The following is a 57,671-nucleotide window of genomic DNA, read 5'->3' on the forward strand; positions in this document are numbered from 1 at the left end:
ACTGAATACCGTACCTATACAAAAGGATGATTTGCGCTGGGAAGTCAATTTCAATGCGACTAATCAGCATACTAAAGTGACCAATATAGCTTTGGTGCAGGATGCGAACGCCGTAGGAACTTATGTGGGACCGAATGTCAGTGGTCGTGGTATCCAGATTCTGACAACGGGGTATCAGCCTTACATGTTTTATGTCTACAAACAGTTATACAATGAGGCTGGCAAGCCACTCGAAGGTGTATATGCGGATCTGAATGGTGATGGAGCGATCAACGAAAAAGACTTATACCGCTATCAATCGCCGGCAGCAAAATGGCTCTTTGGTTTCAATACGCAGTTAACTTACAAAAAATGGACAGCAGCAACGACACTACGCGCAAATTTGGGTAACTACGTATTCAATAATACCAAAATGAATCTTAGTGCTTGGGAAACAGTTCAATATGTGGATGCGTCGATCAACAACTTACATCGGGATTACTTGAATACCCAATTCCAGACCAGACAGTATTATTCGGATTATTACGTCGAAAATGCTTCCTTCCTTCGGATGGAAAACCTGTCGGTGAACTATAATTTTGGTCAGGTGGGTAAGATCTCCAATCTACGTGTGGGTGCGGTAGCTCAGAATGTTTTTATTGTGAGCAAATATAGCGGCATGGACCCTGAGGTTCCGAGTGGATTCGACAGTTCGTTCTACCCACGCTCAAGAACTTTCTCCTTGAGTCTCAATATGGATTTTTAATGGCTACCTCAAAAAAGAAAACTTATATAGCGATGAAAAATATAAAAAGATATTGTTTTGGATTGTTGGGTATAATCGCATTGCTGCAATCCTGTACAAAGGACTTAAACCAGTACCCTACTGTAGAAACTACTTCGGAGTCGGTATACACCTCTGTGGATGGTTACCGGGCTGTGCTTGCTAAATTGTATGCCTCATTTGCCGTTGCGGGCAATGGACGGGGCGATGCCGATCCGGATATGGCGGGCAGCACGGCCTCTTGGGGTTACCTTCGGGTTTACTTTAACTTACAGGAGGTACCGACTGATGAAGTGATCTATACATGGGCCGGAGGCGACAATATGACCGATATCCAGTATATGACCTGGGGAGCTTCTGATACCTGGGTGAATGCCATGTATTATCGGATCTATTATACGGTAGCCATCTGTAATGAATTCCTACGGAATGCAACAACAGAGAAGCTGGCGACTTTTAATTCGGCCGAGCAGACACAAATTTTGGAGTTCGCAGCCGAAGCGCGTTTTCTGCGTGCATTGGCCTATAGTCATGCCATGGACCTTTATGGAAACGTTCCTTTTGTGACTGAAAAGGACCCGGTTGCTGCATTTTTTCCACCACGGATGACAAGAGCTGATCTCTTTGCATTTATTGAAAAAGAATTGACTGAGATCGAGACGATCTTACCGGAAGCACGTCAAAATGAGTATGGCCGGGTAAGCCGTGCTGCGGCCTGGTCCCTATTGGTCAAGAATTATCTGAATGCGCAGGTCTATACGGGTACAGCACGTAATGCCGAATGCCTGAACTATGCGAAAAAAGTGATTGATGCTGGATATTCCTTAAATGCGAATTATAAGCAGGTATTTAATGCTGATAATGATAAACGGACCAATGAAATTATTTTCCCGATAGAGGCCGATGTAGCGCATACAACGACATGGGGTGCGACAACGTATCTTGTCAACGGCCCTATTGTTGGAAGCATGAAATCATCGGATTACGGTGTGCTTTCCGGCTGGAATAGTTTTCGTACACTTCGCGAATTTGTGGCACTCTTTCAGGTGGAAGACAAAAGAGGTGATTTTTGGAAAAACGGCCAGTCCCTGGATGTCGAAGATCCCGCTGCCTCGAGCCAGGGATACGGGCTTGTTAAGTTTACAAATTTGAAAGATGATGGTACCTATACCACAGATGAAGGTTTGGTAAGTACTGATTTCCCGATGATCCGCTTGGCCGACGTGTATCTAATGTATGCTGAGGCTGTACTGCGCGGTGGCGGAGGAAGTGTACAGGAAGCGATCAGGTTGGTCAACAGTGTCCGTCAGCGGGGATATGGCAGTTCGGCCGGAGCCATTGACCAGGCGCAGCTGACACTGGATTTTATCCTTGCAGAACGCGGTCGTGAACTGTTTTGGGAGTGTACGCGTCGTACTGACCTGATTCGATTTGGGAAATTTACCGGTAGCGATTACCTCTGGCAATGGAAAGGCGGTGACATGAACGGCCGCTCTGTGGATGCGAAATTCAATCTGTATCCGATTCCAACCACCGATATGAGCGCTAATCCGAATTTGATCCAAAATCCTGGCTACTAGCGGTGGCTGGCATTAATAACTAAATCTATGGGGATATACTGCTATTTGAGCACACATGCTGCGGAGAGTATCCAGGTATTCCCATATGGACTTTTAAAGATAATGATACCTATGAAACAATTGACACTCTATATCCTGGTGTTGCTTTTCGTTGCCTGTAAAAAGGAGGGTGGGACACCAGCTGTCAGTGGGATAAAACCTGCAGTGTTGTACAGCAGTGCAACAGAACTGGTCTTAAAATCTACTGACCGCAAGACCGTGGCCCTGCAGCTTGTCTGGGATGAGGCGATTTTGGCTAGCGATGAACCAATGGCGCAGTCGGCTTTAAAAAATAAAATAGAAATTGCTGCTGATCCATCTTTTTCTGCTGTCACCAAAAGTATCGAGCAGGTAGCAAGCTCGTTCAGCTATACGCATGAACAATTGAATAACCTTGTCACGGGAATGGGATTTTTGCCCGATGAAAAGAACGTGTTTTATGTCCGTATTGCTTCGCGATTGGGAACCAATACAGATTGGCTCTACAGCAATGTGATCGCCCTGACTGTGACCGCTTACCAGCCCGTTGAGGATGCTGCCTATCTCTATCTATCGAATAAAGAGTTTACGCAATTTCCATGGAAACTGTGTTCGAGAAAGGAAGATGGTTTTTACGATGGTTTTGTGCGTCTCGACCAATGGTACAACTTCTATTTAACCAATGCGGAAAGCGCGAGTGCACCGATCATCTATGGTTCTTATCCCCTGGATGGTAGCCAATATATCTTGTATAGCGGTGCTGATCGCTGGAATTGCTGGACGAGTAAAGGTGGATACTTATACTTGACAGCCGATGTCAATAAGTTGGCCTGGAAAGAAACTTCCGTAGAATCCATGACGGTAACGGGCGATTTTAATGGTTGGAGTGCAACAGCAACACCAATGGTATATGACCAGACGGCGAAGGTTTGGAAAGCAACCATCACGACAACGGTAGCTGAACAATGGGGAATTAAGGTATTGATCAATGGCAGCTGGACTTGGTTTTTTGGCGCAGCAGAGGGCGATGGAAACTGTGCCTTGTATACGGGCGATGGAACTGGCTTCGCTTATGACAAGATCGGCACACATACCTTGATTCTTGATCTAAGCGATCCAAAACAATTCAAATATCATGTGGAATAAAATAGATAGGGACGGGTTCTTAAATGAAATAATCGGATGAAAAAAATAAAAATAATGTTGGCCCTGATAGGCTTGTGTTTGGGCTTGTCTGGCTGTAACGACAAAGATAATCTTAAGGTGGATGTACCTAAAACACATTTGGCAAAAGGTGCGGACGTGAGCTGGATTACTGAAATGGAAGCCTCAGGTGTGCAATTTTTTAATGCAGGAGGCAGCGCAGTGGATGGGCTGAAAATCTTGCGTGGACTGGGCATGGATGCGGTACGTCTGCGTGTTTGGGTAGATCCCCAACAAGGCTGGTGCAACAAGAATGACGTACTGGTCAAAGCTCGTCGGGCGCATCATCTGGGCATGCGTATTATGGTGGATTTTCATTACAGTGACACCTGGGCGGATCCGGGACAGCAGACAAAGCCTGCCGCCTGGAAGAGCTTATCGTTTGATGGGTTAAAGAAGGCTGTTAGTGATCATACAACGGAGGTTCTTCAATTGCTAAAAGATAGTGGTATCTCACCTGAATGGGTGCAGGTCGGTAATGAAACGGGCAACGGAATGCTTTGGGAAGATGGAAAAGCCTCTGTCAGTATGGCTAATTATGCCACATTGAATAATGCCGGCTATGATGCGGTAAAAGCGGTGTTTCCGGCAGCAAAAGTGATCGTACATCTGCATAATGGATTTGACAATGACTTGTTTCGTTGGATGTTCGACGGTCTGAAAAACAACGGGGGGAAATGGGATGTAATTGGCATGTCACTTTATCCGACTCCAGAAAACTGGGAAGAGCGCAATGCGGCCTGCATCAGCAACATCAACGATATGGTTGCCCGATACAATTCAGAAGTGATGATCTGCGAGGTGGGGATGAGCTGGGATGAAGCAGATAGTGCTGAAATATGGTTAAAGGATCTTTTCAATGCGGTCAATAGTGTGCCCGATCAGAAAGTACTGGGTATATTCTATTGGGAGCCTTTGGCGTATGGTGGCTGGAATGGTTATACCCTAGGCGCATTTGACAATAATGGGCGCCCAACAAAAGCATTGAATGCCTTTAAATAAAGTATATTTAAGCCGCTGAATGACAATGAAAAAATTGAACTGTAGACTATAAACACCTGAATTGATGATGAGATTACTGCGTACGACTTACTTTTTGTTTCTTTTATTCTTACTTGTTTCGGGCAATTCGCACGGACAGTCAGCACGCCAATCCTTCCTGTTGGAGAAAAACTGGCGTTTTTTTCAGGGTGAGGTTGTTCATGGGGAATCAGCAGCATTGGATGATAAGGCCTGGAAAAAGGTCACTGTACCGCATGATTGGGCTATTTTCGGGCCTTTTGACCGGTCACACGATCTGCAGGATGTTGCAGTGACACAAAATGGAGAGAAAAAGGCAACTGTAAAAACGGGCCGGACTGGCGGTTTGCCTTATGTGGGGGTGGGTTGGTATCGTACCAACTTTGATATTCCACAATTCGACCCCGTCAATAAACGCGTGGTCCTGAAATTTGATGGTGCAATGAGTGAAGCCCGGGTCTATGTCAATGGAAAGGAAGCCTGCTTTTGGCCCTATGGTTACAATGCTTTTCATTGTGATGTGACCGAATTTCTACATCAGGACGGGATGAATAATACAGTTGCTGTGCGGTTGGAAAATAAAGCACAGTCATCACGCTGGTATCCCGGTGCAGGACTTTATCGCAATGTGCATGTAATCGTGACGGAGAAGATCCATGTACCTGTTTGGGGGACGTATATCACGACGCCTTTTGTGTCGGACAGTCTAGCCTCAGTTAAGCTTGAAACCAGTTTGAAGAATGCTGATGGCAAGTTGGTACGAATGGTAACTGCGATTTTGGATGCGGCGGGACAGGTGGTTGCGCAGAAGGAAAACCAACAAAAACTAAATTATGGCAAGCCTTTCGTGCAAAATCTTGAAGTGCTAAACCCTGCTCTCTGGAGCCCCGAACATCCAAATCTGTATCGGGCCTCCACGCAAGTATTTGTAGACGGTAAATTGACAGACAGTTTTGAAACCCGTTTTGGGATTCGGGAGGTACGTATTATTGCCGACCGGGGATTTATGTTAAATGGAAAGATCCGAAAGTTTCAGGGGGTATGTAATCATCATGATCTTGGACCTTTGGGGGCTGCAATCAATGTTTCGGCTCTTCGTTATCAATTGGAATTACTCAAAGATATGGGCTGCGATGCCATTCGTACGGCACATAATATGCCGGCTCCGGAATTGGTTGCCCTATGTGACGAATTGGGCTTTATGCTGATGATTGAACCTTTTGACGAATGGGATATTGCGAAATGTAAAAATGGATATCATCGATTTTTTGCGGATTGGGCCGAACGGGATATGGTCAACATGATCCATCATTTTAGAAATAACCCATCTGTCGTGATGTGGAGCATTGGAAATGAAGTGCCCACACAATGCAGTGCTGAAGGCTATAAAGTAGCTTCGTTTTTACAGGATATATGCCATCGTGAGGATCCGTCCCGACCAGTGACCTGCGGTATGGATCAGGTAAACTGTGTGCTGGAAAATGGTTTTGCTAGTCTGTTGGATGTTCCGGGATTAAACTATCGTGCGCACCGTTACGAAGAGGCGTATGCCAAATTACCCCAAAATCTAGTGTTGGGTTCGGAAACGGCATCAACAGTGAGCTCGAGGGGCGTTTATAAATTTCCGGTGCTAAAAAAAGGTGATATGTTGTATTCCGATCATCAGTCGTCTTCTTACGATATGGAATATTGCTCTTGGTCCAACCTTCCGGATGAGGATTTTGCCCTGGCGGAAGATCATCATTGGACCATGGGGCAATTTGTCTGGACAGGCTTTGATTATCTTGGCGAACCTTCCCCTTATGATACCGATGCCTGGCCCAACCATAGTTCCATGTTCGGTATTATTGATCTAGCGAGCATTCCCAAAGACCGTTATTATCTGTACCGAAGTTTATGGAATAGAAATGAGCATACCCTGCATATACTTCCACATTGGACGTGGCCTGAGCGTGCGGGACAAGAAACCCCTGTCTTCGTGTATACAGATTATCCAAGTGCCGAACTTTTTATCAATGGGGAAAGTCAGGGAATACAGCGCAAGAGTAAGGCTTCTTTACAGGAACGTTACCGCCTCATGTGGATGAATACGGTATACGAACCCGGAGAAGTCAAAGTCGTAGCTTACGATGAATCTGGAAAACCAGCGGCCGAAAAAATAATCCGTACGGCGGGAAAACCCTTCAGGATTGAAATGGATGCAGTTCATGATTCCATTTCTGCTGATGGCCGTGCATTAGCCTACATCCGTGTCAAAGCAGTGGACAAAGCGGGGAACCTCTGCCCGCTGGCCGCAGAACTGATCCAATTTGACGTAGTTGGCGATGGTACATTTAAAGCCTTGGCTAACGGTGATCCAACAAATCTGGAGGCTTTTCATAAACCGCAGATGCATTTATTCAATGGACAGCTTACCTTGATTGTTCAGGCAGGCGAAAAATCGGGAAAGATTCAGATAAAGGCGAAATGCAAAGGTTTAAAAGAGGGGGTATTAAACGTACAGACCGTAAATTCTAAAACGTTTTGACCGTAGCTTTTGTTTAAATGATATCTTAAGTAAGTTAGTGAGTTGATTGTATTTTAACAGAAAGGCTAGATCGATATCGATCTAGCCTTTTTTGCGCATTATTTTCGCCTAATCTGTAGCTTGACACCTAGGGCGAGTCCAATGTAATCATCAAATTTAAGATACTTGTTCTGTACGCCGCTAACGAGGTAAAGATCGCTGGTATGAAGATCATAATAGAATTTTATGCCTTCAAAATAAGAACTGTTGGATTTGATTTTATAGCTGAAGTCCTGTCCTACAAAGATATTGATGCGTAGCCTGGTCGAAAACCGATAATAGCTATTCGGGTATTTGTCAGGTTCTTTATACCAAAATTGTTTACCCAAGGTCGTATTGAGATAAGCACCGGTACGCAAGGGATGATAAGTAAACTGTTCACTGAGTTTAATTTCCCAAGGTGTATACGATTGACGCAGCGTTAAGGTAAGTTTAGCCCGGTCTGTATCATATTTCGGTACATAGCCAAGCAGGAAATCTGTCGACCACTGCTTGTGCCGGCCATAATCCCAGCCTGTTCCGGCAGAAAGCAGTCCTATGGATCCTGCGTATTGAAGCATATAACTTGATGGAACAAGGCTAAAGGCGGCTTTTTTTAGTTCTTTAGTGCTCATGTTTCCCGTTTTGATGCTGTCCGTTGTGATGCTATTCTCCTGGAGAGTGTCCGTTTTGTTGCCAGCCAAGCTTGTTCGTGGGAGATATTGGTGTTCGGAAGCCTGAGCCATATTGTGAACTGAAAAGAAAAGGGTAACAAGCGCGAAAAATCGTATTTTTGATTTAGTAAGAAACAAGTTCATGGGTATAGTGGTCCTTAGTGATTGTAAAAATTAGAAATTGACGTTTACCGATATTGGGAGTACCGTAATAGATGATACCATCCTTAAAAATATCTTCTTTTTGATAGATATGATCGTGGCCATTGGTACAATAAAGGAGATTGGGGAATTGTTTTATACTGTATTGGAAGACTGAAGCTACATTGTTGTTGAACTGATCGGATGTGGGTCTGGCATGCATGACGACAACTGTTTGTTCAAAACGTGTGGTATCTTTTTGACGCTCTTGCTCAATAAATGAAAAGTCGGGAACGGGATTGGAGTAATCTGATTCCAGCGCATTGGTATTTAAACATAAGAATTTTGTTTTACCTGCAATAAAACTATAATTTGCTGTGCCAAACACTTGTTCGAAGATCTCTTCGCCATTGGCCAGACAATCGTGATTTCCCAAAAGGGCGACATAAGGCTGTTTCAGCTTTTCCAAAATATCACGCTGCCACAAAAATTCCTTGGTAAGTCCAAAATCGCTAATATCGCCACCGTGTACAATAAAATCGATGTCATTTCTTTTATTGACTATTTTTACAAAATCGTCAAGTTCATCGTGCCAGCGCTGCGAATCACTGATAAAAGCGTAGCGGATGGTATCCTGATTAGCATAATCATGTTCGATTTTGACGATATTATCTGCATTAATATGTTTTCTTCCATCTATTTTTCCTGAATAAGGGTGGATGTCAAACATGTTGCAACTGTTGGTAAGAAAAGAGAGAGAAGCTAGTGCGATGAATTTATAGCGCTTTTTCATTTGAATTCTTTTATTGACTTTTTGAATCCAAAAGTAAGTTTTAACAAACGAAAGCACAGTTTTTACCTTTTATTATTACCCTGAAATGATATTAATGGACGCTAGAAGGGGATTGCTGGGTATCTGGTTAGATCAACAGATTGAAAGGAATTATTTTCGCTACGAGTGCAAAAATTTGATCATGTAGAGCAGGACGAGGAGATGCTGCTTTGGAATACCCATGATATCTTTCAGCGCTTCCATGGCACGATTATTTAGTTTGTATAAGCTTTTGACAGATATGTTGGTCAGTACACTGATTTCTTCATAACTCAGTTCTTCGAAATACCGAAGAAAAATAACTTCTTTTTGTTTGCCAGTTAGCTGTTCTAATGCTTGAATTAGCTTTAAAGCTGTGGTCTGTTGTTCTTCAGCAGCAATATAAGTGGATTCGACATCATAGGTGAGCTGGAAATCATCTTTTTCACCAAATGAAGATAGTTTGCCGTCTCGCAATTGGGTATTCAGCAGGCTATTTTTTAAAGCGACAAGCAAATAATGTTTCGGATTGGAAATGCTTCGTAGCTTGCTGCGGTTTTCCCAAAACTTGATAAATACATCCTGAATGGAGTCCCTGACATAATCCTCGTCTTTTACCCGACGCATGCCATATTCGTATAGACTGGGTAATAACGCACGATAGATCTGCTCGAAAGCTTGTTTGTCGCCCTCAATGAATTCATTCCAGTACCGATCTATGGTGTTGTTCATCTCCGAATTTGTACCATTAAATGAAATAGATCATTTGCTTCTCCAAAAATAGTAAAGATTTAATAACAATAATGAAACCCTTATTTTAAATAATAACAGTAATAAATCATTACGTCTCACTGGTCCAAAAATAGGCTTTTGAACATTAATTTGCGTGCTAAATTATGAAATTGGTAAGTATTGAAATCGTATTTTGATTTTTTTTAAAAAAAAATCAAAATCCATGGGATAAAATTTAATGTCCATTTGTCTTGTATTTAACAAAGGCTTAATAATGGAGAAATATACGAGTTACAGTACGCAGGATTTCTTAGATGATCTGGATTTTGTCCGCTTTGCGAAATATACGGATCGGGATGATTTCCGGAATTGGAAAGTATGGCGTGCTACAAATCCAGAAAATGCTGCAGCATATGATGAAGCGCTCGCTTATCTTCGTGCTTTGTATGGCATTTCGCGCATAAAACCTAGCCAGTTATTTGCGGAGAATCTCTTTCGCGATATTGAACGGGGCATAGCTGGAAACAGAAAGAAACGAAAAAATCAGATTATCCGTTTGTGGGCCGCAACTGTTGCTGCAGCTGCGGTAGCGCTTTTTGTAACTGCAGCTTGGTATTACCAATCCATGATTGTGATACAGACCGGAAGCGGTGTCTTACAAACAGTGGTATTGCCTGATAGCAGTACTGTACATTTAAATGCGAATTCTTCTGTTGCTTATCGTCGTGCTTGGAAATGGTTGTCCAAACGCGAAGTATATACAACCGGCGAGGCTCTATTGGAGGTTAAACATCTCAACAAAGATACGACAGACATTCAGGTGGGGGAGCGCTTTATGGCCTACACCGGCGACATTACCGTGGAGGTGCTGGGAACAAAGTTTAACCTTAAAAATAGGGACAATAAAGTGATCGTATCGTTATTGGAAGGACGCATCGCACTACGCAACCACAAACATGGCGGCGAAACCAAAATACTCGTACCAGGAGATGTCGTTGTCGACGGTAGCCAGGGCTTCCGCAATCTGAGCGCTAACAGAAAAGCAGCACAGGAATCGGTTTCATGGACGCGGAAGAGCTTGACAGGCGAAAACTTAATGGTGGCTGATCTAATCAATGAATTTCGCTATGTATACGGTAAAGAAATCATTTTAAGCGATACGACGCTTTTGAACCGAAAAATCGACGGTCGCATATCCCTCAATTCCCAAGAAAGCATTATTTATTCGATTGCGAATATCTTACAAGCGAATATCCGGATGGAAAAAGATACCATTTACCTCGATCCAAAATAAGAAAGACACGATCAATCTATACTAAATAAACATCTAACCTAACAAAAAATGAAAATCACAGAAAACAGGTGGCAACCGATACGGTGCTTGTTGATGGTCCCGGTCACTTCGCTACTATTTACTGCTGGGCAACAGGCACTCGGCCAACAAAAATTATCCCTTGCGCAAGCGATCAAACAGATCGAACAGCGCTTCAATGCCAATTTGAGCTACGAGCATAACCTGTTGAATGGAAAAACTGTAGACCCCGAAATGCTGAAAGGAAATCGTCTGGAAGAAGTTCTTAAAAAAGTACTTTACCCCAACCAGTTGGTATTTCTTTATGTAGATGACAGGTCTTATTCAATTGTTCGTCGCGCTACGGAGGATCGCGAAGCCAGCCCTGTAAAGTATGGGGTCGATAATGAATTGATGGACCGGGTCGCTGGAACCGTGCTTTCCACAGGAGGTAAACCTATACCGTTAGCGAGTGTATGGGTAAAAGACACGCGTAAAGGTGCAAAAAGTGATGAAAACGGCCGCTTTCTGATTTACGATATCAAACCAACGGATATTATTATGATCACGGCTGTAGGTTATGAAAGTACGGCCTTAACAGCTGGAAACCGTAACCAGATTACATTTACCATGGAGGAAAAAAATCACATGCTGGAGGAGGCGGTGATTTCTACAGGTTATCAAAAAATTTCGAAAGAAAGGGCAACGGGTTCGGTTTCACTGATCACGGCCAAAGAATTGGAAAAAATCCCCTCCGCCAATCTGATTCAACGCTTGGAAGGTCAGGTTCCTGGTGTACAGGTTTCAATTGGAACAGGTGATCGTACCTTTACCTATAATAACAATCAATTGGGTATTTACTCAAGCACAAGAACGATAGGCCAAAATGATTACGGACTGACGGTTCGCGGAGTCGGTTCAATTGATAGCGAAACTGAAAAATCACCTTTGATCGTTATCGACGGTGCTATTTCCAGTATTGATTTGGCAATGCTCAATCCGAATGATGTAGACAATATAACCGTCTTGAAAGATGCTGCAGCAGCATCAATCTATGGCGTTCGTGCAGCCAATGGGGTTATCGTGGTGACAACGAAAAAAGGGTCAGTAACCGGTGTGCCAAGGATAAACTTTTCCATGAATACCACTTTTTCTGGGAAACCCGATTTAGGTTATCTGCGTACGATGAACAGCGCACAGATGATCGATTATCAAGAGGAACTGGTGGCTAAGAATATTCTGAATGGTAATAATATTGCAACCAATCTGTACAGCTATAGTACCTATTATCCAGGCGAGGTTGCGGCTGCGGCGATTCGATTGAAAAATGGGCAGATGACGCAGGCTGCTTATGATGCATTGGTGAATCCGCTAAAATCCATCGATAATCGTTCGCAGATTCAACAGTACCTGTTGCGCCCCATGAACAGTCAGCAATACAATTTGTCGATCAGTAACGGAACAGAAAATAATAACTATTTTTATTCGGCATCTTATGCGAATGAAAACCCGTATACCAAAGGAGAAAATGGGAAAAGGTTGACTTTAAGCCTAAACAACAATTGGAAGTTATTTAAGATTGCAACCCTGTCAACTAGTATCCGGGGGACTTTCTTCCGCAATAAACAAAATGGGATTGGCCTTTCTCAGATTTACGATACCGGCGGGTCTACCCTGTTACCTTATCAGTTACTGGCAGACGAGAACGGCAATGGCATTGCCTACGATCGGCTGACACCGGGATTTGCCGATGTCCTTGGGCCGGCCTATAAGGACTGGCGGTACAATTATCTTCAGGAATTGGAGCAGATGGATCGCATGCTCAAAAACAATAATTATTCGGCTGTGATCAACTTAGCTGTACCCATCTATAAAGGACTGAAGGGAGCGGTGATGTATTCCAATGAGCGATCTTTCGGCAACAACCGAATTTACAATGGCGAGGAGTCTTACGCCAACCGGTCGCTGTTGAATCGCTTTACACCCATCGGAGCGTCGACAAATAGTATTGGTATCAACAAAGGCGGCATCTATAATATCATCAATACTGATGTCAACAATTATACAGTCAGGGGACAGTTGAGCTACGATGCTTTAATTGGACGGAAACACGATATCTCAGCAATAGCAGGATCGGAGATCAGGCAGACGGAAACAGGGCAAGGTAATATCACTTATTACGGCTATAATATGCAGACGGGATTTAATACCGCGGTAAGCTATTTGCCTAATGCCTATCCAAGTATACAGGGATTCAATGAAAGTCTTTCCGGAGCACCGCAGCAAGCGGATCGGACGCGTCGTTTCCTTTCTTATTTTTCGAATGCTGCCTATACCTATGATGGTCGCTTTACATTTTCCGGTAGCGTCCGTTACGATGACTATAACAACTTTGGTCTCGACCGGAGTTTTCGTGCAACGCCTTTATGGTCGAGCGGATTTAAATGGAATGTGCGAAAAGAATCTTTTATGAACAACCTGCATTGGCTGAATCAATTAGGCTTTAGGGCAACCTATGGTGTGAATGGTAACATCACACAAGATGTGCGTCCCTTTACCTACATCTCGCTCGATGACGCTTCACGTAACCCAACAGCGCAGCCAGCGGCAAGCATCATCGCTATTGCCAATCCGCAGTTGCGCTGGGAGAAAACTTATGTGACCAATCTGGGACTGGATTTTGGTTTATTGGACAATCGCTTAAACGGTACATTGGATTATTATGTGAAAAAAGGACGTGATCTACTGTATGGTTTTCCCATCGCGGCACCTTATGTAGGAACGATAAACGCTGGCTCCCTCAAACGGAATACGGCAACCATGAGTGGACGTGGGATTGACCTTGGGTTGAATGGTATTTTGTTACGTAGTACAGACTGGCAATGGGACATGACAGCCAATTTCTCCTACAATACCAATAAAATAACCGATAACCGTTTTGATCCGGCAGATATCTCAACATTTACCTACTCGTATACACCTATAGGTATTAGCTACCTGAAGGGATACCCGAGCGATAAACTCTTTGCATTTCGCCATGCTGGGCTGGATGCCAACGGATTGACACAGATCTACAATAAAGAAGGGGAAGTCGTTTCTGTTAAGCAGACCTTAACAAGTGTGGATGATCTCAAATATATGGGCCGTACGGTAGCACCGTATTTTGGAAGTCTTAAAACGAATCTGCGTTATAAACAATGGTCGTTCTATGCCTTGATGACTTATCAGTTTGGAAGTGTATTTATGAAACCGAGTATCGAGTCGTACATGACGCCGAGTCGTGGTTTTACCCTGCCTAAATTTGATTTAAGTGCCGATATTGCCAATCGCTGGCGACAGGCAGGGGATGAGGCTACCACGAATATACCTGCAGTAACAGCCGATATTTATGGGCAGTATAGTTTGTACCGCTACACCTATTCGGATATCAATGTACTCAAAGGTGACTACATCCGTCTGCGGGAAGTTTCGCTAAGCTATGCTTTGCCCAAAGATTTCTTAAAAAGGATGAAAATCGAGCAGGTGAGCCTGACGGGGTCCGTACGTAATCTGGGATTGATCTGGACAGCAAATAAGGAAGGGATTGACCCGGATTTTGCCAATTATGTAGGCAATACGACCAATCTGCGTCCAGTTCCTTCGTACAACTTTTCAATCAATGTTAACTTCTAATCGCCAAAATCATGAAAATAGCTATAAAACACAGCAGCCGTAAATGGGCAGTAGCGGTAGCCGCGCTAAGCATCGGCTTTACCATGACAGGTTGTGAAAAATATGTCGATATAAAAACCCAGGGACAACTGACACCGGGGACAATTGAAAACTATCGTTATCTGCTAAATAATACAACCGCTTTGGAAGCTGCACCGACAGTATCGGATATGGCTTCGGACGACCTGGAAATCATCGATGGTTCGCCACAGCAACTTTCCTTGGCGAACAATGATTTTAATGGTTATTACCACAGATCGTATCAGTGGGCAGATGATATTTACCCAATTGACAACCAATATCACAAAGATGACAACTGGGGGGCACTTTATAATGCGATCGCATATGCTAACACTGTTATCAGCGAGGTACCTCATGTTTCAGATGGAACTCCTGCTGAAATTAACCAGCTGATTGCGGAGGCAAAGATTCATCGCGCTTCGGCTTACTTGATGTTGGCCAATACGTATGCTAAACCTTACCTGCAGGCAAGTGCGAATACGGATTTGGGTGTACCCTTGGTTTTGCAACCAACTACAGAAAAGTCGCTCGATAGAGGTACGCTGCAGCAGGTATATGATGCTATTTTGGCGGATATTGAAACAGCACTGCCTAGTTTGCCGGCACAACAGCAGTTTACAACCTTGCCTTCCAAAGGCTCGGCTTATGGTTTATTGGCACGCACATACCTATATATGAATCGCTATGCGGATGCAGCAAAAGCGGCCGACCAGGCACTTGCGCTGAATGATAAACTGAACGATTTGACCAAGCTGACAACAACGACCATGGTCAATTATCCATTGCGTGTATCCAATCCGGAAATCTTGCTGTCTAAAATACCCGTTAATGGAATCACAGCCTACACCACCACCGCGTTACGCTTGAGTAAGGATCTTTTGGGCCTGTTCGATGCCACCGATCAGCGTTATAATTTATTTACGGTGCCGGGTTCAATGATTTCAAATTGGGAGGTTTACGATGGACGCTACTTTTACCTGGACTATATTAAAAATGAAGGCCGAAATGTAGGTCCGTCAGTTCCCGAAATGCTATTGATTAAGGCGGAGGCTGCTGCGCGAGACAATCAGCCTGCCACTGCAATGACATTGGTCAATCGTTTACGCGCCAGTAGAATTCTGCCGGGGTCAACTGTCAATCTCAGCGCGACGGATGCTGAAGATGCATTGGTGAAAGTGATGCAGGAACGCCGTCGTGAGTTTATGTTTCGCATGCTGCGCTGGTGGGATATGCGCCGTCTCAAAGACGACACACGCTTCCAGAAAACTTACACGCGTACATTCGGCGGAAGCACCTTCACATTGGCTCCGAATAGCAACCGCTATGTGTTTCGGATCGCCCAATACGAAATCAATTTAAGTCCCGAAATAGCGCAAAATCCATAAAACCGGGTCAGTAGATCCATTATTGAAAAAGGAAGAATAAGAAATATGAAAAATAGGGTGATGAAAACAACATCGATATTGGCTTGGGCACTGATGAGTTGCTCGGTTGCTTTAGCGCAACAACAGAAACAGCCACAGATTTTTAAGGTGATACCGGAATTTCCAAAGGAACAGGATACTGTACAGCTCGTATATGATGCTCGGAATACTGTGCTGAAGGATGCTAAAGATATCTCGGCACAGTTAACAGGTTATACCGATTTTAAATGGACGACGACGGACCTCAAGTTTACTAAAAATGATTCGGTATGGACTGCAAAATATATTCTGCCGGCACATTTGGGGCTGATGAATCTTGTTTTTAAATCAGATACTTTGGTAGATAAAGGTGGGGAACAAACCTATTCTTATATCCTCTCCGCAAACGATAAACGCCAGATGTCGGGAGGAATGCTGGGTTGGGGTATGTTGCGCACACCGCATATCGTTGCAGGTGTACCGTATGTGGTGGATACAGCGTCCTACAAATCGGATGAGATACTCCTGATGTGGGTGAAATATGAATTGCAGTACCATCCGGAAAACCGCTTTCGCGTGCTTTATACTGCTGCAAGTGCTTTGAAACACATGAATACGCCAGAGTCCTTGGCTAAGCTCGATAAGGAGCTGAACACCCTGGAACAGATTCCTGATATCCGTGAAGAGGATCTACTTGAAATTTATCGTGTCTATAAGGACCTTTTAAAAGATGGACCAAAGACGGAGGCAATCCAACATAAGATTGTTGCGCAGTTTCCAAATGGGCAATATGTAAAGGATCAGCGTCGCCTGACCGATTTTAATCTGATCCAGAAGGCCAAAACAGACGATGAACGCTTAAAAGCGGCGACGGATTTTATCGATAAACACCCTTACCAGGAAGCTGAGGTTTCTTTTAATGAGGCCAACCGAATCAGTTATATCAGTGCTTACTGGATCATTTCGGTGTATACCAGCATGAAAAAAGATCTGCCGAATTACAGCAAATATATGGCTAAGATAGCACCATACGAAGCACTTTCTAATGTGATCTATCGCTCGTTGGACGTTCCTTATATTGCACAAAAAAGTATGGGACCTGCAGAGATATTGCCCTATGCACGTGTCATTATGGAGCGTTTAAATTATTACAAGGATAATTTTCAGGGTGATAAATACGCGACTTTATACTACGGCAATGCACCATTATTTGCCAAAATATTAGTGGACAATAAGCTTTACGATGAAGCCTTTGTGTATGCCTCGGCAGCTCAAAGTGCGGCAAGCTATAAAAATGCGGACCTGAACGATACCTATGTACGCGTGCTTGAAGGACAAGGGAAAGCAAAAGAACTGCAGATGGCGCTAGAGAAAAGCTATGCGATGAATCAGAGTTCTACGTATATGTTGGAGCTGATGAAAAAAAGCTACAGCGCAAGAAACAAATCAGAAAAGGGCTATGAAGAATATCTTGCTGGTCTGAAAAATGCAGATAAAGGCAAAGAGCTGAAAGAAAAAGTACAGCAACTTTTAATCAATAAGAGTATTGCAGATTTTGAGCTTTTGGACCAAAATGGGAAAAAAGTACGCCTTTCTGCCCAAAAAGGAAAAATTGTTGTTTTGGATTTCTGGGCATCTTGGTGTGCACCATGTAAAGGTGCATTTCCGGGTATGAAGCTGGCGGTTGATCATTTCAAAAATGATCCGAATGTAGTCTTTTACTTTATAAATACACAGGAACGTAAATCGGATATGAAAGAATATGTGACCGACTATATGAAAGAAAATGGTTATCCGTTCACGGTATTGCTGGATGCGGATAGCAAGGCTTCGAAGGCAGCTGGGGTAGGTCCTATACCGCACAAGATGGTGATTGGTCCAAATGGCAAACTTCGTTTTTCGGAGGTTGGATATATGGGGAGCACTTCAGAACTTGCTGATGAAATTATTGAAATGGTCAACGTTTTAAAAGCAGGAAAATAAGGGCATGAAAACAATCAAATCACTGGTATTGGCTGCTCTTGCATTGCTTTTTTATGACCAAGCTTCAGCACAATCCATTCAACAGAAAGACGTTTTATTTAAATCAAAAGCAGATAGTATCACCATCGGTGCCACCATTTCCTCGCCTGTCAAGGCAGGGAAATACCCGGCCATTATTATCGCTTCGGGAACTGGACCACAGGATCGGGATGGCACAATGGCTGGGACAAAGATGTTTGCACGTATTGCCAGTTACCTGACTCCAAAGGGATATGTGGTCTTGCGCATGGATGACCGTGGTGTGGGTAAAACTACGGGCGAATACCGCTATGCGACGACAGCAGATTTTGCACTTGACGTATTGGGCGCACTGCAATTTTTGAAAACGGAAAAGAATGTTGACTTGAGTCATATCGGATTGTTAGGGCATAGTGAAGGGGGAGCTGTTATCTCGATAGCCGCATCGCAGAGCAAAGATATTGCTTTTTTGATCAGCTTATCGGGTTTGGCTTCGAGCGGTCTGGAATCACTTTTTGTCCAGAACGAAAATTTGGTCAATACTTCGCCGATGACCGCAGTGGACAAAAAGAGATCCAATGAAATCAATCGACTGATGTTTGCAACAGCTTTTCAATATGCCAAATCGGACAGTATGGAGAGTAGGCTCAATGCAGTTTATAATTATTGGAAGCAAAAGGATGACCTTTATTTTAAATCTTTAGGTATTGAACATGATCATTTTCGTTTTCCGATCTGGTCTTATGTGCAGCAGGCTATCGGACCTTGGTACCGCTATTTTGTTAGTTATGAGCCGCAGATCTTCTTAAGTAAGGTTGATGTGCCCATCTTGGCAATCAATGGAAGTAGGGATGTTTTTGTAGATCCGGTCAACTTGACCTATTGGCAACAGTATAGCGGCGCAGGTCAGCGAGGAAAAGTTAGGACGATCTTATTGCCAAATGTAAATCACTTATTGCAGGTCTGTGAAACCTGCCTGCCTTCGGAGTATACAAAACTTGGTGAAATGCCTGATAGTACCTTGGACGCAATTGCTAGATGGTTGGACGAAACAGTAAAATAATATGAAGAAAATCATTTATATGCAATTTGTTTTGTTGCTGATTGGGAATCTTGCTATCGCCCAACAAGATGACAATAGCAAGTCGATTGATCGGATTATTGGGGCAATGAATACAAAAGATGCAACAGCACTGTTACGTATGATGGCTGATAGCGCAACGATCGGTAATCTGCCCAAAATGAATAACCAAGCTGCTGTACCAGAAATTTTGGCTAAATTCTCCGCCATAAGTTCGTTTCACATAACCGATCAGCATAAGCTTGCCAATGGGGATGAACGAATTCAGCTTGAAGTTACCTATCAGGATGGTAAACCAGGCAAACCAAGTTTCTTATTTAATCGTGCAGGAAAAATTATAAATCTTGGCATTATTAAAGGGCGTTTGAAAGGTAATCCTGAAAAAGCATTGGCTGATGCGGTGGGGAATGCGGTGCAACCCAAGACAATGGTGATTCCTTTTAGGTTAGTTAATGGATTGGTCTATCTGGAGTCTACAGTCAACGGAACAAAGGGTTACTTTCAATTTGATAGCGGTGCCCCCGTTGTTATATTGCGCAAAAAATTTGTTCCCGCAGAACAGATTCGTGCTGATGTTTCAGTAGATTTCGCAGGTATTGGCGGGCAGATGCAACAGGTGGTCTGGTCAGCAGGCAATCGCCTTCAGATAGGAGGCATTGTACTCAATGGATTGGAGGCTCCAGTTTCTGAAATGGACGATATGCAACTGGAAGATGGCAGTCCTATCTTTGGTTTGCTGGGCATCGGCGTTTTGAAAAACTACCAGTTTACATTAGATTATGGACGGCAGGAGTTATTGCTCGAAAAATTGGACGATCGTGGTGAGCTGCTTGCAAAGTCAATCGAGAAAGGGCCTCTGCTTGCGCAATATCCTTTACGTTTGAAACGGCATATTCCGATTGTGGATATTGCTATTGGCGGAAAGATATATCCAATGGGAATAGATTGTGGTGCAAATGCCAATGTATTGAAAAAGACATTGGAAACAGAACTAAAACCTTATATTGATTTTGAGGAAGGTGAGGTGGATATCAAAGGGGTAAATGGAACAAGCCAAGGCAATCGTATCGCGTTTCTAACGCATGCGAAAGTAGGTGAGCTGTCTCTTCAGGATATGTATACTGTGATTACAGATCAGGCTATCGGTGGCGGAACAGGTCACGATGCCTTACCGATAGAAGGCTTATTGGGAACTCCTTTTTTAAATCAGTACAAGATGACAGTAAACTTTCATAAGAATATAATCAGTTTTTATTGATATGACCGAATTTTAAGGACAATTATTATTCAATTCTAATCCTAAAGGTGGCCGATTTTATCGGCCGCTTTTTTTTACGAGGTGAGGCTGCTTGGAGAATTAAGCGACTTTTAAAATCTTTATCGATAATTTCCTTCTGAATAAGGTTGGTCCGCTAGGGCTGACCTTTTTAGCTTGCAGGCTGATCGAGATAAATAGGGTAGCCACAACCCTGATATGTACTGTTACAGGATATTGAAAATAATTTGTCGCTATAAGGTTAGTTATTTTGAGAATACATACGCTTTGTTACAGTTTTTTTGGACAATGAATTAAGCGTGGAATTTTCCGATAGCGAATTGATTGACCAATAAAGTGAGCTGAGTACCATATTATTTAACCTACAGGTTAGCAGTTAACTAAATTATTATTTATAATTAGTCTAATTAGTTTCAATTAGATCTAAAATTAGCCTATATTCGGCTCCATAAATTTTTTATGGAATGAAATCTATACATATTGCTGTAGCGATGTTATCGCTTACCGGTGTCGCCAATGCACAGACAGCCAGTATCTTTGGAAAGATTACGACTTTGGATGGCAATCCAGCGGAATCGGTCAACTTAACCATTAAGGGAACGAACAGACAGACACAGACAGATAAAAATGGTCACTACAAATTTGAACGCCTAAAACCGGGGAGCTATCAGCTTGTCACGAGTTTTACGGGTTTAAACTCAATTGAAAAAACAGTAACCGTTGAAGTCAATAAGCCGACCGTGCTTGATTTTGTCCTCAATGAAAACTACGCGCAATTGCAGGAGGTACTCGTATCTGCATTCAAATCCAACCGGACGGTAAGTTCTGTCGCTAAAATGCCGCTGAGCAATCTCGAAAATCCACAGGTGTACAGTACAGTCTCTCATGAGATAATGAAGCAGCAGGCCATTACCAATTTTGACGACGCTTTGCTGCGCAATGTATCGGGTATAAGCCGTACCTGGGAATCGACAGGACGGGGTGGCGATGGTGGTGCTTATTTTTCATTACGTGGTTTTGAGGCGCAGAGTAACCTGGTCAACGGGCTTCCGGGCTTGTCGAGCGGTATACTGGATCCGGCTGGCGTAGAGGAAATACAGGTGCTCAAAGGGCCTTCGGGAACGCTTTTTGGTGCTAGTTTTTACGGTTACGGCGGTGTGATCAATACCATCACCAAAAAACCTTATTTTGATTTCGGCGGTGAAGTGGCCTACAACTATGGTAGCAACGACCTGCATCGCGCAACCTTAGATCTCAATTCACCGCTAAATAAAAATAAGACGATCGCGCTCCGGATCAATTCTGCCTTCCACCGCGAGCATAGTTTTCAGGATGCGGGTTTTAAAAACTCATTCTACTTTGCACCTTCACTGACCTATAAGGTTAATGACAGGCTAACGGTCAACCTGATGGCCGAGCTGCTCGATATGAAACGGGCTGTGGCGCCGGTTTTCTTCCATTCGGACCGTGTTGCTCCGCTGACCTTTAAAAATATTGCCGAACTCAACCTCAACCCCAAGCTTTCCTTTACAAGCAACGATTTAGCCATCAAAAACCCACGGTCCAATGTACAGGGCGAGGTACTATACAAAATTAATGAGCAATGGAATTCACAGACTGTGGTCTCCATGGGCAATGTGAAGTCTGATGGGATCTACAGCTATATCTGGGGAAATCAACCCGGTGATAGCTATTTTGACCAGTACTTCCACAATGAAAATCAGAAAACCCGAACCTTTGATATACAGCAGAATTTTAACGGCGACTTTAAGCTGGCCGGTCTGAGAAACAGGCTTTTGGTCGGGGTCGACTATTTTGCCCGCGACGTGAAGGACCATGGTTCGGGTTGGGGACTGGGACGTCGGGTAAATCCGCAGGGACTGATCAAGGGGCCACTGGATGGCGATGGCAAAGAGCTGACGCCGGTTCCGCTCACCAGTCAGGCGATTGACCAGCTGTTGGCAGGTACCGAAGCGGGCGACCCTTCGCATATCAAAAACAGTTCGTTCAGTGTATATGCCTCGGACTTATTGGATCTGACCGACCGCCTTTCGCTGATGGCGAGTTTGCGTGCCGATTACTTTGATTCAAAAGGGGAGGTTTCCAATGCGGACGATAATTATAGCCAATGGGCACTTTCGCCCAAATTGGGCTTGGTTTACCAGGTGGTAAAAGACCGCGTTTCGCTCTTTGCCAATTACATGAATGCATTCTACAATGTTGCGCCAAGTATCGTATACGATGCCAATAATGTAAAGACCGGGGTACAATCCTTCAAACCGGAGCGGGCCAACCAATGGGAGCTCGGCACTAAGGCGAGCCTGATCAAGGACAGACTGTGGACAACACTGGCCCTGTATGATATTAGGGTTGCCAATCGGGTGTATAGCACACCTACGGGATCCATACAGGGTGGAAAGGTAGAGAGCAAGGGATTTGATTTTGACGTCGAAGCAATACCATACGCTGGTTTTTCGGTCAAAGCTGGATTCAGTTACAACCATATTGCCATCATCGCCGGAAACGGAAATGATTTCTACAACGAAAAGGGACGTGCTCCGGGTGGACAAGGGCCGAGTACACTGGGTAATCTCTGGGGATCGTACCAGATTCAGAACGGTAAACTAAAAAATCTGGGCTTTGGTCTCGGTGGTAACTATGGGGGCAAATACAAGGTCATCGACAATAGCGTAACCGGTGTATTTGAGCTCCCGAGCTATGCGCTTTTAAATGGCAGCGTGTACTACTCGTTTAACAAATTCAGGGTCAATTTCAACCTCAATAATATAAACAACAAGCAGTATTACATTGGCTACTGGTCTGTGAATCCACAGCAGCGCAGAAACTTTGTGGCGACAGTTTCCTACCGATTGTAATCGGGGATATAGATAAATAGGAGTTCTCCTTTAGAACTTCGGTATAGGTCTCTGCTTACAAAGCAGAGACCTTTTTATTTTAGGGGCAACCGAATGCCGCTTACCCTGTTAGTTTAACTTTAGTTTCACTGGAATAAGGTGCTAAAGTGTTTATTTTGAGTTGTTTTGTAGTTGCTTCGCTACAGAAAAAATAAAGCTGTGCTCAACACCCACCGCTGTTTTCAAATAATCTCTACTTTAGGGTATCTACTGAATTGAAAAGAGTATCTGCCGTATTTAATTTCTTAATTATTAGTGCTTTGTGTCCTTTTTTTTCGAATCATCTCAATAGTAAACTTTCAAATTGCTTGGAACATTCAAAAAAAATAGAAAATGAAAACTAACAAAGAAAAATTGGCCCACGACAAAGGTCGTGCGGATTATGTGGCACCCTGCCTCAATGTCCGAAAAATTGAACTGGAAAATGGTATAGCCGCAGGCTCTGTCAATCCTTCAACCAAACAGCAATGGGAAGAAACAGATACACAGTCCCATAGCGTAGACAACAATTATTGGGACTAACACGTAAATGATCTAGCTATGAAAAAGTATTCTATGAAAACACTCCTGTGTTTTTCTGTTATTGGGTTCCTATTGGTTACTTCTTGTCAGAAAGGCAAAGAAGATAATACGGCCGCAGAGAAAGCATCTATTACCTTAAAAATGAATGGTATTGGCCTCGACGATGGCAGCAGCACAGTTGCAAAGGCCTCCACGTCAAACACGGCAGCGACAAGTTCGGTACAAAGTTTTTCGGTTCCTTTTAACGATGATCTGGTTGTGCGTGCGACTCTGAGCGAAGTCACCAATTTGTCTGCCACAGGGTTGCGCGCTTCGGCAAAGGCCGCAACGGGCGTCGGTGCCATCACCGCTTTTAATGGCGATTATACCGTACGGGTGTATAAGCAGGGAAATTCGACACTGCTTACAACAGTGAACTGTACGGGCGGAGCAAGCAATAAGTTTGAGCTTGAACCCGGCGCCTATAAATTTATCGTGTCTTCCTATGGAAACCCGAGTGCAACAGGTGCCGACAAAGACCCTTTATGGCAAGAAATAAATCAGACGATAACCTCGGGGACCAATGTCCTGGATATTGTGCTTAAACATAAGCTCACGCAGGTGACCGTCAAATTTGATGCGGGTAGCGGGCGTACAATATCGGCTATTGGCGGCGGAACAGTAGAACCAAATTTTGCGAATTATACCTTTGATGAGGTCAGCGGTGTGGTTACTTTCGCTGGTGCTTCCAGCACCAAATCGTTAACTTTTCCGAGCTTGGCCAGTGCGCAGGTATGGACAGGCAACCCGACAATGATCGCCGTTGGAACCACCACGGCAGGAAAAGTCAGGCTGGATCCTGTGACCATCAACGGCACCGTAGGAAATGTAGAATTGACTGGCTTATCGTTGAAACAGGGCGTACAGTATACACTGGAATTAAATCTGGGTCCTAAGAAGCTTCCGACATTTTATATCGGTAACGAAATCTGGTCAGGTGGTAACCTGGAACGCAATCCGTCCACAGGGGAGTACAGTTTTGGAAGTGAAGTGAATAGTGCGGGCGATTATTGGTTTCCAGACCGTCTATTGCCAAAACGATTGGATGGAACCAATCAGAATGCCGATGGCACCAATGGCGGTAATGGTGATCCTTGTGCTTTGGTATTGCCTGCTGGAACATGGCGACTGCCAACAGAGGAGGAAGTACAGACACTGATAGACCGTACAGATCCCAAACAGCAGGCCGGAAAGGGACAGGATAACCCCAATCTTGTGGCCGTCTGGAATCCAGCGAGGTATGTTGATTACTACAACGGTACTTCAGCGACGACGCGCGGTATGTTCTTTGGTGTAAAAACCGATGAACCTGTAAATTTCCCTGTATCTGAACGCGATAAATATCTATTTTTTGCTTACCGCGGCTACTACCCGAACGATAATATCGGTAATGTGATCGGCAGTGAGGGCGCTTATCTGGTGACGGCAACAGCTGGTGGCTACAAAACACTGCACATGACCGGAGCAGCAAAAGATATTGGCTACGGTATCGGATGGAGAGCGGCGAGCAGTACGGAAGCGGTACAGATCCGATGTGTTAAAAAGTAGGAAATCATATTTATTTAAAATTTATTTGGAATTATTCTAAATAACATTTAATTTTAGATCATACTTAAAATTTGTTGTTTCGTAAAATCAAAGACTAGTCGTGAGACTAGTCTTTTTTGTCGCTTGCAGAAAGACCTTTCTGTCAAAATTCTTATGTTTGTACAACCTGTCATGCTGCCTTTAGTAGGGCTCCGATGATACTTGTAAAAAAATTCTTAATAGACAATCTATCCCATGAAAAAACGAATCTTCTCTTTGATTTTATTGTTATTTGCACTGAAAACAATGGCTAGTGGTAGCAGAGAAAAAGAGATTGATTCCATCTTAAACCAAACGAAAGAGCTCCATGTGGCCGCAAAAATGGCTCCCCAACTGGAATCAGCTATGAAAGCTCTTGATTTGTCCATTGAATATGGCTACGATGAAGGGAAAGCAAAAGCTCATTTTTGGGCAGCAGATGCACTTTTGAATATTGGATTGTTTAAGGAGGCATTTAGCCATCTTCAACAGATTCAGACGACAGATTATTATAAGAAAAAAACCTTTTTACAATCCGAAACACATCGTTTGAAAGGGAGGGTATATTTAGGGTTAGGGTTATTGCGACAAGCAATTCGAGAGTTTCATGTCCAGATAGCGGCTAGTGGCAGTTTGAAGGGGGAAATCCAATCAAAATCCTATTTGCATGCATATGGGAATTTAAGTACAGCATATGATTGGCTGGGACAGCCGGATTCGGTATTAAAATATAGCCGATTTCAATTGGATCTATTGCCCAAATTTCATGGAAAGGATTCAGCGATGATCAGGTTAGGTGTTTATGATGACCTTGGAACGTTATATACAAAAAAAGGAGATTTTGCAAAAGCAAAATTTTACCTCGGAAAGTCGCTGGAATTGATTGAACAGAATAAAATTCCCATATACTTTAATACATATACCTATCTGGGTAACTTAGAGCAAGAGAAAGGTAATATTAAAGAAGCATTGCCTTATTTTTTTAAAAGCCTGGCAAATATGAAGGCAGTTGGCGACAGGAATGCCATGAGGGATCGATATCGATTTCTAGGGGAGTATTACGAATACTACAATCTGGGCGATCACCAAGCAAGTAAATATCATATTCATTTTAAACAGCTCAAAGATTCCCTTGAAAAGGAAAATAAACAGATATTGAATATTGTGCTCAATCAGATCTTGAAATCAAAAGATGTAGAGTCTGCTACAAAGGTTTCAAAATCAGTGGCCTTTTCAATCATGGCCGTCTTGATGCTCGTTATCGTAATTACGTTTTTTTTAGGACGGTCTAGGCACAACCGAAAGGTCCTAGCCGAGAAAGAAGGGGCCTTACAGGAAACGGAGAATACAAATAGAGCGCTGACCGAACAGATTGGAGAAAATAAATTCAATAATCTGGTGGACCTCGCCAAAAGCAATAATCCCGAATTTTTGATCTTGTTTTCCGATTTGTACCCTGACTTTATAAAAGCCTTAAAAAATCTTGATGCAAATATGAGAAGTACAGAACTGGAATTTTGCGCGATGGCCTTTCTCAACTTTTCGACAAAAAATATTTCGGAATATACCTTTGTGACAATACGAGCGGTGCAGGTCCGTAAAAATAGGCTGCGTAAGAAATTCGATATTCCTTCGGAGGTGGATTTCAATAATTGGATGCGTGAGCTGGTGGATAAGATCGATCAGCCAGAGGTGATCGAGTAACTCTCGGGCCTGCGTTGCCGATTTCACGACGCTGTTAGCTTGGATGGATAAAGAAGTTTTGACGGTATAGCGAATTAAGAGTATCCATATTGTTCTTTTGGAAAATCAGATTTTACGAGAGATATTGGGGTAAAATTGTTTCAAATAAAGCTGGGATGGATTGCTTTTAATTTAAAATATTATTTAAATTAGAGGGTAAATAACCCTGTAAACTATATAAATTCTGAGCTATGCTAAAAAAAATGAGCTGTGCCTTTTTCTTGTGCATCCTGTCACTGAGCTGTACTTTTGCACAAAGCCCTTCGCTTTCAAGTGGTTTTGTAACTTTGGTCGTTAAGGTTAAGGGCGATAAGAATGTAAAAGATCTCGATCTGCCTATTCCGTTCATGAGCAATCCCTTCCAACAGGATAAACCATTGCCATTTAAACAAGTAAATGATTCTACATTAATGGCATCAGCCTATTCCTTTGGGCCTTCTGCGGTCTATATGCGGCTAAATGGACAATACCTTGCTTTTATGCTAGTACCAAAACAGGTAGGCACGTTAACCGTTGATATTCAGAATGGTGAAAACGGCGGTTTGCATTATCAGGGGCCATTTAAGGAGATTTTTGACAATTCGGCAAAGCAGGAAAAATTGCTGATGGGCTTGTTTACTTATCCAACCGATAAAAAAAATATAAAAACACCATTTAAATCAGCTAATGATTTTAAAAGATATCTTTTGGGGCAGACGGTAGAGATGACAAAGAAACTGATCGCAGATACAACTTCGGGATTCCTCAGGGAATACTATACCCGACTCGTTGAAGGTTTTCAGGTGCCAAGCTTTCTTTTAAATTATGCAGCTATTGCGTATGAGCACAATAAAAAGGCTGGACTCGACTCTACCAAGTTTCCAATGGTGCCAGCACGGGATATTTCCTTTTACAGCGATATCCTTAACCCCAGGTACCAGGATACGATGAGTCTCTATTATTCTGTGTATTCGAATGTTCAGGCTGCAATCCTACAAGATACGCTATTACATCTTCCAGATATTACAGCGGTTGGGCCTAGAGCCTTCAGAAAACAGTTGCAGCAGCGCTTTGATCCTATATTTAAAGGGCAGGGCAACCTGTTTTATGAGATGACAACAGCAAGTGCCTTTGTTCAAAAGATGAACAAGGGTTATCTGTTAAGTCCACAAGATAAATACGATATAACGAATAGTTTTACAATTAAAGACCTGTGCGAATATCTTCTTTATCAGGATGAGCAAAATGTGCTCCTAAAACAGAAGTCCAATTCAAAGGTCACGATGTTTCCTTTCGCAGCCGACAAAGAGGAGGTTATTGAAGAGTTGATCAAACCCTATCGGGGAAAAGTGGTACTGGTCGATTTGTGGGCGACCTGGTGTGGTCCCTGCATTGCATCTTTTCCTGAAATGGAAAAGGTAAAGAAACAGTATAGCGATCGCGATGATGTGGTATTTGTGTATGTGACGGATGAAAGCTCCGATCGCAAAAAATTCCAGGAGTTTACAAATCTGCTGGAAGGCGATCATTATTACCTCTATAAAAAACAATTTGCAGCAATTATCAAACAGTTTGACTATGCTATTCCGAGCTATCTGGTTTTTGATAAAGCAGGAAACTTATCCGATTGTGCTGTCTCCCCCGAGAACAAGACTGAGGCTGTCAAATCCTGGATAGAAAAGGCGCTGAATAAATAGGGAGTCATAAACATAGGAGACAAAAGAGAAATTTGATAAAAAATTTTTAAAATTGTTCAATTGAATTTAAATCTACTCTATTTTAAATCGTATTGTTTTTTATGAAAGCATTTGGACTTCTTTTCTGTATCTTCTCTTTACTGACCATGAAATCATTGGCACAATTGCCAAGTTATAAGATGGTCGATTGGGCCGCGGCTAATGATATGTCCTCAAAAGAGGGAGGATCGTTCCTGAAATCGATAGCATTTAACAATGCACAGGTCTATAAATATAAGGAAACCTTTATTATCATGCCGCTCAACCCATTCAGCAAAGCGATCTTAACCAAAGACAGCGTATTGATGGAAAGCTGGATCCAGAAGGAAATATTTCCCATGGAAGGCACACTGAACCGTTTCTATTTCAATAACAGAGAAAAAATGGATCATTTAAATACCTTTATCCCTGTACTGAAAAAAGAGCTCCTGCAAGCGGCTGGAATTGAATCCGAGGTAGTTGCTGCAGCTGAAATCGATAAGATTTATGCCTTTGTAGCAGACAAGAAGAATTTTGAAAAATATAAACTGAATTATATTGCGGTAATGGGCGATTACCTCAAATCAAAGGCATCACCTGATGTAAAGTGGGGGCTGCTCAAAAGTAAGCAATTGCTGAATCCACTGGTGCAGATGGCGCTGGTGAAAGATGACGGCGGAGTAATCTATTATTTTGATCTGGAAGAGCGATTGGACAATTGGGAGCTTAGCGACAGAGAATTGTTGGAGCATAAATTTCAGGATGCACATTGGCGCCGTTCCAACGAGATTGAAACTGCCATGGCCATTGAATAGGGATCCACTATAAATTTTGCCCGACTGTTTCTTAGCTATAGTATTTGAAAGTTTTGGGGTTATAATATCTTTCTGATAGCAAAATATCGTTTTAGGATAGAGCAGACAAAAGCCCGGTGATGGAGATCCATGCCGGGCTTTAAAATTTATTGCTTCCAATAGGAATTATTTTAGGCTGTTATTCTTGCACTTTTTTGTATTCGAGGGTGCCCAATTGTTTATGATAAATGATACGTTTGGTGCCATCAATGTACGCTAAATTAAATTTGACAGGGATTAGTTTGACTGTCACAGTCAATACCTTATCATCCTTTGAAAGCTTCCATTTTCCGTTAATGCTTTCTTCGGCAACAATACCTTCAAATTTTCCGCCTTCTTTAAAAACCTGATAGACCTGATCGGATTTGAACTGCTCCTTAATGGATTTTTCAGCTCCGTTTTTTGTAATCTTGACCAGCTGCCATTTGCCAATAAGGTCTTTGGATGCCTGGCTATAACCTGCAAAGGAACAGAGGACCAAAATAAGTGTTACGAATGTTTTCATGTTGTGTTTGATTGTGGTGTAACGTATAGCTTAAATTTAGGAAATATCAGCGCATATTGGATCAATAATAATTAGGTGAGCAGATCGATAATGCTCAATTTTGATTAAATTTAGGAAATCAATGGTATTGAACTTTTTAGGAACCTAAAACAAGCATGAAAAAAGCAGTGAAATATAAAATTTCTTACCTAAGCCGTACCCTGCAGTACGGCTTATTTGTCTTATTATTGACTATCGCCGGACCAAGTATCGGGCAGCGCAAATCGAGTTCCGACGGGATCACCTCAGGGAAAAATGGAGTGGACAATTTTAATCTGGCCTAAAATATGAAATTGGGTGCCTCAAACTTGGATTTCCACGGATTCGAGGGCTATAGTTTTTTGTTTCAGGGACGCGAGGCCAAGGTTATCCGTCCAAAAGTGACAGCGCTAGGACATCCCTGGGTATGGCGCGCCCGCTTTTGGGGGCACGAACCGCAGGTAGACATTGGTCTGCTCGAGCACGGCTACCATGTGGTATACTGTGATGTCGCCGAGCTTTTTGGCAATGAGGAAGCGCTAACAATCTGGGATGGGTTTTACCGCAAGTTACAGGAAGGTGGGCTCAGTAAAAAATCGGCTATGGAGGGAATGAGCAGGGGTGGTGTCTATATCTACAATTGGTGCCTACGTTATCCTGATCGGGTAAATGCGATCTATGGCGATGCTCCCGTATTGGATTTTAAAAGTTGGCCCGGCGGCAAAACTACAGGAAAAGGAAGTAAATCGGATTGGGAGATTTTTAAGAAAGACTATGGATTGACCGAAACACAGGCTTGGGCATTTGCGGATGCACCCATTGATAAAGCCAAAATCATTGCGGGGTTCAAAATACCATTGCTGCATGTTGTCGGCGATAAGGACGATGTGGTGCCTATCGCCGAAAATACCTTACCATTTGCGGAGGAGATTCGTCGCGCAGGTGGTCGTATTGAGATCATCCATAAACCCGAGGTCGGCCATCATCCGCATTGTCTGGTAGACCCTAGTCCGATTATCGATTTTATACTGAAAGCAAGCAGCAGGTAGCGACCAATAGGTAAACCGAACCAACCTGAACGAAAAACTTCAAAAGACGGTAAGTTTAATAACAGCTTGAAAAGGCCAGTCCAAAAGGATTGGCCTTTTAGTTTTTATACCCCATTTATCTTATGGTATCAGAAAAACAATGCTGTGGTTTCGGTAATAAATGGATAATATTTACCCTCTTCATTAATAATCTAGCCTTTCTTTTGTATTCAATATAACCTAAAGTTAACCTGTCTTGTTTTTGTTTATATTGTTGATAATTAGGTTTTTATGTTTTTAAAAATAAAGTGTGATAGCGATGTGATAGCTGCTTTTTCTTTATTTTTTTGCTCGAATGTTAATCTTTGTGGGAACGTTTTGAAGCATGGAACAACCTGGCGTTGTTGACATGTAATTGAATCGAAGTATTTCATTCTAAAATCATAAAAAATACATTAATATTTAATTAACCATTTCCAAAATGATTTCACAATTTCGAACAACAAGCGGTTGGAAAACGTTAGCCTTTTCGGCACTTATCTGCGGTTCTTTATACGCATGTAAGGAAAGTAAAGACAGTGTAGCCCAGAGTGGCAAAGCGAATGTAAGCATTCATTTACTCGGGGTAGAAAATCCTGTCGTCACAACAAAGAAAGCGAGCAACGGAAGTAGCTCGACAGCATCCAATCAGACCATTGTAGTACCGCTTACAAAGACAAGTTCTTTTGAAGCAACGTTGACGAACGAGTCGTCCGCAACAAGTGGCAACCTATTGCGGGCCTCGTCCGGAAATCGCGCTGCGGTAACTGAAGAGCGTACTCCACTTGGCGATAACGTCAAATACAAAATCGTTGTTTACAATAGCAGCGGTGATTATGTGACTGAAAAGACCTATACAAACACCGTAGACAACACGAGCGACATCACGCTTGATGCTGGACAAGCCTACACGTTCGTAGCCTATTCGGTGAACAGTACCTCTACGGTGCCTGCGGTAACGGCACAAACAGATTTGACAACAGCCAGTCTGGATAATATCAGTGCTGACCTGATGTACTTTAAGAAGGATCTCACGGTTCAAGCTGGCGATAATAATCTTGATGTTGTCTTAAAACATCAATACAGCGAAGTAACGACCAATTTGAGCATGGCGACAGAAATGACGGGTGCCATTACAAACCTGGCTGCGACAACTATTGACCCAACGCATCCAAGTGCCAATTTAAAGTTGGCAGATGGTACCATTACCTACAATGGATCAACAGCTACAGCCAATGTTGTATTTCCTTCACTGGGAACATCAGGCTTGCGTACAGTATCGAGTACACCAACAGTATTGATTCATCCAAGTGCAACAAATGGTGTCTTTAATTTTGGATCCATCACTATCGATGGTGAAACGAAGAATAACGTATCGGTAGCCGGTTTAAATATTGTTCCGGGGCAACGTTACAACCTGAACCTGAACTTTAAGACATGTACGCAGGTAGTAACAGGTGGTGCTAATCTGAACTGGAACTATCAGGCGTCGGGAAATGGTGCCTTTGTAAATGGTGTAGTAGTCCCAAGTGGAAATACCGTTGAGCAAACGTTGACAGCTCCAGGTGCTGATTATGGTTTTGTATTTGATATTCAGCAGATGGACAATTCCTTTAATATGGAGGTCAATGGAATAAAACTGGCGACCCAGGAGATTCAATTTGAAGCAGGCATCGCCATCGCACCGCGGAATGTTCAATTTGCTGATGGAAGTATTTATAATGGAGCGGACGCCGAAGGTGGGGCTAATATTCCTCAGATTTATAATATGGTTGGTACAGCAACTCATCCAATTATTCGTGTTGTCATTGCTCGTGATGGTCAGGTAAGTATGTATGGCAGTAAAAGTAATGGTGGCGAATTGTATCCATTGGTTTTAACAGCTGGTACATTTAATATTGTGCCTTGGAGTTCGACTTCAAATACGGTGAAAATTACTCAGATAGTACAAGGTAAAACAACAATGATTGGCGCCGGTAGCGGTAGAAAAAAGATTGCCTGCCCGTAATCTGACAGTATAATATATTCATTGGAGTACCAATAAAAAAAGATCAAATCATGAAAAATACAGAAAAGAAGGTTTATATAAGTCCACGTGTTGAAACAACGACAGTAGAGTTGGAGCAAGGTATCGCAGCAGGTTCAGCTCCTGATACGATCCATAGTACCGATCCGCAAGAGTCATGGGACAATGCGGGTGACGATAATCGAACCATTAATTGGTAATGTCGTGCTGTCTCAGATGACAGAAGCTAACTTGAAGTAAATATACTCGGCCGGGATTTAAAAGATCTCAGCCGAGTTTTTTTTGGAGGGGAGCTGTACACAACAATGCTCGAAACCAACGTTCGGCTTACAACCGCGGAAAATCCAGTAGTTGGGCGCATACTGAATTGCGCGATAAATTGACCATTTATTTAGATATTGTTTTTTTAACTTATTGTTTTTCAGATTATTGTTAAGTGTGATAGCAATGTGAAAGGCTGTTTTTTTTGTTTCTTTCTTTTAATCCAAATATTTGTCGCCATAATCAGGAAGGGTATTTCGGAAAAGAGATTGGCAGATAAATGCATAGCTGAAAATACGCTGGATAAATGTTTCCTGATGATGAAAATAATGAATTATCGCCCGGACCAATTTGCGTGAAGGTCTGTGATAATATATTTGGATTTACTCGATGGGGAAGATGGAGCCCCGTCGAGTTTATTTGCTCTTCCCTCAGCTGATCGACAATAGTTGTCAGTTTTGGAGGGAGTTAATTTGGTTCAGGGACGGAATATAAGAACAAAACTTACTGAAATATGATATACAATGGAAAGGAATAACTTTACTGATCTAATTGCTTTAGCGAAGAACAATGATGCCGAGTTTTTGGCTTTGTTTAATGAAATCTATCCCGAGTTTATCGCCTCATTAAAGACAATAAACCCAAAAATCCGCAGCAGCGAACTGGAATTCTGTGCTATGACCTTTCTGAATTTTTCGACCAAAAACATTGCTCAATATACCTTTGTAACGGTGCGGGCTGTCCAGATACGCAAAAATAGATTGCGCAAAAAGCTTAACATTGCCTCTGATATAGATTTTAACAACTGGATGCGCGATCAGGTTCACCGCACTCCCCATGCTAGACAAGAGCGTTCTGTTCAAACGATCTAAAATAAATTGCTTTTGTACTTTGCTCCCGATGTATACTAACTCGGGTATATCCAAAAAAACAATCGGGTGGTCGGTATTTTTATTAAATGTGTGATACTTATGTGATAGCTGGGTTTTCACCAGTTGTTTGACAATTGTTTATCTTCGTTTTTAATAAATTATTGTAATTCAATACGATTGTTTATTGCATTTCTCCAACCAATGAGTTTGTCATTTATTACAGCTTATTTATAAAATGTGATGGCAATAGTGCCTTGGTCAGAAGGATAACTGTCTTTGTTTTAAGAATATGAGCGGAAGAGTATTGGGAATTAAATTGATTTTGTGTCGATTTAATAGTGGTTTAATTTCTCAAAATAGCTAGCTTTGCACGCGCTATAGGCAGACATAAAAAACCTAGCAAGGGAGATAATCGAGAGATGCCTAAATAATGACCTAGTACCACCATGAAGAAGCAATTTTTACTTTTTATTTTATGTTTATTTACACTTAAGTCAATCGCCGAAGATCGCCAGAAGCGCGAAGTTGATTCACTTTTAGCAAAATCGATGGAATTTGCACAGAAAGGGAATTTGGTAACCTATATCGAAACGGCAATAAAAGCACTTAATATCGCCAATGCCGCTGACTATGACGAAGGAAAAGCAAAATCGGGCTCTTATGTAGCGGAAGGACTTGTGACTGCAGGCTTATTTAAGGAAGGACTGAAACAGCTGGATCGTATTGAGACTACGGACTATTATAAGAATGAAATTTTTATGCAATCCGAAGTCCATCGATTACGCGGCCGGGCTTATGGTGGGCTTCTGCTCAATCAACAGGCGCTTCGGGAGTTTCACTTGCAGCAAGAGCTTATCAAAAAGCTGACCGGTGAAAAGAAAGTAAAAGCTCTCCAGTTTAATTATGAAAATTTAAGTGTCGTTTTTCAGCGTCTAGGGCAGCTGGATTCGATGCAAAAATATACGGAGCTACAATTGGATAACTTGAAGGTATTTGCTGAAAAGGATGCGGCCATGCGTTATCAAATTGTATATGAAAATCTGGGGAGGCTATATGTTCAAAAGGGCGAGTTAGCAAAAGCACAGTTATACCTTGAGAAATCGCTGGAGCTTACCAAAAAATATAAAATTCCTGTGGTTATGAACACATACAGTACGTTAGGACTGTTGGAGAAAACGAGAGGTAATTTTAAAAAGGCTGCTGCTTTCTATGAGGAGGGCTTGGCAAGAAAGCAGGCAGCTGGTAGTAGAATAGGTATGCAAAATTCTTACCGTGAGCTGGCTGATTTTTATCGTATAACCAACTTAAACAAAGCTAAAGCCAATCAATATGAAATGGCCTTCAGCCGGCTCAATGATTCGCTGGAAAGCGAAAATAGACAGGTTGTCGATCAGGTACTCAATCAGATTTTGAAACTCAAAGATGAGGAATCGAATACCAAGGTGTCAAGGGCAGGAACAATTGCACTTAACGCCCTATTGTTGCTGCTTGTTGCGGTTTCTTTTTTTGTTTGGCGGTCGAAGCACAACCGGAAGATATTGGTACAGAAAGAAGAGGCATTGCAGGAAACCGAAACAATCAATAAGGAACTGACCGAACAGATCGGGGAAAATAAATTCAATACATTGATAGACCTTGCAAAAAGCAACAATCCTGAATTTTTGATCTTATTTACTGAATTGTATCCACAGTTTATCCAGGCGCTCAAATCATTTGACGCTAATCTTCGAAGTACAGAATTAGAGTTTTGTGCCATGGCCTTTCTCAACTTCTCGACAAAAAATATTTCGGAATACACCTTTGTGACGATTAGGGCAGTACAGGTCCGCAAAAATAGACTGCGCAAAAAGTTCGACATACCATCGGATGTAGATTTCAATAACTGGATGCGTGAGCTCGCGGGAACGCCGACTATCCCATTGGCACCTGAGGACTAAAAAAAGAGCTGATTAATACAGCTCTTCTTTGATTCGCTTTGTCACTGCTCGCTAATCTTTATTCATCAAAAGCTTACTTTTATAATCTGAAGGCGTAATCCCTTTAATCGATTTAAAGAACTTGTTGAAGTTGGGAAGGGAGTTGAATCCACATGCATAGGCAATATTTGTTATCTGGTTTTCATCCTGAACCAACAGCCTGCAAGCTTCATTGATCCTCACTTCATTGACGAATTTTGAGAATGTTTTTCGTGTATGTGCTTTAAAAAAGCGACAAAAGGATGGCTTGGTCAAGTTCGCCAATTTAGCTGCTTCCTCTAAGGAAATTTCATTGTTGAAATTTTCAAAAACATAATTGTATATGCTAAAAATAATTTCCCCATCCTTTCGCGGTGATCCATTGCTATAGGACTTATCGGATAGTACAGCATATTCTTCTGTGTGAAGAAGGGTAGCTAAGCACTCAAATAGATAGGCTGTTTTTTGCATATCGGAGGTGCCGACCATTTTTCGTAGTATTTTTTTGAGCTTATCTTTTGTTTGTCCATAAAATAACATCCCCTGTCGCGATCTTTCCAGGAAGTCATGCAGCGGGGCCGTTTCAGCTAATAAGGGGCAAAAAGATAGTAGGGCTTCTGGGTCGAAATGTAAGGTGATAGACTGTACGCTAGGTTCGTGGCTGGTATACCCATGCGTATTGTACCAAACATGTGGCAAGCCGGGGCCGATAAATGCCAGTTCGTCGCTTTCAAAGTCTTCCAGCTGATCGCCAATGCAGCGTTGGCCATTACCCTTGATGATGTAGGTAAGCTGGCATTCACTGTGAAAATGATATTCGGAGAGGTATTTGTCGCAATTTTCTCGTCGAATTTCAAAAATCCTGTTCCCTAAATTAGAAAGTGCTTTCGTATAAACCGGTCTCATAAATGCTGAAAATATTTTAATGAAATAATGGCAGCGTGTACCTATCTTTATAATTGATTTGAAATTGTATCTCAAAAGACGCATTATTAATCAAAAAAGCCATGTATTAAAGTCTTAAAATCATGTAAAATATTACTTTCTTAACCGTTTACCGAATTGAGCATTGTACGATGTCAAAATTTCTTAATAATTTGATCTTGATGTGGCTCATTGTATGTGTATTGTTTACGATGTGGGCCTATTTTAACGATACGTACTTTCCGAGGGGTATCCTAATGGTTCAGCTGCTATTAATATTTTTTCAGCTAGTGAACCGATTTTTCATACAGTGTACGGCAATTATTTTTTATGTCTTTATACTCTTATATGTAACTTTCGGTGGTGTCAAATCTGCTATACCCTATAATTTTTCGGATTTCCTTTTTCCGCTTATGGTTACCGTATGCAAGTATGGCGATCATAGGATGATGTATTTAAGTGAAATGATATTTTTGATCATACTAATTGTTACGACAACAATCTCTGTTCGGGAGAAATGGAAGCAATCAGCAAAAGCGGCACTGCATTCTTGGCTAGGGTGAGTCAATGATGAAGTCGAAACATAAAAAAATACCGAAGGGATTACACTTCGGTATTTTTTGTGAAAAAGAAAAATTACTATTTCAATCTTAGAGGGTTTTGCTGTCGCGCAACATTTTAATGATATTATGCGCTTCAAGCTGCTTGCTGAGCTGTGTATTGATCAAGCTATGAACATTTTGCGAAAGTTCTTCCGATCCTTCAGCCAAAGCTGTTTGATAAGTTGATTTGAAGGCATCTTCGCCTTGCTCACAGGTTTCGAGCAGACTTCTTTCGTCATCTCCCGTAATAGTTACTTTTATCCCCATCCAGGCGCGGAAAAGTTTGCCGCTCAGCATAGTGCTGTCTGTTGCCTCTTTGCCTTCAAGCTCAACATAAGGTGTCAACTCGGCGATAAACTCTTCTGACTGTCCGATAAATTTTTGAAATGTTGGTATAAGTTTATCTAAACCATGACTTGTTGCTAGATCAATTGCTTTTTTATAACCCTCAATGCGGTCGTTGTTGATTTTGATAATGTCATTGATGATCTCCGGATTGTTGATGTTGTTTTCCATAATATTGTTATTTGTTATCATTTTGTTTATTCGAAAAACAGCAGGTACCTGATGATCGTTTGCAGAATCCGAGATTCAGGTATTTAAATCGTGGCCCGTATTTATCCCGTTTTTTATTGTCCGGGAATAAATGGCCCTAAAACTTTCTGCAATTTGCCCTTGTTCTTAGAACCGAATACTGTCCTTTAGGCAGCGCAACGAAAACTATGCAACAAAACATTCATGTAGCCATTATCGGGGGTGGACCCAGTGGCCTGTTTATGTACAAAAGATTGATCGAAAACAATATAGCCGGTCTCAAAGTAGCTATTTTTGAGTCCCGTAAGCAATTGGGGGCAGGGATGCCTTATAGTTACGAAGGTGCCACATCGGAGCATCTAACTAATGTATCGGATCATGAAATTCCCGAACTGGTTTCGACGATTGAGGATTATGTTCAATCCTTATCGGAGACCACGCTCCGAAGCTATGGAATCGATGTTGACGATTTTAATCGTTACAAAGTGGTGCCACGGCTGCTCCTTGGCCGCTACCTTTCGGAGCAGTTTATGGTATTGAAACGGATGGCTGATGAAAAGGGGATAGAAACACAGATTCATCTCGGCAGCCAGGTAAGTGATATCATTGATCTCGATAGCCAGATGCAGGTTAAAATCTTGGTGGGCAGCACCGATACTCATATCGTAGACAAGGTTATCATCTGTACCGGACATAAATGGCCAACCAGGTATGAGGGCAATGTAGAACATTATTTTGAATCGCCCTATCCGCCGTCAAAGCTCGCTTTAAAAACAGATCATGCAGTAGGCTTACGTGGCGCTTCGCTCACAGCAATCGATGCTATCCGTACACTAGCACGCCACAATGGTTCTTTTGACGCGCTGGAAACAGGAGAGTTAAGGTATCAGATCGACCCGGGAAGTGAAAATTTTAAGTTATTGATGCATACCCGAAGTGGTCTTTTACCTGCGATCCGCTTCCATCAGGAAGAACCTTTCCTAGCCAACAAGCTCTTGATCTCCGAAGAGGAACTTATGCTTAACAGACTTGAAAATGAAGGTTTCGTGTCGCTGGATTTTCTGTTCGATCGTAATTTTAAAGCGCAGTTCAAGGAAAAGGATCCCGACTTTTACGCAATTGTGGAAAAGCTCAGTCTGGAAGACTTTGTAGAAGCAGTGCTCAGTTTAAGGGAACAGAAAGATGCCTTCGAGGGATTTCGCCAGGAGCACGAACAGGCGCTGAAATCTATCAGAAGGCGCAAGTCTATCTATTGGAAAGAAGTGCTTTCTGCCTTGAGCTTTACGCTAAATTACCCGGCCAAATATATGTCTGCCGAAGATATGCTGCGTTTAAAAAAAGTACTGATGCCGTTGATTTCCATGGTCATCGCTTTTGTGCCGCAGAGTTCCAGTCGTGAGCTGCTCGCACTGCGCGATGCTGGTCGGCTGGAAGTGATCAATGTTGGTACGGAAAGTCGGGTTGAACCTGCGAGCGACCGCGGCGCTAACTATCTTTATACCGATGAATCTGGGATAGAAGTAAAAACCCATTATAAGACATTTGTGGATTGTGTAGGACAGCGACCGTTGAACTTTGAAGAATTTCCTTTCAAGAGTTTAGTTGAGAATGGCAATGTCAGTCCAGCTTACTTGCGATTTCGTTCAGTGGAACAGGCCAAAGAACAAATGCTGGCAGGAAACGACCATATGTTTGTGGCTCCGGATGGCGCCATTTTTTTGCAGGTACCCGGGGTAAAGATAGACGACAGCTTCCGGCTGGTAGACCACAGCGGCAATGCCAGTCAACGTCTTTTCATGATGGCTGTACCTTACATGGGCGGCTATAATCCGGATTATTCGGGCCTAGATTTTTGCGCCGCTACCTCGGCTATCATTGCCAGCAAGATTGCTGAAGGGGGATAAATACGTAAGTTTTTGTTAAAATACGGTAAGATGGTTGGGGCCTGGCCACACGGGATTTAATTTAAGCTCCCTATTGTTATATTTGGCGGCCATCTAGACCATCAGTTGGCATTGTCTTAACTCAATTGTTGAAAAGCATGCCTAAAACTATTTTAAGAAACCTGCAGGTAGGTTTTGGAATTTCACTGTTGATCCTGTTAGCGAGTTCAACGGCTTCTTATGTGAGTATCCGTAAGCAGATCCATAATAGTGCGATGGTTGACCACAGCCGACGGGTCATGAGCCGTGTCAATAAAATTCTGCAGGATCTGCAAAATGCAGAAACGGGCCAGCGTGGGTACTTGCTGACGGGGATGGAAAAGTTTCTCGATCCCTACAAAAATGGTCTTCAGTCCTTGCCCCAGTCGCTGAGCCGCGCACACGATCTTACGGCTGATAATCCAGCGCAGCAACAGGTGATTGATACCCTGTCAACACTTGTTCAGTCTCGACTGGATCGATTAGAGAATTTGGTGAACATCAAAAAACGGGGCGGTATGGTCTCTGTTGCCCAGCTTGAAGAAGGCAAAACCTATATGGACAGTTGCCGTTTGCTGATCAGCAAAATCATAGATAAAGAAGAATCGCTGCTCAATCGACGTTCGGATGAACTTACACGCTCTTCGGGATACACCTCCATATTTGTTTTATTGGCTGCGGCAGTTTCGTTGCTGATTACACTGTTTTTTTACTTCCGGCTCAGGACAGATTTCTTTAAGCGCGAGGAGTTGCAGCATGACCTGAAACGAAAAGATGAGGAGATCCAGCGCCGACTGAGCATTACCCAGCGTATAGCGCGCGAGATTGCTGCCGGTAATTACGATATGCAGATTCAGGATGGCGAACAGGATGATCTGGGCAGCTTGACGGGATCCCTCAATGAAATGGCCAGATCGCTCAAAACGTCTTTTGATGTACTCAGTAATAACAACTGGCACCAGGCCGGACTAACCCAGCTGAGCAACCTCTTGATGGGTAATAAACAGCAGGAAGAGCTTACAGCCGTTACACTGGGGCATCTGACAAAATATGGCAATTGTGTCAATGGTGCCATTTACCTGATGGAACAGGATGAACTTGTCTTAAGGGGATCCTATGGGCTCGAAGATCTCGACCATAAGCGCTTCGCTCCAGGAGAAGGCATGGTCGGTCAGGTCTTTAAAGACGAGAAAGAAAAGTTATTCGAAAACCTCGAAAATAGCAGCTATGTTATCAGTTTTGCTATCGGAAAGGTGCAGGTGAACAACCTTTTTATCTTGCCTGTTTTTGAGGGGAACCAATGTATCGGTGTGATGGAGCTGGGTTCATTACAGCCCTTTTCTTCGATACAGCTGGCATTTTTTAGAGATGCAGTGCAAAAAGTAGGTACTACACTTGCGGCGGCGCAGGCCAGATTGGTGGTCCAGAATTTATTGGAAGAAACTCAGGCACAGACCGAAGAGCTGCAGGCACAGCATACCGAATTGGAATCCCTTAATTCGAGCCTCGAAATGCATACGCATAAATTGCAGGCGTCGGAGGAGGAACTCCGTGTGCAGCAGGAAGAACTGGTACAGTCTAACCACGAATTGGAGGAACGCTCCAAACTGTTGGAAGATAAAAATGTTGAAATTGCCGAACGCAATCAGGAAATTCAGAAAAAGGCGGCGGAGCTGGAACAAAGTACACGCTATAAGTCTGAATTTTTGGCCAATATGTCGCATGAACTGCGTACACCACTCAATTCAATTCTGTTACTTTCCCGTTTGATGGCCGAAAATTCGGATGGCAACCTCAATGAAGAACAGATGGAATCGGCAGCTGTGATCCAGAGTTCTGGAAAGAGCCTGCTGACCTTGATAGACGAGATTCTGGACCTTTCCAAAATAGAATCCGGAAAAATGGATCTGGATGTACAGCCTGTATTCTTTACCGATATACTGAATGGACTGACGGCTATGTTCGGACCAATCGCCGCGGATAAGCAGCTCGGATTAGAAATGAGCGCCGCGGAGGGTTTGCCGATGCAGCTCGAAACAGACAAGCAGCGCCTGGATCAGATTTTACGTAATCTATTGTCGAATGCCATCAAATTTACAGCTTCGGGTAAGGTTACCCTGCATATTGACCGCGAACAGTCGCAGAGAAACCGTATCGTATTTGAAGTACGCGATACTGGAATAGGAATACCAAAAGACAAACAGCATCTGATTTTTGAGGCTTTTCAACAAGCAGACGGTTCTACACGCCGCAAATTTGGGGGCACTGGACTAGGGCTCTCGATCAGTCGGGAACTGGCGCGCCTACTCGGTGGCGAAATCTTGCTGGATAGCGAAGAAAACAAAGGCAGTATTTTCCGCCTCATCCTTCCGGAGCAGATTTCGGGCAACATGCCATCCATATTTGCTACGGAATTGCAGCGACCAATGATCGGAGAAACAGACGTTGAAACGGTGGGGCACGCCGTAGTGGGGCAAGATTCACAAGTGGCAGTGCAGGCCATGGAAAGGATGCCTGAGATTCCTATTCCAGCCGATATTCCGGATGATCGCGATAGCATCGTCGCAGGCGACCGCTTTATCTTGATTGTTGAAGATGATATTGAGTTCGCAAAGATCCTGCTGAAATATACGCGTCAGCAAAACTACAAAGGTATCGTGGTAGTCCGTGGTGATATCGCGGCGGAGATGGTGGCACGTTATATGCCGCTGGCGGTCCTATTGGATATTCAGCTTCCACTTAAAGATGGCTGGCAGGTAATGGCTGAGATCAAGGAAAACCCCAAGACTCGTCATATACCTGTGCATATTATGTCTTCTTTACAGGTTAAAAGAGAAAGCCTGCTTCAGGGCGCCATAGACTTTATCAATAAACCGATGGCATTGGAACAGATGGGGGATATGTTCCGTAAAATAGAAGATGCCCTCACGCGACATCCCAAAAAAGTACTGATCGTTGAAGAAAATCCCAAACATGCGGCGGCGCTGTCGCTCTTCCTTGAAAGTTTTGACATTGCCTCGGAGATTAAGAGCAATGTAGAAGATAGCATTGTGGCGCTGAGCTCAGACTCTGCCGACTGCGTGATACTTGATATGGGGGTTCCGGACCGCGTTGGCTACGAGACATTGGAGGCTGTGAAACGAAACCAAGGCCTTGAAAATTTGCCGATTATTGTATTTACCGGTAAGAACCTCTCGCAGGTAGAGGAAATGAAATTAAAACGGTATGCGGATTCTATCATTGTAAAAACGGCTAATTCCTATCAGCGTATTTTGGACGAAGTAGGTTTATTTCTACATCTCGTAGAGGAAAATAATGGTCCTTCTACCAAATCGCCGGGTAGACTTGGCTTTTTGCGGGATGTTCTGCAGGGAAAAAAGGTACTTGTAGCGGATGACGACATCCGAAATATTTTCTCGCTAACCAAAGCGCTCGAAAAATATCAGATGACCGTGGTGCCGGCAACGGACGGAAAAGATGCGCTGAAACAGCTGGAAGATAATCCGGATGTGGCGGTGATCCTGATGGATATGATGATGCCCGAAATGGATGGTTACGAAACGATTGCTTCGATCCGAAAAGATCAGCGATACGAAAACATGCCCATTATTGCTGTTACAGCCAAATCAATGATGGGGGATAGGGAAAAATGTATTGCCGCAGGAGCGTCTGACTATATATCCAAACCGGTGGATATCGATCAGCTATTGTCTCTCTTGCGCGTATGGCTGTATGAATAATAACGCAATAAATAAGGAGCATGGATAAAAACAAAACCATATTGATCATCGACGATGATCAGAACAATATATTTGCGTTGAAATTGGCCTTGAAGTCAAGAGGTTTTCAGGCGATGGGCAGTCTGTCTGCAGAAGAAGGACTTGTTCAGTTACGGGATCATGGCGGCATATGTGTTGTGCTTATGGATATGATGATGCCCGAGATAGACGGCTATGAAGCCACCAAGCTGATCCGTCAGTCATGGAACGCAAGTGAATTGCCTATTATCGCCGTGACGGCACAGGCTATGACTGGCGATCGTGAAAAATGTCTGTCTGCGGGGGCAAACGGCTATATCTCGAAACCAATCGACATTGAACTGCTTGTGCAGATGATAAGAGAAATAGCGGGATGACCACAGGGAAAAAAATTGTCAGCCAAGAGCAGGTCATGATTCTGATGGAGGATGTGGAGCGTCTCTATGGTTACGACTTTACCCACTATACGAAAGCATCCTTATCGCGGCGGATCAACCAGCTTTGCCTGCTGGATAATTTTGCGAGTTTCGCAGAGCTACGTTATCGTGTTGTCCACGATCCGGAATACCTGCAGCGATTTGTTGAAAAGATGACGGTGAATGTGACCGAAATGTTTCGTGACCCAAGCTTTTTCGCAAATCTTCGCCATGAAATCCTTCCCAAATTGCGTACTTCGCCCTTTATCCGCATCTGGGTAGCGGGCTGTGCAACAGGTGAGGAAGCTTACTCACTGGCAATCCTATTGCAGGAAGACAATCTGCTGCACAAATCATTGATCTACGGCACCGATATCAACCCCTCGGTGCTCGAGCAGGCAAAGAAGGCTGTCATCCCGATGGCAAACCTAAAATCTTATGTTGAAAATTATCAGCTTTCGGGCGGTAAAGCAGATTTTTCATCGTACTATACCGCGAACTATAACTGGGTAAAACTCAATTCCACCTTGCGAGAACGCATTGTTTTTGCTTCTCACAACCTGGTGAGTGATGCTTCTTTTAATGCTTTTCAGCTGATTCTATGTCGCAATGTGCTGATCTATTTTGATACAGAACTGCAGGCCAGAGTATTGTCTCTTTTTGATGAGAGCCTCGAAACATTCGGCTACCTTGCCTTAGGCAGTCAGGAGACACTGCGCTTTTCTGCGCTGGCACCCCACTATAATCAGGTGGGTAATGAAAAGATATGGCGAAAGGTCAAGTAGAACTGGAGGGGATTTTTACGTGAACTTATTTTAAAAAATAACTTAATTAAAAAAATAGATTATCTTGGTAGGATTGGAGGAAAAATGACTAAAATTCTTTTAGTTGATGACCATCGACTTGTGCGAAATGGGATACGCTTGATTATTGATACCCACGACAAGCTTTCGGTGGTAGGGGAAGTAGACAGTGCAGAGGATGCATTAATCTATCTTGAACAAAATGCATTGCCAGATCTGGTTTTAACGGACCTGAATATGCAGGGCATGGATGGTGTAAGTTTCATCCGAATGGCCAAAAAAATATATCCTGATCTTAGGTTTGCTGTGCTTTCCATGATTGAAGATCCGGTTGATGTAGCCGAAGCTTTTCGGAGTGGCGCAGACGGGTATCTATCTAAAGGGGGGGATTATGATGAAATCTTATTTGGATTGTTACGTTTATCTCATGGGCATAAATATCTGATGACCAATTTCGGTCTACGGTTTATGGAAAATTTTGATGTTGAGAATAGCGCGAATGTTGATGTTACTTCACGGCTGTCGCAGTATGAAATCACAGAAAGAGAATTTGCCGTACTGGAACTCATTGCGCAGGGTTTCACCGCTGTGGAAATTGCGGATAAGATCTTTTTGAGCAAACGGACTGTCGAAGGGCACCGTCAGAACCTGATGGACAAAACCAAAAGCAAAAATACGGCCGATCTGATCCGTTTTGCATTTCAGCAAAAACTGCTGAGCTAAAAAGCGCTGTAAAAAAATAGCCTTTGTTTCCACGCTGCTGTGTGCAGCGCGGAAAACAGAAGGCATATATATAAACGGGGTTAGTTCGACAGAATGGTGTGCTGTTTGATTATTTTGAAGCTGGCTTCCAGCCATTGTCGCGGGCTGTACCAAGCTCACCAAATTTGCCTTTTTCACCGGCAGACTCATTCCCACCGAAGGTGTAGACAGGTTCTCCGATGAGTTCCAGTTGGATCTGTGGTATCGGAAACTGGGTGGGCGTGCCGCCCTGTAGCAGATCATTTCTCCGCATAAAGGTGAAGGGTACAAAAGTACCACCCGCCCCATCTATTTCTATGGCATATTCATAATGAATGGCATCGCGTAGGGCACTGGCGTTGGCTATCACATCAGGAAGACCTCCCTTTTGTTTGCGGGAGGCTGTCGAAGCATTCAGCTCAGCGGCAGCACCATCGTAATCTTTCAACCAGTATTTTGCTTCTGCCCGCAATAAGCGTGTTTCTTCGGCCAAAAAGTAAGGATTGACAGCGCCGGCAACATTGAGGGTAGACAGTTTGGGATACATCCACCGGGAACGCATGTAATTGCTGAACAGCCCCCTTCCTCTGGCTTCCAGCAGAATACCAAAGTTGCTTGTGTAAGTAAAATATTGGTAGAAACGTTTGTCGTCAGATTCAATAGGACTCAAGATAATGCTGTTGTTGGTGGGGTAGGCTGTGGGAGTTTTTTTTGTTTTATCCGCCAGATAAGCGATTTTGATATCTGCAGGAACATAGGAGGCTGTTCCGTACGGGCGTTCGAGTACATCGACCAGGGCATTGTAGTAGCCGCCCACGGTAGTGGTGATGGTGTAATCGGTGGTAAAGCCTTTGTTGGCATAGGCAAGAACTCTGTTCCAATAAGGGGAACCCAGATTTTCTGCTTCGGCCTTATCCCGTGCTACGGAGGAAAGGATCCGAGCAGAAAGCGAATTGATCAGCAATACGAGATCGCCTTTGGAAATGGTGACACCCTTTAAAAAATCGAAATTCAGGTTGGGTGTTTCGGCAATAAGCTGCAAGGTCTTATCAAGATGTTTGATGCCATTCTCGATCAGCTCTTTATAGGAATTGGGAAACTCCTTGAGTTTAAGGTTGACATCATCGACAATCAATCCGCGGTCGAATATTGCGCCCAGGTAACCTTGGGAGACACCTTTTGCATAGTAGGCACCAATAAGACAGTCTTTGGTCCGGTCGGCACCCTTGTCATCATAGATGGTCAACTTTTGATTCTCGATCAGGTCGATCACTTTGGTGGCATCCAGATTGGACTGATAGAAATTGGAATACACTTCACGAACGGCTGCATTACCGCGGTAAGCGGAATTGTTGTTCAAACGTAACCGCGGTTCGTTCGCAAAATCCCACCAGGACTGGCTGCCGTTGGTATTGGTTGACTGGTCTGCCCAAAGACTAAAATGGGAGCCACCAGCGTTATTGGTCGTGGTATTAAAGGCGGTTTGCACACTGCTTGTTGTGAGTACATAACCCAAACTTTTTATCTTTTCTATGGCTTCGGCATTCGTCAATGTCGAGGGGTCATCGAATCCGATTGATTCGCATGAGCCTAGTGAGAAAAGAACGGCTAAACCAAAAAATATCTTCTTCATGTTTTACTTTGTCTGATTAGGTTAAAAATTGAAGGTGAGTTTCCCTGAAATAATACGGTAGGTAGGGTAGTTGAATCCATCCTGTCCGATTCCATCAACATTAACTCCCTTATAGTTTGTCCAGATAAAGAGGTTTCTGCCGATAAGGGATAGATTGGCGTTTTTCAGAACCTTGGAAAGACCTAGTTTTTCTGTTGGGAGTTTATAGGATAACGAAAGCTCGCGAAGGGCCAAATAGGTCGTTTTTTCGATCCAATAATCTGTCACTTGTGAGGCGTTGAATACCTGGGTGGTAAAGTTTAGCGGTTTGCCTGCGGCGGCACTCCGGTCAGAAAATTCCGAGCGGTAGACATAGGTCAGATATTGTGCGGTTTCATTGAATTTCTGTCCCCCTTGTTGCCAATCCAGCACGCTGTAAAGTGAAAAACGCCCATAATTAAAGGTGTTGGTAAAGCCCAGTAAAAAATCTGGATTGGCATCGCCGATAATTTTGGCATTGCCAGTTGCAGCATTGACATAAAATACGGGAGCTTCATTTGCCGTACCCAAAGCTGCTTTTTCTACCACAACACCAAAGTCATTTACCACATAGTCTTCAACCCGTTTGGTACCGTTACCGGCATTGATGACAAAACCGTCGGCATTGGTTTGCAACTGCGCGAGATCCGAGTGGATACTGTACCCATAAATTGCGGTGGTACTGGCGCCGACAGCTTTTCGATAACCGTTGTATGTAAACTCTGGAACATCGCCCAGCGAGGTAATCCGGCTACGGACGCGGCTGAAAGTAAGGCCTGATGACCAGCTAAACTTTTTATGCTCGAGCACTTTTCCATTGACCTCCAGTTCGAAAGAATTTGATTTTACAGCGCCTAGATTGTCGTAGATGCTTGCTGAGCCCGAAATCGGTGTAAAGGCTGGGACAGAAATAAAATCGTTGGTACTATTTGAAAAAGCATAGTTGAACTGCACATTCAGTCGCTTAAATAAAACGGCATCAAAACCAAGTTCCGTTTCCGCGGTAACTGCCCGCTTCAGGTCGGTATTGTCATTTTGTGTATAACTGACCCCCCCTGTATTGGTGATGCTGACGCGGCTGTCTTTGGCTCCAAAGGGAGGAAGGCTTCCCGCTTTTCCATATGCCACCCGCAGCTTAAACTCTGTCAATGGATCGAGCTTGATATCCTGCGTCAAACGGTAGGCGGCAGAAATTCGGGGGAAAAAGGCTGTACCTACATCGCGGCCAAATCGTGAACTCTGATCGAGCCGGCCCAAGGCATCGACAAATAGCTTGTCTGCCCAAGCAAACTTGGCGTTGAGGAAATAGCCGTGGTTAACTGTTTTTTCCCAATTGGATGAAATGACCCTCGTGCTCGGTTCTGTCACATCCAGGCTTTTGACTGGGGCCGTAAGATTTCGACCGGAAGCATTGAAACCTGTCTGCGATGCAAATTCATACACATATTTGGCGGTAAGCCCCCAATCCAGATTACCATTCCTGCGGTTGTAATTTAATTGTAGCTGGCCATTTTTGCTGGTGCTTTTAGAGGTTCTTAAAGCATAGTTTCCATTATTCAAACTGACATCCGGGACAATGGTCTGATAACCTTTAGGATAGTATTCTTCGGTATTATATTGTTTTGTCTGTAAGGAAAGGGCACCTTCGGCACTCAGGTGTTCGGTAATTGCATATTTTAGTTTTCCGCCCAACAGCAGATTCTCGGTCTGATAGGCGTATTCCTCATTGCTCAGTCGATAGAAAGGATTGGTCCATTGCTGTCCTGAAAGATTACTCCCTTTGGGTAGGTAGACATATTTTCCCGATTCATTCTTTTCGCTGAGATCGATAAAAGGCTCGACAAGTAAAGTCGAATAAAGCAGTCCATCCGAACGGCTGGATACAGCACTCGAAGGTGTATTGAAGAAGCTATACTGTGTGGTTAGATCGGCTGTAATTTTGGGTGAAACGCGGTAACCAAGATTGAATAGAATGTTCTGTCTTTTGTCTGCATCGACCACTGGTGAAACTCCGCCTTTATGTTGGTTCTGTGCGGATAAATAGATGTTGTATTTTTCACCACTTGCTGCGGCCGAGATGGAATTTGTAAAATAGCTGGTCCGACCCAATAGATTTTTGGTATTGTCCACATAGTCTTTATAGGGATGCAGATTGACCGAAAAACCATTTTCCTTGTAGTCGATCACGCGGGCACCATTGACCAACAGAAAAGATCCGTCTGGATTGACCTTGAAATGATGCTGATAGGATAGGGGGGGAAGTAATAACAGACTCGAGTAACCAAGTTCATTATCTATACTGATATTCAGTTTTCCTTCCTTTTTACCGTTTTTTGTCAACACCTGAATGACCCCGCCCTCGCCACGGGTTCCATATAAGGCCGAAGCTGCAGCTCCTTTAACAACTTCGATGCTCTCAATATCGTTGGGATTAAGATCTGAAAGACGGAGGGCTGTGACGAAGCCATCCACAACGATCAAGGGTTCGATTTCTCCGGTTACCGACTTTGATCCACGGAGATATACCGACGCTCCGGCATTGCCACCCGACTGGTCGATGCGGAGGCCGGCGACTTTTCCGCGTAAACTCGTGGAAGCATCGAGAGCAGGAACGGTGCCGATCAGCTCCTGATCTACTTTGGTTAATGCAAAGGATAGCTTTTTGCGGCTTGTGCCTTGTGCAACACCTGTTACCACGACTTCTTCCAGGTCTTTGCTTGCTGGGCTGAGCTCAATAACAATGGGACTTTTGTCGATCACAAGAGATAGCGACTTGTAGTTGAGATGCGTCAGCTTGACCTTAAAGGGGAGCTTCTGTCCAGTAACAAATTGAAACCTACCCTCCCTGTCGGTTTTCACAGAGTGGGTAACAGCATCCAATTGTACAGTGACATCTTCTATAGGCTGTTTGGTAGAAGCGTCAATGATATGGCCCTCAAGGGTAGCGTTTACGATAGGTTTGGGCTTGTTCTGTGAATAAGTGGGTTGTACCCAAAAAAAGAACAATAGAAAATAGATAGAATACAGCCGTACTCCAATGTTTTTCATAAAATTTGGATTAATAGTTAAAAATTAAACAAGTGCCAACGCCAATTGATTACTTGCAGGATTTCTAGGGGAATGTTTCTACAGCAGAACACTGTAGTTTTGTGTTAGCAACACATTCGCATGGATGCAATGTGGAATTGTTGATTTTTCATAAGGGATCTTAAATGTTAAAAAAGTTTAGTTGATTGAATACGATAAGCAAATATAGGGAATAAAAAATAAAGTCTATAAATTTAGTAGATTATTTTTTAAATAAATTGAACTGCGCTGCTGCTACGAAACCAAAGCGGGCTTCCATCTAAATGAAAGCCCGCTTTTTGAAGTCTTATGATCGCTTGTGTTTCTAGCATGGATGCTGGCGAAGAGATAGCCCATGTTTTAGTAGGCCATTGTATGGATTCTTTTCTACTTCAGCTTTTTCAATTTTACTGTTTTTGTTGATAGGGGTATTACATAGCGATTCAATGGATCTTGGTTTATTCCTTCCACCTCATAATGGCTTTCGGGATTTACATTGAGCAGAATATTTGTGCTGTTTTGTTTTGCTTCATTATTGAAGATCAGGGTGACGCTATGGTCTTTTTGATCGTAGTGCAATTCGGCAATTTCTCCGGCATCTGTGGTCAACCAAAGATTTTCTTTTGCCAGGAAGACACGTCCTTTGGAAGCTGTAGTCAGGGCAACCTTGACCTGCTGTTTTTCGGTTTTTAGATTACCGCTGAAAGCCAGCCAGCCAAATTCGGGATGTTCGACAATATAGGTCCCCGAATTGACGGCATACCCGTAAAAGCCGGTTCCATAATCGCCCGAGATGCCGTCATTGGCCAGTGTGGATGGGTAGGAGTGGAATGCTCCCGGGCCAAAGCCGTCTGCTGTGACATTGGCCAATGCACCCATCATACCTGCATGTCCGATACGGAGCAGGTAGAAGTCGTCTGGATGGTCGCGGTAGGCTGTAAGGACGGGAATGGCATTGAGGGCCGAACCATAATGATGCAGCTGTCGCTCGATACGGGAGAGCTTACCGCCGTAGACAAAATCCCAATAACGGCGTGCACTGCCATTGTAACCCCAGTGCGGCACGGTAGGCATGTAAGCAATGATGGCATTGAGCGTCACTTGAGCCTTTTCGTCGAAGCCGAAAAAGCGCGACCAAAGGTATACCTCTTCCTGACCTGTAGAATCCCATGGCATCTCGCTCCCGAATGGATAATTGAGGGTTTTCCAATGCTCTGCCCGCTTGCGCATGGCGGCTTCAAGCTTGTCGGCCATCGTTGTTAATCCTTCCTTACGGAGATCATTGAGGACGATAAGGAAGATACTGCCTTCCATTTGACCGAACTGCGCGTAATAAGGCGCTTTTTCGACCATGGCGATACTGGTCTGATAAGCCCGTTCGAGGTACTTGTCCCAGGTTTCCTCATTGACCAGATTGTTGTAGTTGCGGGCGAGCCTGTACATCACCCAGTGTGCTGCCGCAACATGTGGATAATTGTAGGACCGCCCAATGTCATCGGCTTCTTTTTTTGGCCAGGCAGACCAGGTTTTCCAGTTGATATCCGAACGGTAGGTACCGGCTGGCATCGAGTCTGGTTCATAATAAAAAAGGCTTTTGACAACCCCATATTTCTTGTCGCCTTCTTTATGCTGGATATGGCCGTAGAGGGTCTCATTGACAAAACGTTTTAATTTGGCTATTTCCTGTTGATCGGGCTGCAGGACCTGTTTCATTAGGGCGGCAAGCCAGCTTGCTGCTCCGGCTTCATCGCTGAGGCCTGCAAACCAGGCGCTCCTATTTTGGGTGATGGGCTGCTGTTCTTCATAATCATAGGATATGACGGATGGTGAACGGCCAAAGAGATCCTTGTCATTTTCATACCACTGCTTGGTGGTGAGGAAATGGCCCAGATCCTGTACAACTTCTTTTTCGGATTTGATCACTTTATAGTGGATCGTCTGCGTAATGCCATCCCCATAGTTGATGGTAAGTCGTGCACGTCCCCAACGGTTGCCCTTCACTTCGTATTCGGTCCATTGCTGTGCTGTGCTTCCCTTTTTTGTCAGGGTCAATGCACCTTCGGGATAGACACTGACACTTTTGATCGCTTTGTTGTGCTTAACAAAGAGTTTTGCGGGATTGTCCATGGGGACAACATATCCGGGAAGTCCAACAGCAACAGGCCTATTGTTTTTCAATAACTCCGATTCAATTTGCCGGATACTTGGCGCGAGGACAAATTTTAAAGCAAATGTCTTTGATTCATGTGCCTTCAAGAGGGTAGAAGTCGGTGTATTCCATTGTTCTACGCCTTTCCAATCAGTCTCGGCATATGCCTTACTGTGGATCATCCATTCATGAAATCCCTCAAAGGTAATACTTCGGGGGGTAGGGTCTGTATTGAGCGGATTGTAGGCTTCAAAGCCTGCATTTTTATAGGGCAATACCAGTAGACTCGGTCCATTGCCATGTAGGCGGTTGACCTGTAGATAACCCGCATCTTGGCCGATATAGGGATCGAAAAAGACATTCTGTGCATGTGCCTGATCGAGATTTTTCCAATCCATATTGTTGTTGAAGGGAAGTGGGATACCCAGCGCGCCGATTTCGATGGGATAATCGTTGGGATTTGAAATCTCAAAACTCAGGATCAGATCGCCTCCGTCATCTTGCCAGCTGCGTACAACCTTCAACGGAATATTGTTGAGCGTAGGGCTGATATCTGCGCTTGCAAGATAGTTTTTTGCCGGATTTATTGGGATGACATGTTTACGGTCTGCCGCCGATGAGTAGGAAGTCCAGGGGGTATCACCCTGACGGCGTAAACTGATATTGATATCACCGATATGAAAAAACTTATTGCGGTCTCTTTTGCTCAGGAGTTCAACAGGTGTATAGTCAAAATCTTTTTCGCCGCCGTTGGGGCGAAAAGAAGATAGCGTCTGCGATGCATTGAGGATAGCTACATGGAGGTTTTTGAGGGTAAAGTTTTTGGCACCCTCTTCTACGCCTAAAGTGGCTTGCTGTGCTTTGACTGCTTTCCATACGGGGTGTTCGTCTTGTTGGCTATATACGCTGCTTGGCAACTGTGTGCATACGAGCGCAAATAGGATCCAATAGCTTTTTTTAAGATTCATTTTTGACATGTTATTGCTCATTTAATACGCCGAAGATCATTGTTCTTACAAAGATGAAGGATTGTACCCTCGATTTATGGGTAGATTTTAACCTTCAATAGCCCATTTTTAACCTATTAGCCCTCAAAATTTGTAATGCGATGATCGAAGTTATAAATTTAATGTTAAATAGACACTTATCTTGGGTTTTATTTGTTATAAAGTCAGTTGAATGGCGATATCGTTTTTTATGTACCTGTAAACTTTGTGTTATCATGAAACATCATTTTTCTTTTGCTATTTTGGTTGCACTGGTTATGTCGCTTACAGGGCTGGCGGCACAGCCGTTGAAACCCTACCAACAGCCTAATGTATTGAATCCACTGTTGCCTGGGTATTTTGCGGACCCGAGCATCAAGAAAATTGCAGATACGTATTATATCTATGCGACCACCGATGGTAATGGTTGGGGAGCAGGGCCATCACAGGTATGGACATCCAGGGATTTTAAGAACTGGACCATTCAACCCATGAACTGGCCCAATACACACTGGTACTGGGCTCCTGATATGACGCAGGGATACGACGGAAGATATTACCTCTATTATAGTCAGCCTGTAGAAATTTTTGGGGCAGTGGCAGACAGCCCCACAGGCCCCTGGGAACCTTGGGTAGCCGAAGGCAAATCGATGATCCCTAATTATATGATTCCAGGTGTAATTACCCTGGACGGCCAAACCTTTCGGGATGATGATGGTCGCATCTATCTATTTTGGGGAACCTGGGGAATCTACCCCGATCATGGATGTGGGGTGGGGATACTCAACAGAGATATGAAAACGTTCGAAAAAACAGCATTGATTCCCAATACGGTGGCAAAGGACTTTTTTGAGGCACCCTATATGTTTAAGCGTAAGGGCATCTATTACCTGATGTACTCCTCGGGGCATTGTGAAGATGGTACTTATCGTGTGCAATATGTTAAAAGTAAAATCGGTCCCATGGGACCTTTTGAATATCCATCGGCCAATCCGATATTGATTACAAACGAGGATGGCAGTATTCACGGTCCGGGACATCATAGTGTTCTTGAACAGGACAATCGTTATTTCATCGTCTATCACAGGCATAACAATCCACATGCTGGGGGCGGCTTCCACCGTCAGGTTGCCATGGACGAGCTATTCTTTAGGCCAGACGGCGATATTGAGCCTGTGCGACCTACACATGCTGGTGTGCCAGATTTGCTTCCAACAGCCACAGAGCCAGTTGATTTGGCTTTTGGGAAAACGGTGAAGGCCTCGTCTTACTACAATACAGATTTTAGGCCTACATTCTTAGTCGACAACAACAATGGAACGCTATGGCGGCCCAAAAATAATCAAGGACCAGCCTGGGTAGCTATTGACCTAGGTAAGAGACTGGATATACAGACCATATCCATTCAGTTTGAATACCCAACTTATGCCTATCAATACCGACTCGAAACCTCTTTGGATGGTCTTGCCTGGAAAAGCTTTGTAGATCGCTCGAATAATGACCGTTGGGCAAGTCCTATTATTGAACATGGCAAAGCTATGGCAAGATACGTTAGATTACATGTATTGAACACGCAATTGAATGGACTTCCACGTGGCGTTTGGAACATGAAAGTGTATGCACAGCAGCTTCCACAACAAACACTTTGGTCTGCAGCACAAACGATGCCCGTGAAGGAAATAGCATTGGGTAATTTAATCCATATCGATGCGGCCAATTACCAGGAGGGGCAACACGTGAAAGGTATTCAGAATAAAGGGTTACTCGGAGGGATGTTCAGTACGGAACATGCCTTCGCCGTTAAAAATTATCAGGGTAAAAAGGCATTCTTCTTTGACGGTGGTACTGCATTGCGCTCGACTTTCGCTGTGCCACAGTCGTTGGCTGCAAATAGTTCCTATAGTATTGCGCTATGGGTTAATAATCCGGACATAGCTAGGTTTGAACAGTTGGTTGCTTGGTCGTCGGGGCAGCAGGATCTCAGTAAAGCGATTTTTGGTTATGGTACAGATCCCGGACGTGGGGCCATCACGCATGGCTCTTGGCCTGATTTGGGATATGCATCGGTTCCGGGCTCAAATGTATGGCATCATATTGTATTTTCTTTTGACGGCTATCAGGAGTCTATTTATGTGGACGGAAAGCTGCAGCGCAAGGAAAATAGGATGCTGTTTGTCAGGCCCGGAGATGTTTTTGTCCTGGGGGCTTCGGATGTGCTGGATCAGCATTTTTCGGGCTATGTATCCAGTTTGCAGGTATGTAATACGAGTTTGGATGAGGAGGAAGTGGCCAGGTTGGCCAATGAAGTCCCGAAATCGGATTTCTTTGCGCTGCAAACTGACGATTTAAACCTAGGAAAGCTCAACACCTTGCGGAACCAGGGAACAGCAAAGGATACCTTAGTGGCCCTTGACGATGCGGAGGTGGTGGTAGCGGGAAATAGATTGGCATTGAAAGGTAAGGCTTTTGAAAGTGCGGCGCTAACAGACATTCTCCGTCAGCAGCAGTATAAGCTGGGTTTTGACTGGTACGACGGCGCTGCCTGGCAACATGCTATGTTTGTATATGATAAAGGAAAAAAGCGTTTTTATCGCAATGGGAAGGCTGAAAAGCGGGTGTTTTCTAACAAACTGCTGCGGGTAAATAAGACTAGCATCGAACTGGCTTATCCATTTCATTTCTTTCGCGCCTATGCTGGCACTTTAAGGTCAGAGGAGATAAACGCGAAGTTCAGTCAGTGGAAAGCAGGCTTGGCCAATGGGCTGGACGGGTATGTTCCGCAAGTGCTTTCTCCACCGCGTCTGATCAATGCCGATCAGGTATTTGCACAGGTCGAAAAAAAGCTGGGAATGTGGTATCTATTCCGTTCTGAGGGCGAAAGTTCAGGCTGGAAGCAACAGCCTTACCATCTCTTTAAATCGTTCGAACCTGGAAAATCCATCGAAGTTCTGGCGAAGGATGCCTTTGGCAATGTCAGTAAGCCGGTAGTGGAAGCGATTTCGGCGAAAAGGCCGCAATTGGTACAGCCAGCACACAATGAAAGCTATTCGGCCAAGGATCAGAAAATTCCTTTCTGGGATGGTTATCAATATAGTGAAAGAACCGACAGTACACAGACAGCACTTTCCTACCTGAATGGAGCCTGGAAAATCCAGTCCAAAAATACAAAATGGGGTGATGCAGATCTTCTGGCCCCCTTTGTTTATAAAGAGTTGGAGGGCGATTTCACGCTAGAGGTTAAGGTAAGCGATGTGGCAGGCTTGGCCCGCAAAGCACGTACATCAAGTGAAGCCGGTATCATGATTCAACGCATGGATAGTAAGAATGCCTACATCACCAATTGTATTTTGACGGGATGGAACCTGGGCAATCTTTCGCGGAGCATCGGCCCAGAAATTTTTCAGGAAGAGAATACAGGAACGGCCCTAAATTTTTCGCCCTACCTTCAGGTTCAGAAGATCGGTAATTATTTCTTTTTGCGTTGCTCGGGAGATGGCATGGACTGGAAGGATCTTCCCGGAACACCATTTCTACGCCCCGATCTGAACGGCAAAAGACTGCGCGTCGGACTTTATCAGATTGCTGGTAACAACCAGTTAGGTTATGGCGAATTTGAAAGACTTCGTATCTGGAAATAAAAACAGTGAGTATATGAAAAGGACTATTGCAGGAGGATCACTTGGAGTCATTTAGCGCTAAAGTGCTGATCAATGAGTCAGCTTCTTTTTTTTCGATCTGTTTACTGTATGATGCGGTCAGCACTTTATAGCGGATATCCAACACTTTCTCCTGTAAATCATAATCTGTCGTC

39 protein-coding genes (2 of these 39 running past the window's edge) are annotated in these 57,671 nt (G+C 43.5%); 29 read left to right on the top strand and 10 right to left on the bottom strand.

The window, feature by feature from the left end:
* The 5 genes from ACHWSC_RS05860 to ACHWSC_RS05880 form a co-directional block, all read left to right on the top strand.
* On the top strand, positions 1–745 hold the 3' portion of the coding sequence (locus ACHWSC_RS05860; RefSeq protein WP_394676139.1) for a SusC/RagA family TonB-linked outer membrane protein. Its footprint begins 2,240 nt before the window's first position; only the last 745 of its 2,985 coding nucleotides appear in the window; the start codon falls outside the window, past its left edge; it ends in the stop codon at positions 743–745.
* A gap of 32 nt (positions 746–777) precedes the next feature.
* Positions 778–2,343 (top strand): RagB/SusD family nutrient uptake outer membrane protein, encoded by a 1,566-nt coding sequence (locus tag ACHWSC_RS05865; protein ID WP_394676140.1) that lies wholly within the window; start codon positions 778–780, stop codon positions 2,341–2,343.
* A gap of 111 nt (positions 2,344–2,454) precedes the next feature.
* Entirely contained in the window at positions 2,455–3,507 is a 1,053-nt protein-coding gene (locus tag ACHWSC_RS05870) for a DUF5111 domain-containing protein (RefSeq protein WP_394676141.1), read from the top strand.
* 36 nt (positions 3,508–3,543) lie between these two features.
* Complete coding sequence (locus ACHWSC_RS05875) at positions 3,544–4,566, top strand: glycosyl hydrolase 53 family protein (protein WP_286734030.1); 1,023 nt, start codon at positions 3,544–3,546, stop codon at positions 4,564–4,566.
* Between the two features lie 64 nt (positions 4,567–4,630).
* Complete coding sequence (locus ACHWSC_RS05880; RefSeq protein WP_394676142.1) at positions 4,631–7,111, top strand: glycoside hydrolase family 2 TIM barrel-domain containing protein; 2,481 nt, start codon at positions 4,631–4,633, stop codon at positions 7,109–7,111.
* A 98-nt stretch (positions 7,112–7,209) separates the two neighbouring features.
* Here ACHWSC_RS05880 and ACHWSC_RS05885 read toward each other — a convergent pair whose 3' ends face one another.
* From ACHWSC_RS05885 to ACHWSC_RS05895, 3 genes are all read right to left on the bottom strand, one after another.
* Positions 7,210–7,947, bottom strand: coding sequence for a hypothetical protein (locus tag ACHWSC_RS05885; RefSeq protein ID WP_394676143.1), 738 nt, complete (start codon positions 7,945–7,947; stop codon positions 7,210–7,212).
* On the bottom strand, positions 7,928–8,737 hold the full coding sequence (locus ACHWSC_RS05890; protein ID WP_394676144.1) for a metallophosphoesterase family protein: 810 nt from the start codon (positions 8,735–8,737) through the stop codon (positions 7,928–7,930). The genes ACHWSC_RS05885 and ACHWSC_RS05890 overlap by 20 nt, the downstream gene beginning before the upstream one ends.
* 159 nt (positions 8,738–8,896) lie before the next feature.
* A complete protein-coding gene (locus ACHWSC_RS05895; protein WP_333574543.1) occupies positions 8,897–9,487 on the bottom strand; it encodes a sigma-70 family RNA polymerase sigma factor in 591 nt (196 codons plus the stop codon).
* A 274-nt stretch (positions 9,488–9,761) separates the two neighbouring features.
* Between ACHWSC_RS05895 and ACHWSC_RS05900 the strand changes: the two genes are divergently transcribed.
* The 12 genes from ACHWSC_RS05900 to ACHWSC_RS05955 all read left to right on the top strand — a co-directional run bounded on the left by ACHWSC_RS05900 (position 9,762) and on the right by ACHWSC_RS05955 (position 29,565).
* The gene (locus ACHWSC_RS05900; RefSeq protein WP_394676145.1) at positions 9,762–10,781 is read left to right on the top strand and encodes a FecR family protein; all 1,020 of its coding nucleotides are present in this window, start codon (positions 9,762–9,764) and stop codon (positions 10,779–10,781) included.
* A gap of 48 nt (positions 10,782–10,829) precedes the next feature.
* Positions 10,830–14,450, top strand: coding sequence for a SusC/RagA family TonB-linked outer membrane protein (locus ACHWSC_RS05905; protein ID WP_394676146.1), 3,621 nt, complete (start codon positions 10,830–10,832; stop codon positions 14,448–14,450).
* Between the two features lie 11 nt (positions 14,451–14,461).
* Entirely contained in the window at positions 14,462–15,895 is a 1,434-nt protein-coding gene (locus tag ACHWSC_RS05910) for a RagB/SusD family nutrient uptake outer membrane protein (RefSeq protein WP_394676147.1), read from the top strand.
* 60 nt (positions 15,896–15,955) lie between these two features.
* On the top strand, positions 15,956–17,896 hold the full coding sequence (locus ACHWSC_RS05915; RefSeq protein WP_394676148.1) for a peroxiredoxin family protein: 1,941 nt from the start codon (positions 15,956–15,958) through the stop codon (positions 17,894–17,896).
* Positions 17,897–17,900: 4 nt separating this feature from the next.
* On the top strand, positions 17,901–18,977 hold the full coding sequence (locus tag ACHWSC_RS05920) for an alpha/beta hydrolase family protein (protein WP_394676149.1): 1,077 nt from the start codon (positions 17,901–17,903) through the stop codon (positions 18,975–18,977).
* Between the two features lies 1 nt (position 18,978).
* Positions 18,979–20,253, top strand: coding sequence for an aspartyl protease family protein (locus ACHWSC_RS05925; protein WP_394676150.1), 1,275 nt, complete (start codon positions 18,979–18,981; stop codon positions 20,251–20,253).
* A gap of 482 nt (positions 20,254–20,735) precedes the next feature.
* A complete protein-coding gene (locus ACHWSC_RS05930; protein WP_394676151.1) occupies positions 20,736–23,147 on the top strand; it encodes a TonB-dependent siderophore receptor in 2,412 nt (803 codons plus the stop codon).
* Positions 23,148–23,519: 372 nt separating this feature from the next.
* Positions 23,520–23,708, top strand: coding sequence for a hypothetical protein (locus ACHWSC_RS05935; RefSeq protein ID WP_394676152.1), 189 nt, complete (start codon positions 23,520–23,522; stop codon positions 23,706–23,708).
* 33 nt (positions 23,709–23,741) lie between these two features.
* Positions 23,742–25,295, top strand: coding sequence for a fimbrillin family protein (locus ACHWSC_RS05940; RefSeq protein ID WP_394676153.1), 1,554 nt, complete (start codon positions 23,742–23,744; stop codon positions 25,293–25,295).
* 234 nt (positions 25,296–25,529) lie between these two features.
* A complete protein-coding gene (locus tag ACHWSC_RS05945; RefSeq protein WP_394676154.1) occupies positions 25,530–27,017 on the top strand; it encodes a tetratricopeptide repeat protein in 1,488 nt (495 codons plus the stop codon).
* Positions 27,018–27,247: 230 nt separating this feature from the next.
* On the top strand, positions 27,248–28,732 hold the full coding sequence (locus ACHWSC_RS05950; protein ID WP_394676155.1) for a TlpA family protein disulfide reductase: 1,485 nt from the start codon (positions 27,248–27,250) through the stop codon (positions 28,730–28,732).
* A gap of 101 nt (positions 28,733–28,833) precedes the next feature.
* Positions 28,834–29,565, top strand: a complete 732-nt coding sequence (locus ACHWSC_RS05955; protein ID WP_394676156.1) for a hypothetical protein — start codon at positions 28,834–28,836, stop codon at positions 29,563–29,565.
* A 178-nt stretch (positions 29,566–29,743) separates the two neighbouring features.
* On the opposite strand, the gene ACHWSC_RS05960 is transcribed toward ACHWSC_RS05955, so the two are convergent.
* The gene (locus ACHWSC_RS05960) at positions 29,744–30,109 is read right to left on the bottom strand and encodes a lipocalin family protein (protein WP_394676157.1); all 366 of its coding nucleotides are present in this window, start codon (positions 30,107–30,109) and stop codon (positions 29,744–29,746) included.
* Positions 30,110–30,264: 155 nt separating this feature from the next.
* On the opposite strand from ACHWSC_RS05960, the gene ACHWSC_RS05965 reads away from it, so the two are divergent.
* The 6 genes from ACHWSC_RS05965 (at position 30,265) to ACHWSC_RS05990 (ending at position 36,290) form a co-directional block, all read left to right on the top strand.
* Entirely contained in the window at positions 30,265–30,432 is a 168-nt protein-coding gene (locus ACHWSC_RS05965; RefSeq protein WP_394676158.1) for a hypothetical protein, read from the top strand.
* A gap of 3 nt (positions 30,433–30,435) precedes the next feature.
* Entirely contained in the window at positions 30,436–31,176 is a 741-nt protein-coding gene (locus ACHWSC_RS05970; protein ID WP_394676159.1) for an alpha/beta hydrolase family protein, read from the top strand.
* A 460-nt stretch (positions 31,177–31,636) separates the two neighbouring features.
* Positions 31,637–33,202: a hypothetical protein gene (locus tag ACHWSC_RS05975; protein ID WP_394676160.1), complete on the top strand. Its 1,566-nt coding sequence runs from the start codon at positions 31,637–31,639 to the stop codon at positions 33,200–33,202.
* 50 nt (positions 33,203–33,252) lie between these two features.
* On the top strand, positions 33,253–33,420 hold the full coding sequence (locus ACHWSC_RS05980; RefSeq protein WP_394676161.1) for a hypothetical protein: 168 nt from the start codon (positions 33,253–33,255) through the stop codon (positions 33,418–33,420).
* 585 nt (positions 33,421–34,005) lie between these two features.
* Positions 34,006–34,353, top strand: coding sequence for a helix-turn-helix transcriptional regulator (locus ACHWSC_RS05985; protein ID WP_394676162.1), 348 nt, complete (start codon positions 34,006–34,008; stop codon positions 34,351–34,353).
* A 446-nt stretch (positions 34,354–34,799) separates the two neighbouring features.
* Positions 34,800–36,290: a transcriptional regulator gene (locus tag ACHWSC_RS05990; RefSeq protein WP_394676163.1), complete on the top strand. Its 1,491-nt coding sequence runs from the start codon at positions 34,800–34,802 to the stop codon at positions 36,288–36,290.
* A gap of 51 nt (positions 36,291–36,341) precedes the next feature.
* Here ACHWSC_RS05990 and ACHWSC_RS05995 read toward each other — a convergent pair whose 3' ends face one another.
* Together ACHWSC_RS05995 and ACHWSC_RS06000 are read right to left on the bottom strand one after the other, a co-directional pair.
* Positions 36,342–37,214, bottom strand: coding sequence for a helix-turn-helix domain-containing protein (locus ACHWSC_RS05995; RefSeq protein ID WP_394676164.1), 873 nt, complete (start codon positions 37,212–37,214; stop codon positions 36,342–36,344).
* A 668-nt stretch (positions 37,215–37,882) separates the two neighbouring features.
* Positions 37,883–38,350, bottom strand: coding sequence for a PA2169 family four-helix-bundle protein (locus ACHWSC_RS06000; RefSeq protein ID WP_394676165.1), 468 nt, complete (start codon positions 38,348–38,350; stop codon positions 37,883–37,885).
* 206 nt (positions 38,351–38,556) lie between these two features.
* Between ACHWSC_RS06000 and ACHWSC_RS06005 the strand changes: the two genes are divergently transcribed.
* From ACHWSC_RS06005 to ACHWSC_RS06025, 5 genes are all read left to right on the top strand, one after another.
* Positions 38,557–40,272, top strand: coding sequence for an FAD/NAD(P)-binding protein (locus tag ACHWSC_RS06005; protein ID WP_394676166.1), 1,716 nt, complete (start codon positions 38,557–38,559; stop codon positions 40,270–40,272).
* A 137-nt stretch (positions 40,273–40,409) separates the two neighbouring features.
* Positions 40,410–44,030 (top strand): response regulator, encoded by a 3,621-nt coding sequence (locus ACHWSC_RS06010; RefSeq protein ID WP_394676167.1) that lies wholly within the window; start codon positions 40,410–40,412, stop codon positions 44,028–44,030.
* Between the two features lie 20 nt (positions 44,031–44,050).
* Positions 44,051–44,425: a response regulator gene (locus ACHWSC_RS06015; protein WP_394676168.1), complete on the top strand. Its 375-nt coding sequence runs from the start codon at positions 44,051–44,053 to the stop codon at positions 44,423–44,425.
* Positions 44,422–45,249, top strand: a complete 828-nt coding sequence (locus ACHWSC_RS06020) for a CheR family methyltransferase (RefSeq protein ID WP_394676169.1) — start codon at positions 44,422–44,424, stop codon at positions 45,247–45,249. Before ACHWSC_RS06015 ends, ACHWSC_RS06020 begins: the two co-directional genes overlap by 4 nt.
* An 84-nt stretch (positions 45,250–45,333) precedes the next feature.
* Positions 45,334–45,990 carry a response regulator transcription factor gene (locus ACHWSC_RS06025; RefSeq protein WP_075993578.1) on the top strand — a complete coding sequence of 219 codons (657 nt, stop codon included), beginning with the start codon at positions 45,334–45,336 and terminating at the stop codon, positions 45,988–45,990.
* 109 nt (positions 45,991–46,099) lie between these two features.
* Here the strand turns inward: ACHWSC_RS06025 and ACHWSC_RS06030 are convergent, their stop codons facing one another.
* The 3 genes from ACHWSC_RS06030 to ACHWSC_RS06040 all read right to left on the bottom strand — a co-directional run bounded on the left by ACHWSC_RS06030 (position 46,100) and on the right by ACHWSC_RS06040 (position 53,842).
* Positions 46,100–47,641 (bottom strand): hypothetical protein, encoded by a 1,542-nt coding sequence (locus tag ACHWSC_RS06030; protein WP_394676170.1) that lies wholly within the window; start codon positions 47,639–47,641, stop codon positions 46,100–46,102.
* A 21-nt stretch (positions 47,642–47,662) separates the two neighbouring features.
* A complete protein-coding gene (locus tag ACHWSC_RS06035; RefSeq protein ID WP_394676171.1) occupies positions 47,663–50,707 on the bottom strand; it encodes a SusC/RagA family TonB-linked outer membrane protein in 3,045 nt (1,014 codons plus the stop codon).
* Between the two features lie 405 nt (positions 50,708–51,112).
* Positions 51,113–53,842, bottom strand: coding sequence for a DUF5695 domain-containing protein (locus ACHWSC_RS06040; protein ID WP_394676172.1), 2,730 nt, complete (start codon positions 53,840–53,842; stop codon positions 51,113–51,115).
* Positions 53,843–54,096: 254 nt separating this feature from the next.
* Between ACHWSC_RS06040 and ACHWSC_RS06045 the strand changes: the two genes are divergently transcribed.
* A complete protein-coding gene (locus ACHWSC_RS06045; RefSeq protein WP_394676173.1) occupies positions 54,097–57,498 on the top strand; it encodes a family 43 glycosylhydrolase in 3,402 nt (1,133 codons plus the stop codon).
* Between the two features lie 37 nt (positions 57,499–57,535).
* On the opposite strand, the gene ACHWSC_RS06050 is transcribed toward ACHWSC_RS06045, so the two are convergent.
* A protein-coding gene (locus ACHWSC_RS06050) for a hypothetical protein (protein WP_394676174.1) crosses the window boundary here: on the bottom strand, positions 57,536–57,671 show its end. Its footprint extends 344 nt past the window's final position; the window shows 136 of its 480 coding nt (coding positions 345–480); its start codon lies beyond the right edge, outside the window — the gene reads right to left on this strand; it ends in the stop codon at positions 57,536–57,538.

This window comes from uncultured Sphingobacterium sp., assembly GCF_964277905.1.
Lineage (GTDB): Bacteria > Bacteroidota > Bacteroidia > Sphingobacteriales > Sphingobacteriaceae > Sphingobacterium > Sphingobacterium siyangense.

Coding starts and splice junctions, on each gene's coding strand:
- ACHWSC_RS05865 (WP_394676140.1), top strand. CDS start 778: ATGAAAAATATAAAAAGATATTGTTTTGGATTGTTGGGTATAATCGCA.
- ACHWSC_RS05870 (WP_394676141.1), top strand. CDS start 2,455: ATGAAACAATTGACACTCTATATCCTGGTGTTGCTTTTCGTTGCCTGT.
- ACHWSC_RS05875 (WP_286734030.1), top strand. CDS start 3,544: ATGAAAAAAATAAAAATAATGTTGGCCCTGATAGGCTTGTGTTTGGGC.
- ACHWSC_RS05880 (WP_394676142.1), top strand. CDS start 4,631: ATGATGAGATTACTGCGTACGACTTACTTTTTGTTTCTTTTATTCTTA.
- ACHWSC_RS05885 (WP_394676143.1), bottom strand. CDS start 7,947: ATGAACTTGTTTCTTACTAAATCAAAAATACGATTTTTCGCGCTTGTT.
- ACHWSC_RS05890 (WP_394676144.1), bottom strand. CDS start 8,737: ATGAAAAAGCGCTATAAATTCATCGCACTAGCTTCTCTCTCTTTTCTT.
- ACHWSC_RS05895 (WP_333574543.1), bottom strand. CDS start 9,487: ATGAACAACACCATAGATCGGTACTGGAATGAATTCATTGAGGGCGAC.
- ACHWSC_RS05900 (WP_394676145.1), top strand. CDS start 9,762: ATGGAGAAATATACGAGTTACAGTACGCAGGATTTCTTAGATGATCTG.
- ACHWSC_RS05905 (WP_394676146.1), top strand. CDS start 10,830: ATGAAAATCACAGAAAACAGGTGGCAACCGATACGGTGCTTGTTGATG.
- ACHWSC_RS05910 (WP_394676147.1), top strand. CDS start 14,462: ATGAAAATAGCTATAAAACACAGCAGCCGTAAATGGGCAGTAGCGGTA.
- ACHWSC_RS05915 (WP_394676148.1), top strand. CDS start 15,956: ATGAAAACAACATCGATATTGGCTTGGGCACTGATGAGTTGCTCGGTT.
- ACHWSC_RS05920 (WP_394676149.1), top strand. CDS start 17,901: ATGAAAACAATCAAATCACTGGTATTGGCTGCTCTTGCATTGCTTTTT.
- ACHWSC_RS05925 (WP_394676150.1), top strand. CDS start 18,979: ATGAAGAAAATCATTTATATGCAATTTGTTTTGTTGCTGATTGGGAAT.
- ACHWSC_RS05930 (WP_394676151.1), top strand. CDS start 20,736: ATGAAATCTATACATATTGCTGTAGCGATGTTATCGCTTACCGGTGTC.
- ACHWSC_RS05935 (WP_394676152.1), top strand. CDS start 23,520: ATGAAAACTAACAAAGAAAAATTGGCCCACGACAAAGGTCGTGCGGAT.
- ACHWSC_RS05940 (WP_394676153.1), top strand. CDS start 23,742: ATGAAAACACTCCTGTGTTTTTCTGTTATTGGGTTCCTATTGGTTACT.
- ACHWSC_RS05945 (WP_394676154.1), top strand. CDS start 25,530: ATGAAAAAACGAATCTTCTCTTTGATTTTATTGTTATTTGCACTGAAA.
- ACHWSC_RS05950 (WP_394676155.1), top strand. CDS start 27,248: ATGCTAAAAAAAATGAGCTGTGCCTTTTTCTTGTGCATCCTGTCACTG.
- ACHWSC_RS05955 (WP_394676156.1), top strand. CDS start 28,834: ATGAAAGCATTTGGACTTCTTTTCTGTATCTTCTCTTTACTGACCATG.
- ACHWSC_RS05960 (WP_394676157.1), bottom strand. CDS start 30,109: ATGAAAACATTCGTAACACTTATTTTGGTCCTCTGTTCCTTTGCAGGT.
- ACHWSC_RS05965 (WP_394676158.1), top strand. CDS start 30,265: ATGAAAAAAGCAGTGAAATATAAAATTTCTTACCTAAGCCGTACCCTG.
- ACHWSC_RS05970 (WP_394676159.1), top strand. CDS start 30,436: ATGAAATTGGGTGCCTCAAACTTGGATTTCCACGGATTCGAGGGCTAT.
- ACHWSC_RS05975 (WP_394676160.1), top strand. CDS start 31,637: ATGATTTCACAATTTCGAACAACAAGCGGTTGGAAAACGTTAGCCTTT.
- ACHWSC_RS05980 (WP_394676161.1), top strand. CDS start 33,253: ATGAAAAATACAGAAAAGAAGGTTTATATAAGTCCACGTGTTGAAACA.
- ACHWSC_RS05985 (WP_394676162.1), top strand. CDS start 34,006: ATGGAAAGGAATAACTTTACTGATCTAATTGCTTTAGCGAAGAACAAT.
- ACHWSC_RS05990 (WP_394676163.1), top strand. CDS start 34,800: ATGAAGAAGCAATTTTTACTTTTTATTTTATGTTTATTTACACTTAAG.
- ACHWSC_RS05995 (WP_394676164.1), bottom strand. CDS start 37,214: ATGAGACCGGTTTATACGAAAGCACTTTCTAATTTAGGGAACAGGATT.
- ACHWSC_RS06000 (WP_394676165.1), bottom strand. CDS start 38,350: ATGGAAAACAACATCAACAATCCGGAGATCATCAATGACATTATCAAA.
- ACHWSC_RS06005 (WP_394676166.1), top strand. CDS start 38,557: ATGCAACAAAACATTCATGTAGCCATTATCGGGGGTGGACCCAGTGGC.
- ACHWSC_RS06010 (WP_394676167.1), top strand. CDS start 40,410: ATGCCTAAAACTATTTTAAGAAACCTGCAGGTAGGTTTTGGAATTTCA.
- ACHWSC_RS06015 (WP_394676168.1), top strand. CDS start 44,051: ATGGATAAAAACAAAACCATATTGATCATCGACGATGATCAGAACAAT.
- ACHWSC_RS06020 (WP_394676169.1), top strand. CDS start 44,422: ATGACCACAGGGAAAAAAATTGTCAGCCAAGAGCAGGTCATGATTCTG.
- ACHWSC_RS06025 (WP_075993578.1), top strand. CDS start 45,334: ATGACTAAAATTCTTTTAGTTGATGACCATCGACTTGTGCGAAATGGG.
- ACHWSC_RS06030 (WP_394676170.1), bottom strand. CDS start 47,641: ATGAAGAAGATATTTTTTGGTTTAGCCGTTCTTTTCTCACTAGGCTCA.
- ACHWSC_RS06035 (WP_394676171.1), bottom strand. CDS start 50,707: ATGAAAAACATTGGAGTACGGCTGTATTCTATCTATTTTCTATTGTTC.
- ACHWSC_RS06040 (WP_394676172.1), bottom strand. CDS start 53,842: ATGAATCTTAAAAAAAGCTATTGGATCCTATTTGCGCTCGTATGCACA.
- ACHWSC_RS06045 (WP_394676173.1), top strand. CDS start 54,097: ATGAAACATCATTTTTCTTTTGCTATTTTGGTTGCACTGGTTATGTCG.